Annotated in this window: 36 protein-coding genes; 14 read left to right on the top strand and 22 right to left on the bottom strand. The window is 43.9% G+C overall.

Translation table 11 applies throughout. The features are described 5' to 3' along the window. Positions 1–540 precede the first annotated feature (540 nt). Together AAEZ00_RS17040 and AAEZ00_RS17035 are read left to right on the top strand one after the other, a co-directional pair. Positions 541–3,123 carry an acylase gene (locus tag AAEZ00_RS17040; protein WP_124013832.1) on the top strand — a complete coding sequence of 861 codons (2,583 nt, stop codon included), beginning with the start codon at positions 541–543 and terminating at the stop codon, positions 3,121–3,123. A 610-nt stretch (positions 3,124–3,733) separates the two neighbouring features. After that, entirely contained in the window at positions 3,734–5,212 is a 1,479-nt protein-coding gene (locus tag AAEZ00_RS17035) for a carbon starvation CstA family protein (protein WP_124013833.1), read from the top strand. 481 nt (positions 5,213–5,693) lie between these two features. On the opposite strand, the gene AAEZ00_RS17030 is transcribed toward AAEZ00_RS17035, so the two are convergent. Beyond that, positions 5,694–6,908, bottom strand: coding sequence for a 4Fe-4S binding protein (locus AAEZ00_RS17030; protein ID WP_101032717.1), 1,215 nt, complete (start codon positions 6,906–6,908; stop codon positions 5,694–5,696). 245 nt (positions 6,909–7,153) lie between these two features. On the opposite strand from AAEZ00_RS17030, the gene AAEZ00_RS17025 reads away from it, so the two are divergent. Further along, positions 7,154–8,173 carry a DUF2817 domain-containing protein gene (locus tag AAEZ00_RS17025; protein WP_101032716.1) on the top strand — a complete coding sequence of 340 codons (1,020 nt, stop codon included), beginning with the start codon at positions 7,154–7,156 and terminating at the stop codon, positions 8,171–8,173. Positions 8,174–8,192: 19 nt separating this feature from the next. Beyond that, positions 8,193–8,993 carry an alpha/beta hydrolase gene (locus tag AAEZ00_RS17020; protein ID WP_351089199.1) on the top strand — a complete coding sequence of 267 codons (801 nt, stop codon included), beginning with the start codon at positions 8,193–8,195 and terminating at the stop codon, positions 8,991–8,993. Between the two features lie 86 nt (positions 8,994–9,079). Here AAEZ00_RS17020 and AAEZ00_RS17015 read toward each other — a convergent pair whose 3' ends face one another. From AAEZ00_RS17015 to AAEZ00_RS16995, 5 genes are all read right to left on the bottom strand, one after another. Continuing rightward, positions 9,080–9,211, bottom strand: coding sequence for a hypothetical protein (locus AAEZ00_RS17015; RefSeq protein WP_372491466.1), 132 nt, complete (start codon positions 9,209–9,211; stop codon positions 9,080–9,082). Between the two features lie 25 nt (positions 9,212–9,236). Continuing rightward, complete coding sequence (locus tag AAEZ00_RS17010; RefSeq protein ID WP_124013835.1) at positions 9,237–10,823, bottom strand: cryptochrome/photolyase family protein; 1,587 nt, start codon at positions 10,821–10,823, stop codon at positions 9,237–9,239. A gap of 10 nt (positions 10,824–10,833) precedes the next feature. Then, positions 10,834–10,986: a DUF2256 domain-containing protein gene (locus tag AAEZ00_RS17005; protein ID WP_124013836.1), complete on the bottom strand. Its 153-nt coding sequence runs from the start codon at positions 10,984–10,986 to the stop codon at positions 10,834–10,836. After that, on the bottom strand, positions 10,983–12,551 hold the full coding sequence (locus tag AAEZ00_RS17000) for a cryptochrome/deoxyribodipyrimidine photo-lyase family protein (RefSeq protein ID WP_124013837.1): 1,569 nt from the start codon (positions 12,549–12,551) through the stop codon (positions 10,983–10,985). The genes AAEZ00_RS17005 and AAEZ00_RS17000 overlap by 4 nt, the downstream gene beginning before the upstream one ends. A gap of 334 nt (positions 12,552–12,885) precedes the next feature. Beyond that, complete coding sequence (locus AAEZ00_RS16995) at positions 12,886–14,181, bottom strand: sigma-54 interaction domain-containing protein (RefSeq protein WP_351075825.1); 1,296 nt, start codon at positions 14,179–14,181, stop codon at positions 12,886–12,888. Between the two features lie 248 nt (positions 14,182–14,429). On the opposite strand from AAEZ00_RS16995, the gene AAEZ00_RS16990 reads away from it, so the two are divergent. The 3 genes from AAEZ00_RS16990 to AAEZ00_RS16980 all read left to right on the top strand — a co-directional run bounded on the left by AAEZ00_RS16990 (position 14,430) and on the right by AAEZ00_RS16980 (position 21,760). Continuing rightward, positions 14,430–17,537, top strand: coding sequence for a choice-of-anchor O protein (locus AAEZ00_RS16990; RefSeq protein WP_124013838.1), 3,108 nt, complete (start codon positions 14,430–14,432; stop codon positions 17,535–17,537). A 744-nt stretch (positions 17,538–18,281) separates the two neighbouring features. Then, positions 18,282–20,030 (top strand): protein adenylyltransferase SelO, encoded by a 1,749-nt coding sequence (locus tag AAEZ00_RS16985; protein WP_124013547.1) that lies wholly within the window; start codon positions 18,282–18,284, stop codon positions 20,028–20,030. A gap of 23 nt (positions 20,031–20,053) precedes the next feature. Then, positions 20,054–21,760, top strand: a complete 1,707-nt coding sequence (locus AAEZ00_RS16980) for a SagB/ThcOx family dehydrogenase (protein WP_351089197.1) — start codon at positions 20,054–20,056, stop codon at positions 21,758–21,760. A gap of 727 nt (positions 21,761–22,487) precedes the next feature. Here the strand turns inward: AAEZ00_RS16980 and AAEZ00_RS16975 are convergent. Further along, a complete protein-coding gene (locus tag AAEZ00_RS16975; protein WP_124013549.1) occupies positions 22,488–23,390 on the bottom strand; it encodes a LysR substrate-binding domain-containing protein in 903 nt (300 codons plus the stop codon). Positions 23,391–23,527: 137 nt separating this feature from the next. On the opposite strand from AAEZ00_RS16975, the gene AAEZ00_RS16970 reads away from it, so the two are divergent. From AAEZ00_RS16970 to AAEZ00_RS16960, 3 genes are all read left to right on the top strand, one after another. Then, positions 23,528–24,493 carry a TDT family transporter gene (locus AAEZ00_RS16970; RefSeq protein WP_124013550.1) on the top strand — a complete coding sequence of 322 codons (966 nt, stop codon included), beginning with the start codon at positions 23,528–23,530 and terminating at the stop codon, positions 24,491–24,493. A 76-nt stretch (positions 24,494–24,569) separates the two neighbouring features. Beyond that, positions 24,570–25,043, top strand: a complete 474-nt coding sequence (gene ybaK, locus AAEZ00_RS16965; protein WP_124013551.1) for a Cys-tRNA(Pro) deacylase — start codon at positions 24,570–24,572, stop codon at positions 25,041–25,043. A 642-nt stretch (positions 25,044–25,685) separates the two neighbouring features. Beyond that, positions 25,686–25,835 (top strand): type 2 periplasmic-binding domain-containing protein, encoded by a 150-nt coding sequence (locus AAEZ00_RS16960; RefSeq protein ID WP_164839399.1) that lies wholly within the window; start codon positions 25,686–25,688, stop codon positions 25,833–25,835. A gap of 65 nt (positions 25,836–25,900) precedes the next feature. On the opposite strand, the gene AAEZ00_RS16955 is transcribed toward AAEZ00_RS16960, so the two are convergent. The 13 genes from AAEZ00_RS16955 to AAEZ00_RS16895 form a co-directional block, all read right to left on the bottom strand. Next, a complete protein-coding gene (locus tag AAEZ00_RS16955; protein ID WP_351075812.1) occupies positions 25,901–26,839 on the bottom strand; it encodes a universal stress protein in 939 nt (312 codons plus the stop codon). A 777-nt stretch (positions 26,840–27,616) separates the two neighbouring features. Further along, the gene (locus AAEZ00_RS16950) at positions 27,617–28,552 is read right to left on the bottom strand and encodes a universal stress protein (protein WP_351089195.1); all 936 of its coding nucleotides are present in this window, start codon (positions 28,550–28,552) and stop codon (positions 27,617–27,619) included. Between the two features lie 35 nt (positions 28,553–28,587). Beyond that, on the bottom strand, positions 28,588–31,743 hold the full coding sequence (locus tag AAEZ00_RS16945; protein WP_351089193.1) for a complex I subunit 5 family protein: 3,156 nt from the start codon (positions 31,741–31,743) through the stop codon (positions 28,588–28,590). After that, complete coding sequence (locus AAEZ00_RS16940; protein WP_351089191.1) at positions 31,740–33,254, bottom strand: complex I subunit 5 family protein; 1,515 nt, start codon at positions 33,252–33,254, stop codon at positions 31,740–31,742. Before AAEZ00_RS16940 ends, AAEZ00_RS16945 begins: the two co-directional genes overlap by 4 nt. Continuing rightward, on the bottom strand, positions 33,251–33,550 hold the full coding sequence (locus tag AAEZ00_RS16935) for an NADH-quinone oxidoreductase subunit K (RefSeq protein WP_124013556.1): 300 nt from the start codon (positions 33,548–33,550) through the stop codon (positions 33,251–33,253). Before AAEZ00_RS16935 ends, AAEZ00_RS16940 begins: the two co-directional genes overlap by 4 nt. Beyond that, a complete protein-coding gene (locus AAEZ00_RS16930) occupies positions 33,547–34,293 on the bottom strand; it encodes an MnhB domain-containing protein (protein WP_124013557.1) in 747 nt (248 codons plus the stop codon). The genes AAEZ00_RS16935 and AAEZ00_RS16930 overlap by 4 nt, the downstream gene beginning before the upstream one ends. Further along, entirely contained in the window at positions 34,286–34,597 is a 312-nt protein-coding gene (locus AAEZ00_RS16925; RefSeq protein ID WP_124013558.1) for a hydrogenase subunit MbhD domain-containing protein, read from the bottom strand. The genes AAEZ00_RS16930 and AAEZ00_RS16925 overlap by 8 nt, the downstream gene beginning before the upstream one ends. Further along, positions 34,594–34,905: a cation:proton antiporter gene (locus AAEZ00_RS16920; protein ID WP_124013559.1), complete on the bottom strand. Its 312-nt coding sequence runs from the start codon at positions 34,903–34,905 to the stop codon at positions 34,594–34,596. Before AAEZ00_RS16920 ends, AAEZ00_RS16925 begins: the two co-directional genes overlap by 4 nt. Continuing rightward, positions 34,902–35,162 (bottom strand): monovalent cation/H+ antiporter complex subunit F, encoded by a 261-nt coding sequence (locus AAEZ00_RS16915; protein WP_124013560.1) that lies wholly within the window; start codon positions 35,160–35,162, stop codon positions 34,902–34,904. The genes AAEZ00_RS16920 and AAEZ00_RS16915 overlap by 4 nt, the downstream gene beginning before the upstream one ends. Continuing rightward, positions 35,159–35,731 carry a Na+/H+ antiporter subunit E gene (locus tag AAEZ00_RS16910; protein ID WP_124013561.1) on the bottom strand — a complete coding sequence of 191 codons (573 nt, stop codon included), beginning with the start codon at positions 35,729–35,731 and terminating at the stop codon, positions 35,159–35,161. Before AAEZ00_RS16910 ends, AAEZ00_RS16915 begins: the two co-directional genes overlap by 4 nt. A gap of 158 nt (positions 35,732–35,889) precedes the next feature. Further along, positions 35,890–36,795 carry a transcriptional activator NhaR gene (gene nhaR / locus AAEZ00_RS16905; RefSeq protein WP_351089189.1) on the bottom strand — a complete coding sequence of 302 codons (906 nt, stop codon included), beginning with the start codon at positions 36,793–36,795 and terminating at the stop codon, positions 35,890–35,892. A gap of 990 nt (positions 36,796–37,785) precedes the next feature. Further along, complete coding sequence (locus AAEZ00_RS16900; RefSeq protein WP_351089187.1) at positions 37,786–38,466, bottom strand: DUF2057 domain-containing protein; 681 nt, start codon at positions 38,464–38,466, stop codon at positions 37,786–37,788. A gap of 62 nt (positions 38,467–38,528) precedes the next feature. Further along, on the bottom strand, positions 38,529–39,374 hold the full coding sequence (locus tag AAEZ00_RS16895) for a pseudouridine synthase family protein (protein WP_351089185.1): 846 nt from the start codon (positions 39,372–39,374) through the stop codon (positions 38,529–38,531). Positions 39,375–39,554: 180 nt separating this feature from the next. On the opposite strand from AAEZ00_RS16895, the gene lgt reads away from it, so the two are divergent. Next, positions 39,555–40,331 carry a prolipoprotein diacylglyceryl transferase gene (gene lgt, locus AAEZ00_RS16890; RefSeq protein ID WP_351089183.1) on the top strand — a complete coding sequence of 259 codons (777 nt, stop codon included), beginning with the start codon at positions 39,555–39,557 and terminating at the stop codon, positions 40,329–40,331. 156 nt (positions 40,332–40,487) lie between these two features. Here the strand turns inward: lgt and AAEZ00_RS16885 are convergent, their stop codons facing one another. Further along, complete coding sequence (locus tag AAEZ00_RS16885) at positions 40,488–41,330, bottom strand: sulfotransferase domain-containing protein (RefSeq protein WP_124013565.1); 843 nt, start codon at positions 41,328–41,330, stop codon at positions 40,488–40,490. A gap of 250 nt (positions 41,331–41,580) precedes the next feature. On the opposite strand from AAEZ00_RS16885, the gene AAEZ00_RS16880 reads away from it, so the two are divergent. The 3 genes from AAEZ00_RS16880 (at position 41,581) to AAEZ00_RS16870 (ending at position 45,061) form a co-directional block, all read left to right on the top strand. Beyond that, on the top strand, positions 41,581–41,868 hold the full coding sequence (locus AAEZ00_RS16880) for a hypothetical protein (protein ID WP_124013566.1): 288 nt from the start codon (positions 41,581–41,583) through the stop codon (positions 41,866–41,868). An 815-nt stretch (positions 41,869–42,683) separates the two neighbouring features. After that, complete coding sequence (locus tag AAEZ00_RS16875) at positions 42,684–44,174, top strand: SulP family inorganic anion transporter (RefSeq protein ID WP_101032687.1); 1,491 nt, start codon at positions 42,684–42,686, stop codon at positions 44,172–44,174. Between the two features lie 29 nt (positions 44,175–44,203). Then, positions 44,204–45,061 (top strand): universal stress protein, encoded by an 858-nt coding sequence (locus tag AAEZ00_RS16870; RefSeq protein WP_233768568.1) that lies wholly within the window; start codon positions 44,204–44,206, stop codon positions 45,059–45,061. Here the strand turns inward: AAEZ00_RS16870 and AAEZ00_RS16865 are convergent. Then, a partial coding sequence (locus tag AAEZ00_RS16865) for a hypothetical protein (RefSeq protein ID WP_351089181.1) occupies positions 45,047–45,247 on the bottom strand: 201 nt, incomplete at its 5' end. The genes AAEZ00_RS16870 and AAEZ00_RS16865 overlap by 15 nt on opposite strands.

Below are 45,247 nucleotides of genomic sequence, written 5' to 3'. Positions count from 1 at the left end.
AGATGCTAGGACGCTACGCTGCTAGATGCTAGGACGCTACGCTGCTAGATGCTAGGACGCTACGCTGCTAGATGCTATACAAGCGAAAAGCCTAGATGCTAGGACGCTACGCTGCTAGATGCTATACAATCTTAGCAGCGAAGCGATACTCGCAGCGGGTCATCAATATCAAACTTGCCATTTGTTCTGCTAACAAGGCGTATTTACGCATAAATAACTTGTTTAATTCAGGTCAATGCAACGCAAATAGCCAAAGACGTCGCTATTTTATAATCGTTTATTATCCAGGACTGAGGTTAGCTTTATAAGGTTAATTGTTTTTGTTAAGCAAGTTTCGGCTATTTTTATCAAGATGTAGACAGACGACTGAATGATTGCTTAAATGAGCATGCATGTCTTTGTTGTATTTAACAACAGCGCATTCGTTTCAAGGTAACTGGGATTACTTTGGCCGTGCTGTTAGCTTAAATTGAGGCGTAAAGGATTCAATACCTCACCCATCATGCTAATTAGCATTGGGATACAACAAGGATAATAATAATGAAACTGAACAAGATACTGCTCGCCATTGGCATGGTTTCTAGTGTGGTTATCGTCGGGTGTGGTGATGACACTCAATACGGTAAAACACCTCAACCTACTCCAGAACCCGAAGCCATTTCACCTCCATTACAAGCTTTTGCCCCTAACGGCACCTTAAAGGCCAACATCCGTCGCACTCAATACGGTGTACCACATATCTCTGCCGATAACTTAGAAAGCCTAGGTTTTGGGAGTGGTTATGCCCAAGCACAAGACAATTTATGTGTGATGGCCGATGGGTTTATTAAAGCTAATTCTGAACGGTCAATGTACTTTGGCCCCCATGCTTCAATTGATTTTGCTACGGGTCTGCCGACCAGCGAAGATAATGGCAATTTAATCTCTGATTTTGCTTACAAAGCGTTGAAAATTAGACAGCTTGCTGAAAACCAGTATTCACAGTTTAGTTATAACTCGCGCGCATTAATGGAAGGCTTTAGTGCGGGTTATAATCAATACCTTGCCGATATAGACGCTGGGACTCAAACTGGCGAGCCATTCTGTGCGGGTCAACCTTGGGTTAAACCCATTAGCGGTATTGATGTAGCCAACTATATATTTTCCATCGCGTTATTACCTGGCGCGGCAAACTTTTTAGATTTAATTTTTTACGCTAACCCCGGTGATGGCGAAGAGTATTTACCGCGTATTGTTGGGCCGGCACCGTCTACAGCACAAACCGCGTTTGTGCAGGATATGAACAATAAATTAATAGCACGGTCTGCAACCATTACCACCCCTGAAACTAATCCTCGAAACTTGGGTTCTAATGGTTGGGGATTGGGTAAAGATAAAACCGAAAACGGTAAAGGCATGGTATTAGGTAATCCGCATTTTCCGCATACCGGTAATTTACGTTTTTGGCAGTCGCATTTGACCATCCCAGGACAGATTGATGTCATGGGCGGCTCACTAGTGGGTATGCCTGGTTTGGTGAATATTGGTTTTAATAAAGATGTGGCTTGGACGCATACCTTTTCGACAGCCGAGCACTTTGTTATGTATAACCTAGAGTTAGTCTCAGGTGACAGATTGCAGTATCTGTTTGATGGCTCAAAGATGCCGATCACCAAAGAAACGGTGTCGGTATTAGTCAATGCAGGTGCAGCAGGTATGTTGGTGGCCGAAAAAGACATTTACACCACAGCTAAAGGTCCAATGGTTGAGGCGCCGCCATCATTGGCGCCGTTTGGCTGGGATGATGGTCAAGCCTTCTTTATTCAAGACGCCAACATGGCCAATAAAGATCCGCTTGATCATTGGTTAGCCATGAACCGCGCAACAAACCAAGATGAGTTCCAGCAAGCATTTAAAAATTATGATGGGGTGATTTTTAATAACACTATGTACGCCGACAAAGAAGGCAATGCCTTTTATATTGACGACTCAACCGTACCGGGTTTTTCTGATTTAGTGGTCGATATAATTAGAACTACCCCTGCTATTGTTGCAGCTAAAGCTCAAGCTGGTTTTACTATTTTACCGGGTAATACCTCGGTGTTTAGTTATGATTCGCCAATGCCTTATGAACGTGCACCTAAGCTTGAACGGAGTGACTTTGTGCAAAACTCAAATAACTCATTTTGGTCGACTAACCTTGCTGCACCTTTGGAAAACTTCTCTCCTTTATACGGTCCAGAGCGAGGTCAATTATCATTACGGACTCGCATGGGGTTAACGTTAATGGATGATGCAGCCGGTGATGACGGTAAATTTAGTATAGAAGAGCTTGAAACGGCCTTATTATCCAACCGAGCTTATCTCGCAGAGTTGGTGTTAGCCGACTTAATTAGCCAATGTGAGTTACAAGGTGATACGCCCGTGGTGGTGAGCGCCACATTATCTAAAGATGTTTCTGCATCATGTTCAGCACTAAGAGCGTGGAATGGTAAGCAAGATAATGACAGTAAGGGCGGGGCGTTAATTCGTGAGTTTGCCCATCAGTTTGATCAAAATACCATGTTAACTGAAGCTTTTGATTATATGAGTGCAGCAACAACACCCAATAAGCTCAATACTGATGGCAGCGCGTTAATCGCTTTAGCTCATGGGGCGTTGAATCTTGAAGCGGCAGGTTTTGCTGTGGATGCGAGCTTAGGAGAGGTGCAATTTGTTGAAAAGTCACTCCCTGATGGCAGTGCATCTGGGGTGAAGCTACCTTGGCCTGGTAGTCATAATGCGGAAGGTGGATTTAACGTGTTTTCGACCACCTTATCCGGTGATGACACTTTAATACCTCAACATAAATACCCACCTGTGTTAGATGTTGTTTCAGGTAAGGCGGCAGCATCAGGATTAACCTCAGAAGGTTACCAAATCCGAAGTGGTTCAAGTTGGATGATGACCGTGAGCTTTACTGATGATGGTCCTAAGGCAAAAGGTCTTTTGACTTATTCGGAGTCCAGTAACGTGTTAAGCCCTAGCTTTTCTGATCAAAGTGAACTGTATTCTACGGCAAAGCAATTACGTCCATTGTTATTTACCGAAGCTGAGATCCAAGCATCGGTTGAATCTAGCATCGAGTTAACCCTGCAAAAATAGCTTAGCAAACGACTATATTATCTTTTGGCTAATAAAACCTCACTGGCAATGCCGGTGGGGTTTTATCTATTTATAGGCGAAAAAGCTAAAAAGCTAAAAAGCTAACAAACGAAAAAAATAACAAGCGAAAAAATCGAGAAAGCGAGCAGATGAGGTGGATTTTGCTCTTTATTGCGAATGGTTAGCTCGAGTAGGCGGCTATTATAACATTGATATAATATTGACATAATATTTACATAATAATCTAAGACGGTTTATTTTACCCATAGATAGAATGCTTTTATTCGAGATTATTGTTTGTTTATGGCGTTAAAATAATCCTTATATACTACAAGGGTATTGTCTGCATTAACATGCATTAAGCGTGGCTGGTCGATTTTTTTGTGAAAGTATGAGAGTAAGTTGAGATAAGTAACAAAGTCACTATGGCTGGGGGGTAGAGGTAACCCATTAACAAAATTATACTTTATCGCCAAGCTGGATATAAATTCACGATGAGCGATTAATAGCAACCCCTACCTTGGTATAATGCCTCATGACTTGACCTCTAAAGCTATCTGAAACAAACTCAACATTGAGTACATTCCTATAACTAATGGATGATAATGACATGTTGATTTTTTTCATTTGTATCGGGCTTCTCTTGCTCGCATACAAGTTTTACAGTCCGTTCGTTGAACGGCAAGCGGGTATCGACCCTAATGCAATAACCCCTCAAGCACGATTTAATGATGGCGTTGACTATGTCGAAGTTCATCCGGTTAAAGCGTTCTTAATTCAATTTCTCAACATCGCTGGTGTCGGACCTATCTTCGGACCTATCTTAGGTGCGCTTTATGGCCCTATAGCGCTGGTATGGATTGTCCTTGGTAATTTACTCGGTGGCGCGGTTCACGATTACTTCTCCGGTGTCATGAGCATCAAAGAGGACGGTAAAAGCTTACCTGAAATTGCGGGACATTATTTTAATATTTACTTTAAAGCAGCCATGCTGATATTTACTGCCATGCTGTTATTTTTCGTTGGTGTTGTATTCATCATGAGCCCAGCAGGATTGCTCAGTAACTTAGATTATTTTAAAGACACCATTTTTGGCGAAAATACCTTCTGGGTATTATTGATTTTGGGCTATTACTTTTTAGCAACCTTGTTACCAATAGATAAAATCATTACTAAACTGTATCCAGTATTTGGTTTATTAATGATTGTGATGACAACGTCAATTGCTGTTGCGTTATTAATCCACGCACCACAATTACCGACTGTTGATGGTATCTTTGCTTATTTTGATCACAGTCACTATAACAATGAATTATTAGAGCCTAATCCAGACGGTTTACCTGTATGGCCATTATTGTTTGTCACTATTACTTGTGGTGCGATTAGTGGTTTCCACTCAACACAAGCACCCATCATGGCGCGTTGTTTAACCAATGAAAAATACGTTCGTCCTGTTTACTACGGCGCAATGATGGCAGAAGGTGTGGTCGCATGTGTCTGGGCTACTGCGGGTATCGCGGCTTTCCCTGGTGGTTATGCTGAACTTAAAGGTATTCTTGACATAGGTGGTCCAGGAATGGTGGTTAACCAAGTGGCTTCTACTTACTTAGGTGCCGCGGGTGGTATTATGGCGATTATTGCGGTGGCGATTTTCCCAATTACCTCTGGTGATACTGCATTTAGAGCATTACGTTTAACCATTATTGATGCTTTTAAGATCCCTCAAAGTATCAGAAACCGTTTATTTGTTGCGGTGCCTATTTTGATTATTGCCTATTTTATGACCAAGATTGATTTTACACTGATCTGGCGTTATTTCGCATTCTCAAATATGTTGTTATCTACCAGCGTATTATGGCTAGCGACCAAGTATTTATTTAACCGTGGTACCTTCCATTGGATCGTGAGTTTACCTGCTATTGTGGGGACGAGTGTGACAGTGTCGTACATTTTAACGGCGGGTATTGGTTTTGGCTTCCCTCAACCATTAAGTCAACCTATCGGTATTGCTGTCGGTGTGGTGGCGTTAATTGCACTGATTTTTGCGAATAATAAGCGTAGTAAGCGTTTAACGCTTGAAGGCTTGTAAGTTAACCATTGTGGTAAGTGATATTTAATTGAAGGGCTGCATTGCGCAGCCCTTTTTGTTTGCTTATACCCAAACGGTCTTCGGTCTTCGAGGTTCTAGGGCGGACGTTGTCCTGCTAGGGTCGCTTCGCTGCTAGGAACAGCTTCAGTTGACCACATCAAACGATAACAAGCGATAGCAAGCGAACGCTGCGCTCACGGATAGAGCGGTCTAGCACCTAGGCTCTTGGCTTGTCATCACAGGGATAGGGACAGCTTTGCTGCTAAAATTTTATAGCATCTAGCCGCGTAGCGTCCTAGCAGCGCAGCGATCTAGGCTCTTGCTATAGCAGCGAAAACCAAGCAACGTGCTTTAAAGGAGGAAACTAATAGTGTTTGGTCATTGGTTACAACCATTGATGCTTGAATCAATGAGGAATAACACGAGTGTCCAAATAGACACTCGTGTTATTGATTTTTAATTGTTCATTATAAACTCTGAATTAATGACCTATACGATCAAGCTTTTGTATCAGTTCCATTTTTATGTCGTCAGGCGTTTGGCTGTGCCAATAGCCTCCGACGTAAGCAAACAGCGGTAACATAAACATTACCGTCAGTAACATAATCAGCAATCCTCTGGCAGACAGTTTAATACCATTGCGAGTGCTTAATTGCAGCGCCTCTTTTTTAGGACACGCTGACACACAACGCATGCAGGCTTGGCACTCATCGGAACGAATATCTTTCTGAGTATGTACTGATATATTGGCAGGGCATGCGCGGGTGCATTTATCGCAACTCATGCCTTTGGTTTCAATTAAACAATGCTGAGTATTACGACGAATTTTAAATGGACTGAAAAAGCTCACTATGCCTAACAGCGCGCCATAAGGGCAAATATAACGGCAAAAACCTTGGCGACGCCATGCGGCTAACGCAAACAGAATACCGAAGCCGATTAAGGCAACCATTGATGGCATCATGAAAAATACTGCCATTTTTAAGTCGGCTACTTTGTGGTAATTCCCTGACATGTAATGTGGGATAGATGCCGCTGGCATAGAAATAACCAAATAAAGCAGTGCTGCTAATAGCAAATATTTAAGCATTCTGAGTGGCCAATCCAACCATGCTGGTGGCAGAAGTTCGGCGTGAATAAAATGTTTTCTCAGTTTATAGAGGTATTCGCCAGCTAACCCTAATGGGCAAGCCCAGCCACAAAATGCGCGCTTACATATTAAACCTGTGAGTAATACGACACACAGCATAACCACTGCCGCAGGATGATTTTGATCCCAGAGCCCTAAGGTTAAAATAGCTTTAAGTTCAATGCCTCCAGCAATAGGTAAAAACGCATCACCGACATCGGGTCGCATTAACCAAGGCGTTTCCCCTGCATATAATAATCCTGCGTTGATAGCATATTGCACTCCGACCAATAACATGGAAAGGGCAAAGAAGTGTTGGCAAATCTCACGTACTTGGTTGGGTCTACCTTCTGCATTGGCAAACGCAGGTTGATATTGTCCTAGTGCCGTGACAATGATCACCGCGACCAATAATATGAGTAGTAATGGCCAGAAAAAACTGGCTAGGGTTGCACCGAGCAATAATGCAGCGCTGACAAGTGCGCCCCATTTTTTGCCACTCCAGTACAGCAAGCTGGTGCTATACACTAAGGCTAGCATTAAGGTGATTGATTCAATTGTACTCATTATCGAATGCCTATTTAGTTTTACTATCTTGAAATAATGATAAAACCTCTGCCTTAAATCGAATGTGATTTGGGTCTCCAAACCCGATAATAGTTTTCTAATTATATGATCTATATTGATTTGTTTACTTTATGTAAACATTGTTAAGCAATGTGTTATTTAGGTTGTTTCAATTTATTGTCACTAACTTGTCTTATTTTTTGGTTAGTTTATTAAGATCATTTTGTGACAGTAAATAGTGGCTAATGGGTACGTTTTCATTTGAGCATTCGTTTGAGATAGACACATTAAAACGCCTAATTGCACAGCATCAACAGCAATTTCGGCACCAGTCTTTAGCGGATTTATATTACCGTGGTGAAAAACTGTCGGTAACGGCCATTGAGTTAGGCCAACAACAACCTTGTCCTACCGTATTGTTTGTCGGTGGGGTGCACGGTGTTGAACGGATTGGTGCGCAAGTGGTGCTGGCTTTTTTAGGCAGCTTACTTAATCGTCTGCCTTGGGATACTCATTTACAGCAATTACTCAAGCATGTACGTTTAGCGTTTGTGCCAGTGGTGAATCCGGTGGGCTTTTTACGAGGCAGCCGTGGTAATGGTAATAACGTCGATTTAATGCGTAATGCATCGATTGATTCAGATGAAGAGGTGACCTTTCTTGTTGGCGGTCAGCGATTATCACCACGCTTGCCTTGGTATCGCGGCCAACATGGTATGGAACTCGAAACCCAAGCGTTAGTAAGGTATGTTCAACAACTACAACAACAGAGCAGCAGTGTTATTGCCTTAGACGCCCATTCTGGTTTTGGCTTACGCGATCATGTGTGGTTTCCTCATGCCCATACTCGGCAGCCGTTTGCTGGGATAGGTTATATTTATCAGCTAATGCAATTGTTCGAGAAAGGTTATCCTCACCACAGTCATTATCGGTTAGCGCCGCAAAGTCATTTTTATCGTACCCATGGCGATATTTGGGATTACTTGGTGGCGAGTAATGTTAGCGATAAACCGTTTATTCCGTTAACGTTAGAAATGGGGTCATGGGCTTGGTTGCGTAAAAATCCGCGTCAGTTATTTAATTTCCCCGGCTATTTTAATCCGCAAAAAACACATCGACATCAACGCGTTTTACGGCGACACGTGGTATTAATGCAGTTTTTGATCGATGCTGCTTATGCGCAAGTTATTGAACAAATAAACCCTAAACAACTGACCCTATTGACTCAACAAGCTAATCGCTTCTGGTCTAAAAAAGCTAAATGAGGCTAAGTGAGGATAACCTATGACCACCTTGGTATTGCTAAGAGGATTAATGCGTGACAGTCGTCATTGGAATGGATTTGATCAGCGTTTAAACCAACAAGCTGTGAATGTCATTAGCGTGGATTTACCCGGTAATGGTGTGTTAGTTAATCAGGTTAGTCCAGGTAAAATGCAAGACTATTGTGATGCGGTGTGGCAGCAAATTGATGCCGCGTTGCTTAAACAGGGTACGCCGCCAAGCCAAGTTAACTTGGTATTAGTGGGCTTGTCTATGGGAGGCATGTTGGCGTTAACTATGGCGGCGCAGTGTCGATCACGAGTGCAGCATGTGGTGTTAATTAACAGCAGCGCGGCCAACTTGTCACCTTGGTATTATCGGTTTCAATGTTGGGGGTTAATGATGTCTTTAGCGCATGCTTTGCTAAGCGTTGTTCGCCCTTATTTGCCTGGTCAAAATCAAGGGGGAACTGACAGAGGACATTGGCTAGAGGCAACAGTATTGGATTTTACCAGCAGGCATTTTGGTCAAAGTATTGAAGTGATTAATGCTTGGAGCTTACTAAGGTTGCAATCTCATACATCATTTATCAATGGGCTACGCCAATTGTACGCCTCAGCCCGTTTTCATAGCCCTGTATTACAAGGCACCTGTGTTAGTGTGATCGTTGCCAATCAAGACAAGTTAGCTAATCCCAAATGTAGCGAGCAATTAGCTCTTTTTTACCAAACTCCGTTACTTAAAATTGATGACTGCGGCCATGATGCTAGCCTTGATCAACCGCAGCAATTACAGCAACTATTACTCAAGATTATTAGCTGAAGATTCTTAATTAGAGATTCTTAACCAGAGATCTGTACCTCGCTAATCCGCATTAGCTTGTTTGCTATGGTCTGGTGTTGTGTGAGTCATGACTCGACTGCTTCAATGTGCCAAGATAGCTGCAAACGGCTTAAGCCTAGTTGCTCGGCAGCTTTGGTTAAACGGTCACAACAGGTGACTTCGACAAAACTGCGTATGGCTGAGATTTTGTCCATCATTCAATCCTATCCCGACAGTTAAAGGTTATAAGCTTTCTATATTTTCTAATAGCGTATCGGCTTTGTTGATAATGGCCTGCTGAGTGTTAGCATCCATCTTTTGCCAGTTTCTATACACCATCGCCATGCGTGGATTGCGTTTAAATCGCTCTTGATGACGTTGAATAAAATGCCAATATAAACTGTTAAACGGGCAGGCGTTGGCTTCGGTTTTGAGTTTGACATTGTAATGACAGCTTTTGCAATGATCGCCCATTTTATTCAAATAATTGCCGCTGGCGGCATAGGGTTTTGTGGCGACAATGCCGCCGTCGGCAAATTGAGTCATCCCGCGAGTATTGGGCATTTCGACCCATTCGATGGCATCAATGTAAATGCCTAAATACCATTGGTCGACTTCATCTGGATTGATACCCGCGAGTAAACTAAAACAGCCAGTCACCATCAACCTTTGAATATGGTGGGCATAGGCATAATCGAGCGACTGTTTTATGGCGTGGTGCATGCAATTCATCTTAGTGTTTGCGGTCCAAAAATACTCCGGCAGCGGCCGTTGTGCTTGCAAGGCATTATCAGTAGCGTAGTCGGGCATATTGATCCAATAAATACCGCGGACATATTCGCGCCAACCTAATATCTGCCGCACAAAACCTTCCACTTGAGCCAGTGAAATATCATTTTGATGTGCTTGCCAATGAGCGATGACTTTATTGATCACTTCGCTAGGCGAAATCATTTTGGCGTTGAGCGCAAACGATAACCTTGAATGATATAGGCTCCAAGCCGACGGGCTATTTTCGGTCATCGCATCTTGGAAATGACCAAAGCGGATCAATAAGTGCTGGCAAAAATAGTCAAGTAACTCACGTGATTGACGCCGATTAACTGGCCATAACAATTGGTTTTCCGCTTTGCCTATGGTGTTGATATTGTGGCGCTTAAGTCGGGCTAAAATATCACTGACGTCGTTGGCAAACAGTAACGGCGCAGGAACATCAGCAAGGTCATTCTTTTTAAAGCTCGCCCGGTTTTGCTGATCAAAATTCCACTGGCCTCCCAAAGGTTCCCCATCTTGCATCAGCACATTAAAGCGTTTGCGCATCCGTCGATAAAAGAATTCCATTTTGAGGTGTTTTTTCGGGGTGAATTGACCTTGTATGTCGCTAAACGGCAATAAAAAATGTTCGCTGTCAGTGCTATTGATAGCAATGCCTGGTAGTAAAAGAGATCCTAATTGCTGCGATAAACGGTATTCGTCAGGCTGTTGGTATTCAAAATGAGTTAACTTATGCGCAGCAGTAATGTGTTCAAGCAACGCTGGTAGGTCGGCATAGTGCTGGGTTTCATCTAAGGTCAGGTACAACACTTGATGACCACATTGTGCTAAAGCTTGGGCAAATTGCGCCATAGCCGCAAAAAAGGCACACACTTTTTGCACATGATGACTGACGTAGTTAGTCTCTTGTGGCAGCTCGGCAATTAAATACACTCGGTTGGGATTAACCTGTGTAAACCAGCTGTGACTGACGTTGAGTTGATCGCCCAGGATCAGCCTTAATGTGTCGGTCTCGCCCAATAATGGCGCAGATATATCAGTATGCAGTGTCGTCATATTCGTTACCTTAATTTGTTTGGCTAGAGGCTTTATGGCGACGGCAGCGCTCAGAGCAGTATTTTACGCTTGGCCAGTCTTTCGCCCATTTTTTACGCCATGTAAAAGGGCGCTGACAAACCAAACAGGTTTTCTGTTCAAGCTGTTGTTTGTTATGTGTCATGACGGTCTTTTTGCCTGTACCTTTAGTTCTGCGGCCTTGTTCTTGGTACGTTTGCGTTTAGGGCTAACGTGACGGCTTAATACTGCGCCGATATGCCGTTGAACTTGAGGTTGTTCACGGTATGACCATAAGCGATCGCGCGCAGCTTGAGCGGCTAGGGTTAAATCTATCATAGGCTCTGGGTAATCACGGCCTAAAATTACATCATTAAAAATAGCTTCCATCGGCGGCTGTAGCCAAGGTTGATGAATATACTCATTGGGTAAGTTGGTAAGCTCTGGACACCACTGGCGAATAAAATCCCCACGGGGATCTTGGTCTTGTGACTGCTTGATTGGATTGTATAAGCGTATGGTATTAATGCCTGTGACCGAGGCTTGCATTTGCAGTTGCGGGTAATGGATCCCAGGTTCGAAATCGAGAAAATAATTGGCTAACGGTAAGCTGGCATGTTGCCACGTAATGTTTAAATGATGAGTCACAAAGCTGACTAACATGGCGCGCATTCTAAAATTAATGTAACCGGTGTGCTGTAAAGCGCGCATGCAGGCATCGATAATTGGGATCCCCGTTTGACCTTCGGCCCAGCGCTGAATATCTTGCTGTACTTTGTCGTCTGTACGGTAGGGATACTCTAGATACCCAGGGTTTACCGGGGTAAATTCCATGCTGCATTGGCTTTCAAATTTCTGCATAAAATGGCAATGCCAGTGTAAGCGCGACATCATCGCCAGCAATGACTTTCGCCAACCTCGGTTATTACTATTTATTGGGTTATCACCGTTTTGGCTCTGCACTTGGTTATAACGAGTTAATGTGGCTTGGTAAACTTGCCGAAGACTGATGTTGCCCCAAGCCAAATAAGGCGATAAACGTGAGCAATGGATACGGCTCAAACTGGGGCTAGAAATACTGCGTTGATAGTCTTTACCGCGATGGCCTAAAAAGCTGTTCAAGACAGCTCTGGCCGCTTTAGGACCACCCGTTTGAAACTGATCATTGTGTATCATGATGGCTTGGTCGATAAGCGGATTTTGATAGTTATCGAGCTTTTGTAGCAGACATAATTGCCAATTGGGGATAGCAATAGGACTGTTCATAACTTGTTGCCAGTGTTGGTCCCACTGTTTGCGGTGTTTTCGGCCACGCACTACCGCGCCAGTAGGTGACTGCTGCCAATTAACTTGCTGCTGATGACACCAGCGGGCAACCGCTTTATCGCGCTCAAAGCTGTTGTGTAGACCAATCTCTTGATGACTAAAAATATCTTTAATTTCAAACTGTTGAGATAATTCATTCAACAAATCAATTATTGGCACATTGAAGGTATATACCTGACCATTAAACCGCGCCAGTTGTTGATTTATGTCTTGTAGCGACTGCCACACAAAGCGCCAATGACGCTCATTATAATGCGAGTCAGCCAGCATAAATGGCTCAAAGTTATAAATCAGCAAGCAGGGTAGATGATGGTTAAACGCATCGACGAGCGGCTGATGATCAGACAAGCGCAAATCGCGTTTAAACCAGACGATATTAATAGCGTGTTTGGCGGTATTGACCATGGTGCCAAAAATCTCATAATGAATGAGCTAGTTGGTACGTAGCGATTCGTGCTTTAGATTGCTTTGGTGATGATTGTTATGATTTGTTCGTCACTTTAGATGGAACAATTAAGCGTAATAAGTTGTATTGAGCGTGATGATTAATAGATACCGGCCTAAATGGTCTTTTTTATGTTTTTTGGCGGTGGTGATCGTATATCGCGCTAACATGCTGTTTGAATGATCCGATCTACATAATCTGATTCCATAAAAAAGCGTATAAGCTCACAAGCACTTGAACAGGTCGATATTTCACTGAAATGACTTAAATAACGTTCACGATCTTCCCATATGTCTACTGTAACTTTCTATATAATGAGCGAGTACTAATGCCTGCCAAAGTTGCTGCTTTGTCTTTATCTCCATTGACACTCTCTATAAGACGCTGTAAATATCTTAGCTCATTGCCTTTCAAATCAGTCTCAGACTCTGAATGACCTCCTATTTTGCGGTCAATTTCAAGACAGGTTTTAATCACATTCCTATCAATAATTTGTGTATTCGCCAGCACAAGTGCACGGGATAGTATATTTCGCAGTTCTCGAATATTACCCACAAAGTCATGCTCTCTTAATAAATTGATTGCAGAATCTGTCACTATGTACTTTCCACTGTCATCTATTCGCTGCAGAATCGCGGTTGTTAACAGTGCTATATCTTCTTTACGTTTATTTAAAGAGGGTATTTTAATAGGGAATACATTGATGCGATAGTACAAGTCTCTTCTGAACTCCCCACGCTCTACCATTGAAAAAATATCTTGGTTTGTGGCGCAAATAAGTCTGAAATCAGACCGTTTGGTTTCTCTACTGCCTACGGGGCGATAAGTGCCAGTTTCAATTAGGCGCAATAGCTTTATTTGTAGCTCATAAGGCACATCGCCTATCTCATCTAAAAACAATGTACCGCCGTTAGCCACCTCAACTAGACCATGTTTATTGTACAACGCGCCAGTAAAAGCCCCTTTTACATGGCCAAATAATTCACTTTCAAACAATGTTTCAGTGAGACCTGAACATTCTAGTATAACCATTGGCTGAGTCTTCCGATTACTTGCTAGATGGACAGCTGAAGCCGCTATTTCTTTACCTGTACCTGTTTCTCCCAGTAATAATACCGATGCTTCTGTTGGTCCAACGCGGGTAATGTTTTCGACCAATTGGTTAAAAACGAGGCTGGCGCCGACCATTTCATTACCGTCAATTTTTGGGTTTGCCAATGTGACTGACTTTAAAAGCTCGACAAAGAATTTCACCTCCCCTTTGTCGTCTAAAATAGGCAGTATTTCGATGTCCACATGCTCTTTACCTCGAGGGGAATGATGAATATGTAATACGCGTTGTTTTTTCCCAGAAATACCTGCGGCAGATAATGGGCAAGCCTCCCCAGCTTGGTCACAGGGGATTTCATGATGATGTGACGCCTTGTAACAATAAGCTGGTTGGTCCAGATCTATTGCCCCAAAAATTTCAAGATACCGTTGATTACTGGCAAGTATTCTATATTCGGGCGTAACCAAAATTGCAGGGCAGTCATAAGCATTTAGCATAGTGGCAAAATCTTGATTTATATATTGAAGGCTAATCGACATAACGAACTCCATTTTTGTCAACACATTTGTCATATATGACAATTATATTAACAAAAAAACAAAAAAATAATATTAATCAAACGTATAAAATTGATATGAATCAGTATTAACCGGCAATTTATCGGTATCAATATCATTGTGGCGCGGTCGTTGCTGTATATATATTGCCCGATTCATTTGGAATTAAGGCGATAGGAAACTAAGAATAAGATTTTTCATTAAATATTTACAGTTAGGGAGTATTTATTATGAAATTTAAAAAACTACTACGTTGTATGGCTGCAGTTTATTTATCAAGCGCTACATTTTCAATTGCCTTAGCCAGTGATGCACAAGCTTTATCACCTCATGATGACGGTGGAGTATTAACTGAAGACTTAGCTGCAAAAGGCAAAATAAAAAGACTGCCTAATGGTGATTTAGTCAGTGCATATGCTTATGGTAATAGTGATAGTAAAACGGTTTATGACCTGAAAGCGCAAAAAGAACGTCCTGCTCAGGATATTTTTATCCGCGTGTCAAAAGATGACGGCGCTACTTGGAGTGCACCAGTCAATATTTCTGATACGGCGCGTAGAACATCGAAACAAAGCTACTGGGAAACGGATGTTAATGGAGATATTTCTCTTGGCGATTTTTATGGTGACTCAGGGAAACCGAATATCTTTGCAGCAGGCGGTCATGTGGCTGTTTCATGGGATGATAAATACTGTCCCGCAGTCGATGTCGATGTGACTAACCTGAATGATGATTTCCCGGATTACAATTACCATCAGGGTGCTGCTACCTACCTTGATCGTGAAGGAAGACAACTGCCTTTTAGTTGTACTTACATCGCCTATACTAAAAATCCTAGTGCAATAGATGCAGATGGTGTACCTACAGGCGGTACGTGGAAGCGTGAGCAATTAAGCTTTGGTGAACGTGATGCCAAACAAAATGTACCCCGTGCAACTAGCTATAGTGATGGTACAAAAGTAGCGTGGAATGTTGTTTGGCAGGAAGACCCTGAAGGTTTAAAAACCGGTACTGCAGATGGTCCGGGAGATGGCGCCAGTGGTGCGAATGTCAATAAAGGTACAGATATTTGGTATACCTATATTGAAGATATGAAAGCTCCCGCACTTGCAGATATTTCGTTTGCTGCCAATGTTTCTCGTGTTACCAATAACTTCAAAAAGTTTAAAAAACGTGAAGGGGATGATGTTGTTACTGAATTAACGGGTTATCTTGATCCGATTTGTGCGGCCACACCTGAATGTTTAGACACTCAACCATTATTGGTAGAAACAGGTAAAGAAGGCGCATCACGCGCAAACTTAGGTATGGCCCAAGTGCCTGGGCAGAAACCTGTCACTATCATCGCTTATGAAGAAACCAAGGGCGGTGGTGAGGGGGTCGATTTTGGTAAGGTTGTCCGTTATCACCGTTTTACTTTCGACAAGCCACCAGCGAGTTATATTAATGTCGCATTTAGTTCAGGTTTGCAAAAAGGCGGCAGTTCAACAGGTGATGCTAAAAACCAAAATCAGCCGGGTGCTAAGGGCAATTTCACTGATAGTGACACTCTAAATACCAGTTCTGACCCACAAAGTGAATATTCAGACACAGAGGGCGTTGTTAGCGACGTTTACCAGTCACCAGATTGGCAAGACCCATCACGTATTGGTTGTGTGATTAGTAATCCAGCAGAAAATGCTCGACGGGTACGTTTCTTCGGTAATCAGGCCGCTGGTATGGATGAGAGTATTAATCAAAGCGGAACCAAGTTCATGTTTTTCTGGAAAGAGGGCGCGTATGACCAAGGTGGCCCTTCTGACATCGTGGGCCGTATTGGTAAGGTCGGTACAGAAGCGGTGAATACAGGCTTGACTCCGGTTGATTTAATACCCGCGGTAGATACCCGTTTTACTACGTTTACCCGTTATGTACTGACATCTACAGGTTCAGTGGTGTATCCCGATGGACTCGGTGGCTATGTTGATGGTTTAGGTAATGTAGTCGTTATTGCAGAAGGGGATGCAGTATTAGATGTAACCTATGAGGAAGCTGGAGGTTGTAATTACTATTTGACTGATGATGATCGAGACCACGTCCCCCCAATCACACTATCAGATCGTATTAATAATTCAGGAGCAATGAACCTAAGTACTAATGCTGTCGGTGAGGTCACTAGTGATGATACGACCAAGACTATTGAAGCCTTAACGATAACTACCGAGAATAATAATCTCGAAGATGCACGTGCACATCGTGGCGCTATCCGTGGTGATACCATCTTGTTTGGTTACAGTTACACTTCAGACTGGGCACTAGCGAAGTACACTACCGAAAATAACTATAACTTCTTTACTCGTCGTAGTTATGATGGTGGACATACTTGGACGGGTACCCAAAACCTGACTAATTATCTACCTGAAGCTGAGGTCGATATTAAAGAGCCTCGCATTGTGGGTGCACCAAGCAGTACGTCTGCCTGTGATCCTGTCAATGCGCCTGAAGGTACAAATTGTCAAGATCCTAATGCCTTTATATTAGCGTGGGGTTCTGTCAAAAACACCTATGCTCATATCGAATCTGGTGCAGAACTTGATGTTTTTGTCACTAAAACCAAAGATGGTGGTAGAACCTATGAGCCACTCAAATTGTTATCCGCTAATGTTACGGTTCCTTTAGATCCAGAGGGTGAGCCTGATTTTGAATCACAACTCACCATGAAGCCTAACGGTGAAAATTTGTATGCAGTATGGATGGAAACGTCAACTGATGCAGCTGGCAATGAAGATACTGTGGTTCGCTATCGTGCAGAAGCAGATCTCGACGACGCAGGAGCGCCAACCACTATACTTGATGATGGCACAGTTATTTATAATTTAACTCGACCTATTACAGTCGATCAAGGAAGTGTGTCGGGTATTGTTGTTTCAGCAACAACAGCAACGGGTACTGAGTATACTTATCCCATGCCGCAATTTAGTTATAACGTAACTGGCATTGCGGTTGGAAGCACTATATCCGTTACGATTAATTTTGGCAGTGCTTTACCAACAGAGTTTGCGTTGCTCAAAGTCAAGGATGATGGCACTACGGTTGAGGTTGATGCTACGGATTGGGTGTTAATCGGCGATAACTTGGTGCAAGTGAGTATCACTGATGGCGGATACCTTGATGATGATGGTGTCGAGAATGGCACAATCATAGATCCCGTCACTGTTGGTGTTCCTGCTCAAACGATAGAACCAACTCCAGTTTCAACCAGTAGCGGTGGTGGTAGTTTAGGATTAATTGAATTGTTGTTTGGTTTCTTTGGTCTTGGGGTGTTTGTCCGCAGAAGAATTAGAGCAACTAGAACATAGGTTAATTTTTCAACGTTAAATAAAGCCCCCTCAAATTAAGGGGGCTTTTTATTTGCAATAATTAATCTTCCTGACATGTAACGTGTGATGTGGTCAACTCAATCTGTATACAAACAGGCGATGCATCTTTACGCGGCCATTTCGGCTGCTGTTGGAGTCATATAATTCTTATAACCATGATCACGTATTGTATTGGAGTGCTTCAGTATATCATCCGGAATATCATCATTTGCTTATACAAAACTGATATACTCATGTTTGGGCGTCCATTCAGTTTGATAACTTCTGAAAAATCGTTCCATTAGACAGAATGTCTGATCCCTTGCTTGTCCATCAGCATTTTCGTGGAGACTTTGCTCGCCGTCTCTGATACGTGTAAGGTCTTTTGGAGTCGAACCTAGAGCCTGACGGCCCCTCTTTTTTTGCAACAAAAAACGAGCAGCCGGATCGCCGCTAGCCCAGCTACCCCTTGTTATGTCCTGGGTGGCCAACATGATTATTGCCAAGAGCGAGCTGACATTCTGCAAGGAGTCGATCATGGTGATTCATGGCCATATGGCAAGATTTCGATCCTGCAAGGCAAGCTTTACATTAGCAACCTGGGATGCGCGTTTTCTCAGGTGCTCCAGCGACAAGCCTTCGCCGTTATGCTGAAAAGGTTCGCCCCATAAATCGAACAATCGTCGATGCGATGGACCTCGCAGCGGGGAAACTGCCCTTCTACCCAATCCATGAGGTACCCCTATGATAAATCAACTGTCCCAGGAAACTTCCCCAACCGTCGCGACACTCGACGATCTCGCTAAGTTAGCCAACTACTCACTCATGGACACGCTCAACGGCGATCCTGACGCGAAACAAAATGGCATCGACTATGTGCCGCGACAAGTATTCACGGGGCACTACGTCCCCGTTAAGCCGACACCCATTGAAGACCCAGAGTACGTTGCGCACAGCAAAACCTTTTTTAGCGAATTGGGTTTTGCAGACAGCATGGCGCAGTCGGCTGACTTCGTTCGCATGTTCTCCGGCGACATCTCGCAGGTGCCGGAGCCGATGCGCAAGGTCGGTTGGGCGTGTGGGTATGCACTGTCCATCTTCGGCACCGAATACACCCAGCAATGTCCGTTTGGAACCGGCAATGGCTACGGCGACGGCCGCGCTGTTTCCGTGCTTGAAGCTGTCATCAAGGGTCAACGCTGGGAAATGCAGCTCAAAGGGGGTGGCCGCACGCCATATTGCCGCGGCGCGGACGGTCGCGCCGTGCTGCGGTCGAGTGTGCGGGAGTTCCTAGCACAGGAGCATATGCATGCGCTCGGCGTGCCAACGTCTCGTTCGCTGAGTTTGTATGTGTCTAAAACAGAGACGGTCAAGCGGCCGTGGTACTCCCAGGGCTCGCACTCGCCCGATCCCGATAGACTTATAACGGAGGCTGTTGCTATTTCGACGCGTGTTGCACCCTCGTTTATTAGGGTCGGTCAGCTCGAGCTCTTCGGCCGCCGCGCCCGCAAGCAGGAACACCCCAAAGCGCTGGAGGAGCTTGAACAGTTGATGTTGCATTTAGTCGAACGAGAATACGCGGATGTTATCGACCAGCAACTGACCAGCGCCGAAAAAGTGCTGTTACTGGCGCGCGAGTTCCGTAGCCGCCTGACTTCATTGGTGGCAAACTGGATCCGTGTCGGTTATTGCCAAGGCAACTTCAACAGCGACAACTGCGCAGCTGGTGGCTTCACACTCGACTATGGTCCCTTCGGATTCTGCGATGTGTTCAACCCGCAATATCAGCCTTGGACGGGTGGCGGACAGCACTTCGCTTTTCTCAATCAACCCGTAGCCGCGGAACGCAATTTCCTGATGTTTTGCACTGCATTAAGCCCATTGCTGGCGTCTAAGCCAGATGACTTGGAACAGCTCCAGCAGTTGGTAAATGGCTTTTCGACCGAGATGCAAGCACAAATGGAGCAGATGTGGGCTGCCAAGCTTGGACTTAGCACTTTTCATCCAGCGCTATTTAATGAGCTCGAAACACTTATGGTGCAAACCCCTGTTGATTACACCATATTCTTCCGCGAGCTTTCGGCGCTGCCTAGCGATATTGAGCCACTGAAAAAAAGCTTCTACCAGGACTTGCAGCGAGCCCCCGAAGGACTGGACCTGCGCTGGTCAGCTTGGCTTACACAATGGCAATCACTGGTCGGCAGCAGCACCGAGGCGAAAACTGATGCAAAGACAGGGCAGCCCCACACCCGTGAGGAGATCGCTAGGCAAATGAAACTGGTCAACCCAAAATACAGCTTGCGCGAGTGGTTGCTTGTTCCTGCGTACAGCCAAGCGAGCGAGGGTGATTACTCGCTCGTTCGAGAACTGCAGGCCGTCATGACGCAGCCTTACGCAGAGCAGTCCCAGGAAGTGGAAGACAAATACTATCGACTCAAGGCATCTGAATTTTTTGCCGTCGGTGGTTTGTCGTATTTGAGCTGTTCGTCGTGACTTCTCAAACATTAGTCGGTGAGATGGATACCTCTGCCGACGAGGCTGTTGTCGCTTACCACGAGCGGAGTAAACATCACTTTCACCGTTATGCCGCCGCACTGGGCTACATGGATTGGGCGACGCAGCCCGATCCGTTTAGGCGTTACGCAGGAGCGGATCTTGTACGTCTCCCGCTGCCGAAGCTGGGCCGCCCGCTACCCTATTGGCAGCTCTATGTGAGCGCGAGCGTGCCGCCGATGCCATTGTCTTTAGCGTCGGTCTCGCTTTTTTTCCGCTATGCACTGTCGCTGACGGCATGGAAACAATCTGGTGATACCAAGTGGCCGTTGCGGGTCAATCCCTCGAGCGGAAATCTGCATCCAACCGAGGGCTATGCCCTACTGCCTGAGATTGAGCAGATCGGCGCTACGCCCGCCTTGTACCATTATGCGCCGAGGGAGCACGCGCTTGAACGGCGCGCGGTGCTCAATGCTGCGCGGTGGTCCGAACTGACTGAGTATTTTGGTGAGGGTTCTTTCCCTGAGGGCTCTTTTTTGGTTGGTCTGTCGTCGGTGCAATGGCGTGAAGCTTGGAAGTATGGTGAGCGCGCGTTCCGTTACTGCCAGCATGATGTTGGGCACGCGCTGGCCAGTCTGCGTATCGCGGCAGCGGCGCTTGGATGGACATTGGTGCTGCAAGGCAACATCAGTGATGCCACCCTTGCCAACCTGCTTGGGCTAGACCGAGATGAGGATTTCGCGGCGGCGGAACGCGAGGAAGCGGACCTACTCGCAGTGATTTCACCGAATGTAGCCGTAGCGGATATAACCGCCGCTCCATTGATGAAATCTACGCCGTTGACAGCTCACGGTAGTGACGTACTTTGGCAGGGCAGGGCCAACACGCTGAGCCCCGCCAACAGTGTGGCGTGGCCCGCAATCGACACAGTTACACAGGCGATACGAAGCTGCGCCAGCACGCCGATTAAAGAAGATTTCGCAGGCTTTCCCTCGGCGGATGCGTTGCTCGTCACCCCTAATAGTGGCCACATCGGTGAGGCCGAGCTCACTGCGGAGCGGGCGATTATTGGTCGCCGCAGTGCGGTCGCAATGGATGGCACGACGGCGATCTCGCGGGCAACATTCTTTGCTATGCTCGGCCGACTGATGCCAACTAAAGAGAATCAAGCAATGCCTTGGGATACACTCTCCTGGCGCTCTCGCATCCATCTAGGGCTGTTCGTGCACCGCGTCGACGGATTGGTGCCGGGCATCTACGCGCTGATCAGAGATCCTCTCAAGGTGGAGACCCTCAAGCGCGTGATGCATGCCGATTTTTCTTGGCAGCGCGTGCCGGACTGCCCGAGTGGACTGCCCTTATACCTACTGCGAAAAGGCGACTGTCGAACGCTGGCTAGCACCGTCTCCTGCGGCCAGAACATCGCCGCAGATGGCGCTTTTAGCCTGGCCATGCTCGCCGACTACATGGATAGCCTGGCGACCTATGGCGCCAGCTTTTACCGGAACTTGTTCTGGGAGGCCGGAATGATCGGGCAAGTGCTCTACCTTGAGGCCGAGGCGGCGGGCATTGGCGCCACCGGGATCGGCTGCTACTTCGATGACCCAGTGCATACGGCCTTCGGCATCGAAACACGCGAGTGGCAAAGTTTCTACCACTTCACTGTGGGTAGCCCGGTCGATGATAATCGGCTTACGACCTTGCCTGCGTATGATTTAGAGGAAGAGTAATGAGCATACTCACCTTTATACTAATGCTGGGTGCTATAGCGCTTTAGTGCTAACAAGCTTTGGGACACAAACGAGTCCGTCATATTCATTTACGAAGAGCCAAATTAATGGTTGATCTTGAGGCCGTTGAAGACTTTTTATAACAGCATGCGTGATCTGACCCATAGCTTCAGGCTCAATAAAAATTGAGGCCGTTGAAGACTTTTTATAAAAGAATGCGTGAGCCTGACAGGCCTTTCTCGCACATCCATGTGCTACAAGGCATTCAGGCATCCTGCCTATCAGATCCCCATCGGAAGCGTTAGCATTTTCACTCTTTACTGCAAGATGGGCCGAAGCAGTCTGCAAATGAAGTTAAAAGCTGGATCAATCCCCATCACGACCTTTTCGCAGCTGTTGTTTAATCCATAGGGAAAATGTTGCGGGGCGGCTGGGCCAATTCGTTAACAAAGAACCAAGAGGGAACAGCCGTTGGTTTCTTCTTGGTCTGGTGTGGGCGAAGCGCCACGACGTTAGTGACCACAGGCCATAAAACTTAAATCATAAAAGAATGAGCCGGACTCCAGCTCAAAAGCCATGCCGGAATGACGGTCGAATGGGCCCGTGCAGGGTGGAACCTTGCGATCTTAAGCGTTAGTGGCCGCAGGCCATATCCTAAACTCAAATGTAAATGGGCAGATTTTATAAAACAGATAAAACCTTATTATCTGCATAAGGGGTAGCTACTTTATGTATTGTCCCACTGATGGCAAAATTCAATAAAACTTTTCAGTAAAGGACTATGATATTTATCTTTATGTACCATCAACCAAAAGGGTCGTTGCATATCAATGTTATCAGTAGCTTTAGGTAAACTAAGCTGAGTTACTCGGCCATCATTTATGGCATATTGGGCCGCTAAAGTCGATAAACAGCCTAAACCTAGCCCCGCAGCAACACTGTTAATTAAGGCCTCTGTAGTGTTAAGTTCGAACACTTCATGCCAAGACTCTATTTGCGGTGCGATGGTGCGCAAAAAAAACTCTCGCGAGCCTGAACCTGCCTCACGCAATACCCATTCACTTCGTGCTAAATCGGTAAACTTCCATTGCGTTTGCTGGCTTATCGGTAAATGAGACGCGGCGATAATACACATTTTATCATTGCTAAATTGGCTTGCTATAAGTTCTGGATAATGACTTTTACCCTCAATTAAGCCTATGTCTAGCTCGTAATCCAGCAGCTTTTGGCAAATTAGCCGTGAATTGGAAATTACTACGCTTTGAGAGAAATGCTGATGTTGATGCCGAAATTGACTCAGTAGCCCAGGAACAACATGGTTACCTAAGGTATCACTGGCACCTATTTTTAATTGACCCGAAAAAGCGTGGTCTGCATCAAACAATTGACTGATATTATTTGCTCTACTAAGCAGCTCGTCGGCAAGGGGTAATAGTTTGTGTCCTTCTTGATTAAGAATTAAGCGGTTATTGACTCTGTCAAATAGCGGATGGCCGAGTTGTTTTTCTAATTCAGCCAGTGCCATGCTTACCGCCGCTTTAGATAAATGCAACGCCTCGGCGGCAGCCGTTAAGGTTCTATGCTGGGTTATACTGGTAAATACATTGAGCTGTTTCAGCGAAATATTCATCGAATGTCGTCAGGCTCTGTTGTTAAGTAAGAAGTCGTTTAGTTTTTCTGAACGAATGTTCCATATAATTGGATATATATAAACAAAGTGCAAGCGTAATATAAGCTTATTCTCTGATGATTAGTTTTGAGGTTGTAATGATTCGAGCGGTAAAAAATACCCTAATGGCAGCGCCAACACCGATGGCAGGACTGGCGCTGGGGATTGCAAGTTTAGGTTGGTGCTGGGAAACGCTAGTTGATTTGCATCACTACAGTCAATGGACGGGTGCCGTTATTGCCAGTGTATTATTACTGATCCTCAGTGGTAAGTTTTTATTTCATTCAGACCTCTTGCGCCAAGACCTCGCTCATCCAGTCGTGGGAAGTGTGGTACCGACTTTTGCGATGGCGCTAATGGTGGTGTCAAACTCGCTGGGTTACTTATCAGCGCTTGCAGGTGATTTGTTATGGTCTTTTGCGGTGTTACTTCACATTAGTTTTTTGGTAGGCTTTATCTATCACCGCAGTAAGCAGTTTTCACTGAGTCACATGGTGCCTAGTTGGTTTATTCCGCCTATTGGTATTGTGGTGGCCGATGTGTCTTTTTCTGGTAACGTTCATTTATTATGGGTTGCCCAAGTGGCGCTTGTTTTTGGCATGTTATGTTATGCAGTAATGTTACCAATGATGATTTATCGTCTTATTTTTAAGGAACAAATCCCCGATTCAGCAAAACCAACATTAGCTATTCTAGCCGCGCCAGCGAGTTTATCTTTGGCGGGTTATTTAACGATTACGCAACAACCTTCACCGGTAATAGTCGCACTATTATTTGGCATTGGGGTGCTGATGACCGCCGTTATTTATCTGTCGTTTTTTAAGTTATTACGCTTGCCTTTTAGTCCTGGCTTTGCGGCATTTACGTTTCCGATGGTAATAGGGTCTACTGCGTTATTTAAAATGGCTGTTTGGATGGAGAGTATTGGCGTCGCAACCGAGTATGTACAACAAATTCATGGCCTAGCCGAATTTGAACTGCTTGTTGCCACCGTGGTTGTTAGTTATGTTTGTCTGCGGTACTTACATTTTTACCAACCGAGTAAAGTGTCGCTGTCCTCTTAATTTGCACTCAAGGTATTAATGTATAATCAGCGTATTCATTAACCACTAAATACGCCACTAATATGAGCCAACAAACATGACCCCAGCAATTGAGATGGCGAAAAAGCACAAGATAGACTTTGAGGTGCATGAATATCATCATGATACCAACAGCGAGTCTTATGGATTAGAAGCGGCGCAAAAATTAGCGGTGCCAGTCGAACAAGTGTTTAAGACTTTAGTGGTGAGCTTGGATAATCAATCGCTGGTGGTTGGCATCGTACCTGTGTCGTCGATGCTCAGCATGAAGTTAATCGCTAAAGCGGCAGGCGCTAAAAAAGCCCACATGGCAGAGGCGTTAGCAGTGGAACGATCAAGTGGTTATGTACTGGGTGGTGTCAGTCCATTAGGGCAGAAAAAACGCTTGGTGACTGTGATTGATACTTCTGCTCAGCAGTATCAACGTATCTACGTTAGTGCCGGGAAAAGAGGCTTAGAAATCTCGCTAAGCCCCGCAGATTTACAACGATTATTGAACGCAAAGTTTGCTGACATCTGCGCCCAAGGTTAAGTTTTTATTGTGGTTAAATAGCTGCAGATGGCGGTATTAACTTAATGAGCGAGGTTCTCACTATCCAGATTTAAATTTCTTAGGTTGACGTTATCTAAACCCAAGCTATTTGGTTTAAGCTATCCAGACTCAAACTTTCTGGTTCAAGCTATCTAGACTCAAACTATCTGGACTCAAACTAACTCGATGCTAGACTCAAATTATCCAAATTTAAGTTTCTACACTCAAACGTCCTAAAGTTAAACTATCTTGACCCCATTTTTTATCTGTTGCTGCATGAATTTGGCATTCTCTAAACGTTGTTTTAGTGCAAACCCGTCATTCCATAATGCCTCTGAACGAACCACTCCGGTTGCTTTGCTGTCGTGTCTATAGCCAAAATTTGCTAGTGCATAATATGCCCAGTACATTGAGGGTGGCTCTTTAAGGAAAGTCTTTTTCGCTGTCTTTGACCCTATCGATTTCCGCTAAGAGGATTGAAATATGAGTCATCACTTACTGATTTCAATTTCTCAATCGCTATCCGCCCTTTCTTGGGTTTTGCAACGCAAAAAATCAGCGGTAAAAGTCCGCTTATCATCTTGGTTATAACAGCATAATCTCTCGGCAAATAGTGTTGCAGAATGTGATGGTAGATCATTAATGAAGTCTTTTGGACAAGCAGGCCTCAGTATTGTTAGCTTTCCTAGACTTATTGAAGAATACCTTACTGATAAATATGCTGTTAATATTATTGGCCGCGTTGAAGAAATTAAGCGGCAATATTATATTTTCTCTTCTGATCGGCGGTAAAAGCATCCCCCATGGTTAAATTTGTAACCGTAACAAATAAACCGTTTTTACCATAAAAGGAAACATTACTTAACGGGTGTCATAAATCCCTGCGGTTTTAATGTTAATACTGAACATGAGACTTCACTTAGGATAGATTCAGCCGTATTGCCAATAAACAGCCCCGCAATACCCGTTCGACATACCGTGCCCATAATAACAAGATCAATATCGTGATCTTCTATGTATTTAGGTATCTCTTCTTGGGCAATACCTTCAATAAGTTTTGCAATGGGCAAATTGTTAGCAGCAAAGTTACTTTCAATAATGTTATCAAAACGTTTTTGTCTATCCTGTTGCTCCTTCATGATCATTTCGAGTCGATCAACTTTAGAGTTATGGCCCCAACCTTTTAAATAGTCTTTACTAGGTAATTGCCAAGCATGAATAACATGTAATTCTGCATTTTCTGACACCGCTAAGTCGGCGGCCCATGTTAAAATTTTATGGTTAAGCGCTAGGCCTTCTTCGCTTGGGGCATATACATCAATAGCCGCAACTATGCGCTTAAAGGGTTTATCTTCTTTTGTACCAATCGTTAATACAGGACAAGGGCATTTTCTCATGAGATGAATAGTGGTACTACCAAAAAACCTTTTACGGGGATGCTCACTGGTCTTTGCTGCTAAAATAACCAGATCATAATTTTCTTGCTGTACTTTTTTAGTCACTTCAATAAAGGGTACACCGATTGCGTTTTGTGCATCAACAGTAAGATAGTTATGATGAAATTGCTCGACATTGTTTTTTAAAATGGCATGTTGCTCTTTGAGTAGATTGTCCATGATCTCCTGTGGTGGCAAGAGGGTTATTAGCGCAAGCTGATCTTTAGGGATTTCTTCCGCAACGCTAAAGAAAGTGACGTGTGATTGATGATTTTTTGCTATTTTAATTGATTGCGCAATAACCGAAGGTTGGATTGAGCTTGCAGGGGAAACGACCAATAACTTATGTAGAGTAACCATTGTTTTCTCCTATGATGATTAAATTCATACTTATATTATGCTTTGGTTGTAATCATCATCTCCTGTGATGATGTAGTCGCATTAGGCAGCACTGCCTTTTTTGGCTTTGCCCACTTCGTGATGACATTTATCAAATGCTGAAAAGATAATGACTTGCTGCTTTTACCCGAAAAGTAAGCTTAATTTAGCATGAGGTGCTTATCATTTATATTCGAATATTTGTTGTACTTTGCTCGTATTTTTCGACTGATTAATTGTAAAATTTGTCAACGTTAGTTGATGCTTATAATCACGCTATGGTCTAAATAAATACCGTGTTCGGTATTAACGTACGCCACTAAACGTTAATGTAATCATTCCGCTTATACCTCTGAAAGTATTGTTATTAGTGGATATTGCAATAGTGAAAAACTGGCGTTTAAGCGATTATTGAGCCAGTCGAAAACGTCGCTGTTATTGAGGTTTAGATCGCGGAGCCGTAGGTCGTTTTTTCATCTAGATAGGCTTCATCGTCGTCTGGTTTTAATCAGTTGTCGAGCGACGTTAGTCGACCCGCTAAAATGTTATTAACCAATGTGGTGGTGATACTGGCGATCATTATTCGATAAGGTAACAATGGCACTTGGCTTTTTTTTCGTGTTACTCCAGTGAGCCAAATTTATTTTTAAGAAAGAGATAGGCAAATCGAAGATAGGTAAATATGAAAAGTATCAAGATTACTATGTTCATAAGCACCTTTATATCTTCGACTTTTCCCAATACAGTGATACGTCCTTGTTAATAAATCGGCGACACCCAATTTTCTGGCTTTAAGGTGATCACAGACGAATTAATTGCCTGAAGTACCGATTCAGATGTATTGCCGATTAAAAAGCCAGGAATGCCAGAGCGGCCAATAGTGCCCATTACGACAACATCGATTTCATGACTATTTACAAACTCTGGGATGATGGATTTTGGTTTGCCTTTTATTAATTGTTGATCAAACTTGAACTCCGCATATTCGTTAACCAATATATTGAGGCTCTCTTGATATTCGCGCTCTTCATTGTTTAATAATGTTTCAATTTTTGCCTGTGGGACTCTAGTGAATGCGCCGCGTCTGAGAGCCTCTTCTCCGTATAATGACCAGCACGATAAGATTGTTAGCTCGGCATTTTTATATCGACTCAACGAAGTGGCTATGTCGATTATCATTCGATTTTGCGCGCGGCCTTCTGCATGTTGCTCCATTGAAAGGTCCACTGCCGCTAATACTTTTTTAACGCTATCGTTTTTTTCTTCCTTAATAAGCCAAACGGGTTTAGGGCATTTGCGCATGATATGAAAGTCATTGCTATCAAAACTCTTTTCGCTTTTATTCGCCGCTTTGATCAGTAAATCGCCCTTGTTCAAAATGACGAATTTAACGATTTCGATAAAGTTTTTACCACTAGTAACCCGTGCTGAAATGTCTAAACCATTGCGGTGTAATTTTTCTGCTAGCTCATTAAGTTGGTCAAGCCGCTGCGCTACAATCAGTTCGGTAAGTTCCGATGGACTGACAATATCGGCATAACTACTTAGGATAGATTCATGCGGTTCGACTACGTCAAATAAGGTTATTCTTGCACCGATTTTTCTTGCCAATTCAACGCCTCGTAATACTGCGATATCCATTTCAAGATTGGTTGGCGCATTGACTTTTACGATTATATGCTTAAAACGTTTCATAGGTTTATCTCCAGCTGTTGATTTGACGCATCGGGTTAGGTTAGAAATGAATAAAGTAGCGCGGCTAAAATGACGACCATGACCATGCCAGGAGTCTCGATCGATAATTGCTTACTTAAACGGGTTGGCATGGATAGCGCCCATACTTTTGAGTGGTCACCAAGAATACTTAAATAGCGCGCAATTATGTTACTCAAAGCGACTGTTATTCTTATGCTTTTATCGAGTAACCGTGCAACTTCTCGATAGATGACTAATAAATCACCCGCGGGTGGAGTGGGTATCTTGGCGCGCAGTTTTGCAGTGGCTAACATAACCAACACCCCAGCAAAAACAGGCCAAAGCGCAGACCAACTTAGTGTTGATACAATCGCGTGGTAACTGTTAAATTCAAAAAATGATCTTGTATAAAAGTAGCCTACACACATAAAGGCTGAAAGCGCAGTTGGCAAGATAAGCCCCCAACATGGTGTCGCGCGGGGTGTACTTAAGGTGGCCTGTTTTCTCATTAGTTCGATAAATCGCACCATTAGCAATGAAGTACCAATGGCTGAAATGATCAGAAGCGTCGAGAACAATGGCCAGCTTGACGTTGCATCTTTAAGCGATACCTTTGCCAATGCTCCACTGCTAAAGGGTACGCCGATTAATGATAGGGCGGGAATGAATATCAGCAGCCATAAGTAGGGGGCAAGTTTACTGGTTGGTTTTAGCGCTGAACTCAGTCCAACGCTAAAAAACAAGGTCGCCTTGGCAAACCCATGATGCATAGCGAACAGCACTACGGCGGGCAACAATAGCTCCCAGCTGTCAGGGAATGCTAAGGCAAAGCCAATACTGGCAACAATAATGCCGAGCTGACTAATGGTTGAATACGCTAATACGGTTTTGGGGTTGTCTTGGAGTGCACCATAAATAGCCGCCAAGAATGCCGCAGCAAAACCAAGTGCCATCATAGGTTGTGCCAGCACATTTATAGCTTCATCACCCAACGGGAGAAAACGTATCCAACCTAACAAACCTACTTTCACCATAACTGCACTGAGCAATGCACTGGCTGGGATGGGGGCAACGGGGTGAGCTTTGGGTAGCCATACATGCAAGGTTGCAAGGCCAGCTTTAACGCCAAAACCGATAATCAACAATGCGGATACCCACACGATAGGTAGCGGGTCGCCCCCGAATTGATCGTAATAAGTCCTGCCAACTAATGCGAGAAATAAGACTATTTCTCCAAATATTACCCATCTTATATAGGTAGTCGCCGCCGATTTTGCCTCGTCACTTTCTGAATGGAGGATCAGTGGGTAGGCAGAGAAACTCATCAGAGCGAAAAAGGTAATAAATGATGATATTTCCTGAGATAACACCACGCCGAAGTTGCCCACCATCGTCAGTAGAAAGAACAGGTAAAATCGGTTTCGTTTCTTATCCATAGCCATATAAGCTTGGGCATAGAGAGCTGCAATAAACCAAATCGCAGCGGTCAATAGTAGAAAAGAGTGTTCAACTATATCTTCATTAACGATAAATAGCGCCGCGGCCAATGCAGGCAGTGGTGCAAGAGGCGTCAATAGGATCACCCTATCTCGTAATTTCTTAAACGCCATGGCTGTTAGCAAGAGACTGGGTAAAATCAAAATCCAAAGATGGCCGGTGCTGTACTTAGGCACTATGCCAGAAATGTCTGGGAGGATTGATTGGTATTCCCGCGCCGCGATTAACGACGACCACGCGAGTGGACTGAAAGACGAAGACGCAAATAGCCCCACAGCGAATGCACAAAAAGCGGTAACCAAAGGGGGTAAAAGCAGCATCCAATGGGCTTCTAACCTTAATGTTGGTGAATTTTTGGGCCACGGCTGATCTTGCTCTTTGAACCAAACAGCGTGAATTATTGGCAAGAAATAAGCGGCGTTCAACAGACTGCTTATGGCCAGAACACCGAGAACCCAATAGGCCTCTGCCTCCAGTGCGCCGACACCTAAATACCATTTTGAAACAAAGCCTGCGATCGGAGGTACGCCGATCATACCAAACGAAGCGATGGTAAACGCCGCCATGGTAAGCGGCATGCGCTTGCCTGCGCCGTTCATTTGGCTAATCTTGTGAACGCCAATCGTTTCGGCGAGATTACCCGCACAGAAAAACAGCGTGATTTTCATTAACCCTTGATGAACCAGATGAATAAGGCCACCAATAGTCGCAATTGGCCCCGCAATCGCCGTTCCGAGTGCGATATACGACACCTGACTTACCGTTGAGTAGGCTAGTCGTCTTTTTAGATCATCTTGACTCAAGGCACGAATAGAGCCGTAGATAATGGTAAACCCGGCGATAGCTGCCAGTAAAATGGTCAGCCCCAAGTCTCTGGTAAATTCAACACCGTAAATATCGTAAACGACTCGCACAATACCAAATGCGCCGGCTTTGACGACCGCAACGGCATGCAACAAGGCACTGACCGGTGCAGGGGCGGCCATCGAGATAGGCAACCAGCCATGCAATGGAAACAGCGCCGCTTTAACGCCTAAACCCGTAATAAGTAGTACAAAAATTATCTGTAAATGTGTCCTATCTAGGCCTGGTACTCCCTCCAACACCCCGGCTGACGTGAAGTCGAGAGGGCCTGCTATCACTTTTAGCCATACCACGCCGGTTAAAAGCAATGCGCCGCCAATCATGGTATAAACAAGATAGATCCGTGCGGCTTTGATTGATGCCGGGTTCCCTTTATGAGCAATCAACGGATAGGTAACGAGTGTGAGTAGTTCGTAAAAGATCAAAAACGTCACTAAATTGCCAGCAAGCGCTAATCCAATTGTCGCGCCTACACATAAGCTAAAGAAGGCAAAAAATCGGCTTCGATTAAGTGTGTTTTTAAAATAGCCGATGGCGTAGATAGTGGTAAATAACCATAAGAATCCAGACAAACTGACAAAGAGAAGTGACAGTGAGTCGCCATGGAGTACAAAATCAATATTGGGTAATAGTGGCAGACGCGTTTCAAAATCTAAGCCATTGGATACACCCGACAACAGCATGGCTATCAGACTGAGTGTGATCAGTGCGCCGCCAATATTTAGGCTTCTACGCAAGGTAGTTTTGTGCTCCGGCGTCGCCATTACAGCAAAGCCCACCAAAATTGGACAAATTACAATCAATGCGGGTAATAGTGCGCTTAGGTTCATATGCCAATGACCTCGCTTGTTGTATTGCTGATATTAAGAATAAACTCTGAGTTGAAACCTAACGCTAAGGTAATCAATGCAAGTATCAGTGCGACCGTGGTCATGACGCCGGAGACTTTTTCTTTCGGTTGCTGGTAGGCGGGCTCTGCATCAACTGTGTTGCCAGAAAACGCCACACTTAATATTTTGAACAAATACATAGCTCCTAAGAGACCACCTGCAATCACTACGATCACCCACCACCACTGACCACTCTCGATAGACGTTGTCAGTAGTAACCATTTGGCGATAAAGCCCGCACTTGGTGGTAAGCCAATTAGACTGATCCCCGCGATCGCAAACACTAAAACATTAAGCGGTTCGCGCATCGCGATACCCTTGAGTTGAGCAATCTCGCCGTTACCTTGTGATAGGATTAAATTACCTGCCGATAAAAACATCGCCGCCTTTGCGCACGCATGTGCGACGATGAAATAAATGGCTGCCTGTGATGCTGAACCCGAAAACGAGTTAACACCAATGGAATACTCACTTAACGGAAACAATAAAAAAATGTAGCCAAGTTGGGCGACTGTAGAATAGGCAATAAGAACCTTTAACTGCGTGGCACGAAATGCGCTCCATGACCCATAAATAATCGCAGCACCACCCAATGCCCCCAACACCTGGGAAGCGCCAAAAGTCGTCGTTTCACCTAATACGTCGAACCAAAACGTTATCAATATATAAAGTGAAGCTTTAACTACTAGCGCAGAAAGTATTGCGCTCACTGGTGTTGGGGCGTTTGCGTGTGCTTGGGGTAACCAAAAGTGCAACGGAAATAAGGCTATCTTGAGCAGCAGTCCAATAGTGATGAGTATCATCGCGACTTTATCAGGCAGTCCATTATCTGTACTGGCTGCGATTTGCATGAGATCTAGCGTTCCATGACTACGATAGAGTATTACAATGGCCAACAGATAGAACAGTGAACCTAATAGGCCGACTAACAAATATCGTAACGCGGCTATTAAAGCCGCTCTAGTGCCTTGCAGAGCGACCAACGCAGCGGCAGAAAGTCCAATAATTTCTAGACAGACATAAATATTAAAAGCATCTCCTGACACAAATAGTGCATTGAGCCCTGAGATTAATAGCCACCATAGAGGCCAAAAACGCACGCCTTTTTCAGCTGAAGGATAATTTTCTGAAAAATATGATGCGCTATAGATCGTTATTAAGAGCGTAAGCAATCCAGTAAGCGCGATCATCAGGATTGAAAAGCCATCGACGACTAGGTCAATGCCAAGAGGTGCTCCCCACCCACCAATCACATAGCGGTCGCTCTGATAAGTCTGCTCATTTAAAAACAGAATGGTCATTAAAATAACCACCAAAAACTGCAAAATGGCAAAATACACATTGATACGGCCTTGCTGCCTATTTCGACTTATCAGAAACGCCATTATCGATGCCACTAGCGGCAAAAATACGATGGCCGGTAAAAACAGCGATGAGGTTAGGCTATTCATAACTTGGGTTTCTCTTGGCTAGGCTCATCCATATTATGAATTCTAACCATCAGGTTAAGCGCCAGTGCGGTTCCTGCTACGGCGATGACAATGCCTGTCAATACCATGGCGTGAGGCACTGGGTCGAACACATTTTGACTGTGCTTGGCCAATGCAATTAAGAACATAAAGATACCCACGCCCATTACATTTAACGCCAGTATTTTTCGCATCACATGGCTAGCAACGACAACGCCAAAAAGACCAATAGCAAATAAACCTAAACCAGCAAGGCTGTAAAGTAATGTGGAAGTCATTTTGCAGGCCTATGTGTAATGTTACTGACAGTGGAATATGCAGTATCAATAAGGCTGCTATAGAGCGACGCTAGCGCAAGCGCTATCGACACGGTAGCGCATGCCTCTATAAGGAGTATAAGCATGCCTGAAAATGCTAATGGATAAGCAAGCAATCCGCCTTCAAACCAAATTAGCCCTGTGCCTATGATGACAAAGACGGCCAAACCAATGGTCAACAAAATGCGTGCCATGATAGACGTGTAGTTGACGTGATAAGTGTTACTTTGGAAAAGCAGCACGCTAGCGCCTGTTAACAAAGCGCCAGCCTGAAATGCGCCACCAGGCTGAGAAGCACCAGCCCAAAGTAGATAACCAGCAAAGAGCACCATTGCAGGCGCAATCCAGCGCTGCAGTGCCGATAGAACAAGGTTGTTTTTTGTTTCCACGGTGCGTTTAAAGAACGATGCATGACGATCGTTAATAGGCAGAACAGCAATGACTACAACCAGCAGCACTGCGATTTCAAGCAAGGTGTCGTAAGCGCGAAAATTGAGTAACACTGCGGTAACTGGATTCGTCACACCACTGAGGTCGATACTCTGCGTCACTAAGGGTTCTAACCCCGCGTAATGGGCGTCATAGTTAAGTACTATTAGAATCAGTACAAATAAAAGCCCGGCGACCAATAGTGAGGCAATCAAGTTTGATGCATTTTGATCGACTGCGGCTCCTGCATATTCAATATCTATTTTATTAAACATGTTCTTTAGTATCCGATGGGTTGATCTTCGCCGAGGCAGGATTTCGATCGACTTCCTTTGAATGGCGAGGCCGAATACGGTTCCATGCCGCCAGCAGCAGAGCGCCGGTAATTCCTGCACCAATAGCGGCTTCGGCAATAGCCACGTCGAATGCCCCGAGCTGTCCCCAAGCAATGGTGGCTAAAAGCCCCAAACAAACAAAAAATACGATACAGCGAAACAGAGATATCGAAAAGATACTCATCCAGCCAAGCGTGAGGATGCTTAGTATTAACAGTGCATCGAAAATTGTCATAAGGCTCATGATTTATCCTCAACTGAATGCGGCGGCGATTGCTCCTCAATCACTTGAGATGCGATCAAATAGCTACAGGCTGCGCTTGAAAAAATGACTAATCCCCAAATGAGTACTAATTTCAATGCATCAGTAGGCGAAGATAACTGTGGTAATAGCCCAATTGCGATTAACCCAAGACCCAGATTGTCGGCTTTTGTTATGGCATGTAGGCGACTTAAGACGTCCGGGAACCGGATTAAGCCGACCGTGCCAGCAAAGAAGAAGAAAAGACCTACTAGGCAAAATAGCAAACTGAAGCTGTCAGCTATATTCATTGAGGTGTCCCTCGAAGTTGTGTAAAGGTCACAATCGTTATTGACGTTAGCAACGCAAGTACCAAGGCGACATCGAGCAGGTAAGGCTGACGTTGGATAACCGACATTAGCGCGAGTACAGCCACACCGATAGTTCCCACCAACTGTGTTGTCAAAAGGCAATCGGCGTAACTTGGCGCGCGCAATAGACGCAGCAGACTCAATAGCAGTAACATAGCCAACGCGAGGGCGACTATTAATAAAAAAGTCGTCATCATTTTTTCTCCTCAATGAATGGTTGAACGGGAGTCCCTAAAAGCTTGCTTATGCGCATTTGGCAATCGTCGATTTCGGCATGATCAAATTCGTTCATATTCATCACATGAATGGTGATCACTCGACCATTCTGCTTGGCGCTTACCGTACCAGGCAACAAACTTAAGACTTGCATAAAGGTCAAAACTTGGGACTCGTTTGCCAAATTGGTGTAATACGTTATAAAACCAGGTGCAAGGTTAGGCTTAGCGGTAAGTGCCAGCTTTGCGATAGTCCACCCGCCAAGTAAGGACTGTACAATGAAGTATTGTAGAAAGGATAATAGATTGAGAGGGCTTCTTAGCCACTGATTTTTTTGCTGTTTTTGTTGTGCCAAATAGAGGCTGAGCAGGCTCGCAATGGTAATAAAAACAATGCCTACCCCCAGCGAACTTTGTTGCCAACGCACCAGTAATGCCCAAAAAATGCTGAAAAAGACGACTCGGATCAAGAACGCCCAGCTGATCACCGAGCGAAAACTAAAGGTGCACTGTGCACGCGGCGCTTCATTTCCCTCATTAAGACGTTTCATTGTTTCTTAATACCCTAGGTCAATTTCAGGTGTATTTATAAGCCTAGATTGTTAACCACAGGGGGATTAATTAACAGTCGAATAAAACGACATTTTAAGTAGAATTTATCGATAAAATAGGAGCATTAAAGCTCGGAGATGCTTTACACATGTGCAGCTCAATCAGAGAATATAGAGGTCCTTGCCGTCTTACAAATGGCCAAAACCGCAGGGTGACTGATTTTACGTTCAGCCGAAATCGCATAAAACCTATGTTTCACCTCATTAGTTTGCCCAATAACTTGAACACCAAAGTTCTGACATACTTCATCTGCTATCGCTGTAGGCATAAAAAAGACCCCTAGACCTCGTTGTCCAAATGACTTTATTAAGGCACTGTCATCAAATTGGCCCACGACATCAGGAAATACTTTTTGGCTATGAATCCACTGATCAAATAACTGCCGTATTCCAAATTGTTCTGTAGGCAATAAAATTGGAGCATGATGAAGTGATTTTGGAAAGTTCGGTGCTAATCGTTTTTTGAGTTCAGGAACCCCAAAAAAGGTTAATCCAGACTCACCAAGGTAATGATTAAAAACGCTGGTTCCCTGGGTTGTGTTAGTCGGCGCATCACTGATAACCATGTCCAATTTGTGCATGGATAGATCAGCCAATAGTCCTGAAACTGGGCCCTCTGTACTTATCAGGTTGATGCCATCAGGTATGAGAAATGCGGGCTCAATAATTTTACATACAATCGTTTTAGGTAAAGAGCTTGCCACACCGACCATAAAATCAGTCTGGTTACATGAAGCAGAACTTCGCATTACACTACTGAGTTCATGACCTAATTTGAAAATGTCATCAGCGTATTTCAGCGCTGTTCTACCGGGTTCCGTTAAAACCAAGTTTCGCCCTTGTTTTTCAAACAATGCGCAGCCCATGCGAGCCTCTAATAAAGAGAGTTGTCCGCTAATAGTATGGGGTGTGATATGTAAGCTTTTACTTGCCTTGGCTATGCTTCCTTCATGTGCAACAGCCCAGAAGTAACGCAAATGCTTATAGTTAATTAGCTCGGACAAAGAGTACCTCAAGGCTTTTAATCGTGTAAATTAGAGTATAGCAGTGCGATGACAAGGATATTATCAATTTAACAACTCAATAACAAAATTGTAGTTGTTTTAACAGTAAAATAAAGGGTGTAGCCTATGCCAAATAAGAACTACGCGGCCAAGGTCGGTTGTATGCAGGCAAACCCGTATTTCCCTTACACCTAACTGTTTCGGCACTCGTTCCCTAAAGTAATATTTTAAAATTTATAAGATATAACGACTGAAACCCTGAAACTGGCTGCACTTTGCTTACTCAAGGTAGTCAATGATTTAATACCGTGTTTCGATGCGTTTATCAAAATTGATATGATTTTAATTCATTGAAATGAATCGATAGCAAAAGTTCACCAGCCAAGACGATGAGCCTAAATGTATTTTGTAGAACATGAATGTTGATAAAATGTATGTTGTAAATTTGAAGACAAAACAGTGACCATGTGGCTAACCGTGGACTATTTTCTTCTATAAATAATCGATATAAAAGAGGTCTACAAAGCCGACTGACTATTTATTGGATAATTAAGCGTGTCTAAAGCTGGTGATATGGTATGTAAGCAAGCCTAGGTGATTATTTTAATTGATTGTCTTAATTGATTCTAAATACTCTTGAGGATATATCCACATAAGGGGGCTTCAAAGTATCTTACTGACTTTAGCGCTGGGGTAACCAACGGCAGCGATTCCGACAATGCAGTCATTATTTTCAATTATTACCTTGTGGCTTAATTCGATAAAGCGGATATTCGTTTTTTATTCTTTAACTACAGGCGGGTGCTAATTTTTGACATTAGCACTAATAATATTTCGATATATTTCCTAACCAATCGATTATCATCGATATGTTTGCGGCTATCTAAATTCAAGCTATCTAAACTCAAGCTATCAAATTCAAGCTATCAAATTCAAGCTATCTAAATTCAAGCTATCTAAATTCAACACTCGATTTATAACAATCTATCATTATTGATTTATTTTAGCTTTAAACTCGGCTTGGGTGTGGTTATTCGCTTTTTGATACCAATAATCTAGCATTCTACTGACTTCTGCTTGGGTTATATCTTCAGGCTTTTTAACCAATGGAACTGCGGAATTGCTCATTACTTGGGAGCCCTGTTCGCTTGCTATTGCCATGGCTGGGGCTGCTGTTGCTAATCTTTTGATTATGGCTGTATTCGGTGCGATAGCAGCTATGGCATCAGAGGCATTATACTGAGCAATTTCTTGGGCAAAATCCCGTCCAATTTGTAAGCCAGATTTCATCAGTTTATCTTGGGTAAACGCCATGGTTTTGCCTGTTTGATCGATTAACCCTAAAGCGGGTTGAGCATTAAATTGATTGGCGTCTGAGGCTGAGTTAATGGCCGGAAGGGTTAACTGATAGGTTTGTTCTTCGGCCTGAAAGCGTAAGATAACGACGTCAGAGATAAAGTTATCTTGACGGCCATTATCGCGGTAACGGGCTTGATAGCGAAAGGCTATCTGTTGCATGCCACCCGGCAGGGTTAAGTCGAGTTTCACGCTAGATTGCTCAGAGGCCTTACCGTTAACGACTACCGTTTCAGTACTGTCGGGCAGTTGTAAACTGGCGGCTATGCTCCATTGGCTGCAAGTAAGGCAAAGTAACATGATAATGTGACGCATAGTGTGTGGTTCCATGACTGTTGATGAACAATGATTGTGGTTATGAATCACATTGCTATTGCTTAGGTGACGATAAACGCTGGACGGTAATGCTCGGGTAATTCAAAGGTTTTTAGGGTGTTACTGACTGGGCAAATAAAGCGAAAAAAACACGATGTCAGTGCCAGATCAGGTGAATGCTCGTCACCATGACCATGTAAACGATCCCCCACCACGGGATGACCAAGGCTAGCCATGTGAATACGAATTTGATGTTTACGGCCAGTGTCTATTTTTACCTGCACCTTTGATTGATTAAGCACTGGATTATGGACCAGACGAGTCGCATGTGACAGTGCTGGTTTATTATCGACTGGGCTATCAATGCTAATGGGTTGGCTAGGAAACTCGCCTTCGACAATCACTTGATAATATTTTTCCAGTGCGCGGCTTTGAAATAACTGAGTGATAGCAGCGGTGGTTTTTTTACTGTGACCAAGCAGCAATAAACCGGTTGCTGCGCGGTCAAGGCGATGGATAATAAAGGCATTACGTTGCGGTTGTAAATGCAACTCTGCATAGCGATTAATGGTGCTGTGGTCGCTCCACTTTGAGCCTTGGCAACGCATACCATAAGGCTTGTACCAAATGCTGTATTCACCTTCATCAAACAGTAACTCTGCCGGTGCAACCTGTTCGTCTAAAATGTATTGATTGTAATAAAGGTGTAGTTTGTCACCGGGTTGCAGAGGCTTTTTTGCGCGTCGAATACGATTGGTTTGCTTGCCGTGACTGTGCCAAATGGCACCTTTTTGCATGGCACCTTTTAACACTTGTTTGCTTAAGCCACTGGTTTGCGCCAGCAAATTAATGGCATCAGTACCATGCTCTGTTATATCAATATGGTATTCGGTCTTATCAGCAATCATTAGATAACTCTACACATTCATTTGGCACACGGTCAATAAGCGCTAAATGTTACCTTATTTAGCCGCAGTATGTTTATTAGTTAATGAAACTTTCTCTTGTGCAGCGTATCTGGGTATCATCTGCAGCAAAGTTGTTTTAGCATAATGCGATAAAACACAGCATTAACTGGAGTAGGTAATTTGGAACACATCATTTGGGATCTTGACCCTGTATTGATCTCTTTTATGGGGTTAAAGGTTCATTGGTATGGGGCGTTATTTGCGTTAGCGATTGCGACTGGCTTTCAGGTGATGAAGCGAATTTACACAAAAGAAGGCTTAGATATTGAATCACTCGATAACCTATTGGTTTATTGTGTGGTGGGCATTATTGTTGGTGCGCGTTTAGCCCATTGTATTTTCTACGATCCGAGTTATTACTTTGCTCATCCGCTGAAATTTTTTGCAATTTGGGAAGGCGGACTCGCCAGCCATGGTGGTGGGCTCGGGGCGATAATAGGCTTGTATTACTACCAACGCAAAGTGAAGTTACCGTTTTTGTTTTTGCTTGATCGTTTAGCGATCGCCACTGCGATATTTGGCTTTTTTGTCCGTGTAGCCAACTTTGCTAATTCAGAGATTTTGGGCGAACCAACGACTCTGCCATGGGGAATTATTTTTAAGCGGATAGATATGTTACCGCGCCACCCTGCACAGTTGTATGAATCGTTTGCTTATTTATTGATATTTATTGGCTTATACGCCATTTATAAATATACCAACATGAAGCAAAAACACGGTGCGATTTTTGGTGTATTTTTAGTGTCAGTCTTTAGCGCCCGTATTGCTATTGAAAGCGTTAAAGTGAGTCAAGCGGCCTACCATGAGTCGATACTCAGTGCCGGCCAGTGGTTAAGCTTACCGTTTCTACTCACCGGTGTAGTGCTGCTGATCATGGCTTACCGTAAACCCAGTTAAGCGCGTAAATACAATTAATCACTTCGATACCCTAAATAACATCCAATAAAAATGTCCTATGGCTGATGCCATAGGACATTTTTTATCGGCGCGATTGCGCGAAAGAGTGACTTATTTTAAAGGTCAGTTGTTTCAAGCGCCATTTATTCAATAAGGCTACTTGCCCCCAGGTAAATACTTAAAGCGCTTCATTTGTTCATAATGAGTGTCGACAATTTTTTGCACTTGTTCAGCGGTGAGTTTTGTTTTCCACTGATGTTTGGCGCCATTTCTAAAAAAAGCATTGGCATTTTCGTGTTTTTCCACAAAGCCGCGTTTGGTTTCTTGGGCTTTTAATTGCGCAAAAGAGCAATGCTTAATGGCATTTTTTAACCGCAGAGGATCTTTTTTCAACCCCAAAAATGACTCAACTTTTCTGAAGGCTTTTTTGGGGTCATCCAAAATATCTTCATAACGTAAAATCAACTTTGAGGCATCATCGGCTGTCCAACTAGATACATGCATAGACCAAGATGTAATAATTTGCGGCACATGTGGTGCTTCATTTGGGGTACCCGTCATTTCTTCTGCCATATAAGCAATGGCCTCATCGATGCTGTAACCAAAGTAATTAGCCATTGAAATTGCCACATCTAGCGGGTTACGAACCACATAGATGGCTCCTGATGTGACAGTAGAATTATGCAGTGGCTGGCCGTTATATTCGCCTAAGTAGTTGTGGGTTTTTACAAACGTAGTGCCATTAGCTTGCTGAGCAATATCGGCTTGAACCTGTGGCCGCAGTAGACTGACTTCTTCTAACGTGAGCTCGGTGGTGGCGGTTTTACCTTTTGGTAAATAAGCTTGATAACGATGCGCCGCCGATTCTGCTGTCGAAATGGTGTGCATGGTATTGATGTCTATGGGCAGATCTTGATTTTGAATGTAGTTTTCTAAAAATGCACGCACCCAGGTATTACCTGATTTAGGGTAAGAGGCCACCCAAAGTATGTTTCCCATCCGTAATCCTTTGTTGTTATTTTTAGGTCTTTCAATAGGGTTAAAAGTACCGATAATTGAGCAAAATGGCAAGTTTAGCGCAGGGTTGGTTAGTTTTTAAATCCCTGATGAAGATGCGGTTTTAAGGCACTAACGACCTAATGCTTTACCGCTTACCCTTCTGCAGATATAGCATGATTATTACATTATGCTTGAGTTAATAGCGCTATGCGATTTAAGTTGTTTTGTTTTATCAACAAGGAGAGTTAACGTGGTTTTCAATTCAACATTGTTCGGCAGTCAATTGTTATTGTGTGCTGCTACATTTGTGTTATCAGCAAATGTAAGCGCTCAGGATAATGCTGAAAATGAACCCAAGACGTTAATATCAGTACATTTAGTTGAATTAGATGCTCAAAACGATCCTATTGAAAAAAAGCGTTTAACGCATCAATTTGCATATCGACTGATTAATGAAAAAACTCAAAAAATTGAGACCGTGTTTCAAACCCGTGAAGCTGAGATTATTTATTTAGCGCCTGCATATTATGGTTTTTAATCAATAAAAATCAGAAGCTTTGTTAAAGCATTTATTGCTAATTCTACCTGTTTCAATACCTTAGATAATCAGATGACGAACGCGGGTACATGGGTCATCGGATGCAAACTTGTTTAGCCTACATTTAAAGATAGCCATTATGCAGGTGCGCTATTGTTAGACATAAAAGAAAACTATTCAGAAGTCGCCACTCTCTTAAATGGAGATCATTGAGTAGCGGCAACGATGCGTGAGCCTTCTAAATACTAAGCGCTTTATTGATAGACTACATACTAGTCTCGCAACAATTAATCGGCGAGACTAATTGGTTTGGTTAGTTTGTTATGGTAAATCTAAAACTGGGTTAAAGCTTTTCTTACTATCATTTTCTATCGATTTGCAACATCTGTCTCAATGAAACTAGACCTGAGCTATCAATATCTTGTGGCACTTTATACAGCCCTGACGAGACAGTCATTTAGTAAAAGCGTCTGCAAGGTTACTTTTACGCTCTTTGATTTTGCTTAAACAACCCTTTATACTGCCGCCAGCACTTTTTATAGAGTGCTTGTGTAATTAATGTTAAACCTAATTAACACCAAAATAGCGAGGTTTTTTTCATTAATGAGCACTAGCCGCATTAGTATTTCCTTCCCTATTTGGATCGCTTAGATCCGTCCGTAATCGCTGCCTTCTTGGTAGTTTTTGTCGTATCTCATTATCCAATATCATTTTGTCGTATTAATGAGTTAATTTCACTGGTGACACGCAGATATAGATCGAGCGTTAGCTTATGTTGTTGATATATTGGCCAAAATTTAAACAGAGTAAAATACATGATACAAAGCATGAAAAAAGAGTGGTTCTCGAACATCCGTGGAGATCTGTTAGCCGGTATTGTCGTTGCGCTAGCGTTAATTCCTGAGGCGATTGCCTTTTCTATTATTGCTGGGGTTGATCCTAAGGTTGGCCTGTACGCTTCGTTCTGTATCGCTGTGGTGATTTCTTTTACGGGTGGTCGTCCGGGAATGATTTCTGCTGCCACGGGTGCAATGGCACTATTGATGGTGACCTTAGTTAAAGAACAAGGTCTTGAGTATTTATTAGCAGCGACTCTATTGACGGGCATACTCCAAATTGCGGCAGGTTACTTAAAGCTTGGCAGTTTGATGCGTTTTGTCTCGCGGTCGGTGGTGACGGGTTTTGTGAATGCGTTAGCCATTTTAATCTTTATGGCTCAGTTGCCTGAACTCACTGATGTGACTTGGCATGTGTACGCCATGACAGCAGCAGGCCTGGGTATCATTTACTTATTTCCATTAATTCCTGTGATTGGTAAATCGCTGCCTTCGCCCTTAGTGTGTATTGTCGCGCTAACTGTGTTTGCTGCGTTTATTGGTTTAGATATCCGTACTGTCGGTGATATGGGGCAACTTCCTGATACGTTACCTATTTTCCTTTGGCCTGATGTGCCGTTAACGTTTGAAACCTTGATGATTATCTTTCCTTATTCTGCAGGACTGGCTGTTGTTGGTTTATTAGAATCGATGATGACTGCCACCATTGTTGATGACTTAACCGATACGCCAAGCGATAAAAACCGCGAATGTAAAGGGCAGGGTATTGCCAATATCGGTGCCGGTTTACTGGGCGGAATGGCGGGTTGTGCCATGATCGGTCAATCAATTATCAATGTTAAATCTGGCGGTCGTGGACGTTTGTCGACCTTTTCAGCGGGTATTTTCCTATTAGTGTTAATCGTATTTTTGGGTGAATGGTTAAAAATGATCCCTATGGCCGCACTCGTTGCCGTGATGATCATGGTGTCTATAGGAACCTTCTCTTGGGATTCTATTCGTAATCTTAAACATCATCCTTTATCGACTAACCTTGTGATGGTCGCCACAGTAGTTGTTGTCGTGGCAACCCATAATTTAGCCATTGGAGTATTTGTTGGCGTGTTACTCGCGTCGCTATTCTTTGCCAATAAAGTTGGCCGTTTCATGGTTGTTAAGAGCACCTCGACGACAGCCGAAGCTGAGCGTCATTATCAAATTGTCGGACAGGTATTTTTTGCCTCAGCTGAAAAATTTGTTGATTCATTTGATTTCAGAGAAGTGGTCGATAAGGTCACCATTGATTTATCTCAAGCACATTTTTGGGATATTACTGCCGTATCGGCACTCGATAAGGTGGTGATTAAATTCCGCCGAGAGGGGACTGAAGTTGAATTGATTGGTCTTAACGAAGCAAGTGCGACCATTGTGGATAAATTTGGTGTGCATGATAAGCCTGAAGACGTTGAAAACATAATGTCTGGTCACTAAGCCCATAGCAACAGCATAAAAGGATAATAATGATGACAAATGTGATTGCCTGTATCGATGGTTCAAAAGCCACACTCGCCGTATCCGATGCCAGTGGATGGGCGGCCATGCAGTTAGATGCCCCAGTAACCTTACTACATGTATTGGATAAATCGGGCTATCCTACAGAGTTAAACCTGTCGGGAAATATTGGCCTTGGTAGCCGAGAACATCTACTTGCTGAAATGGTTGAACTTGAAGGGCGCATGAGCAAGCTTGCACTCGAACAAGGCAAATATATGCTTCAAGATGCCAAAACGCGCATTATTGACGCACAACCTTTAGTTGTGGTTGAAACGCTACAGCGGCATGGGGATTTGGTTGAAACGCTGCTAGAGCAAGAATCCGATGCCAGACTCGTGGTTATCGGGCGTCAAGGAGAGCAACATCAAGATCAGGCGCAGGCGATTGGAACTCATTTAGAAAGTGTTATTCGAACTCTTAAACAGCCTATTTTAGTTGTCATGGCTGAGTTTCAAATACCAACACGTTTTATGATTGCCTACGATGGTAGTGAGACCTCTAAAACAGTCCTTAATCGAGTGGTAAGCAGTCCACTACTTGAAGGGCTCGAATGCCATTTGGTGATGGCATCTGACCATCAATCTCAAGCAATGACCGAATTGACCTTGGTTGCAGAATCTCTTACCGAGGCAGGTTTTGAGGTGACAACAGCGGTTTGTCAGGGAGAGGTGCAAATCGCCCTTGAAGCTTACCAACTAGCAAACCAAATTGATTTAATGGTCATGGGTGCTTATGGTCATTCACGTATTCGTGAATTTTTTGTAGGCAGCAACACGACACGGATGATCAGTAAAAGTCATATTCCATTGTTATTGTTGCGCTAAGCAATCATGACTTCGTTGGCGTCCTGCTAGGGTCGCTTCGCTGCTAGGGCGTGACTTCGTCACTGCTAGTATCGCTTCGCTGCTAGAGCGTGACTTCGTCACTGCTAGGGTCGCTTCGCTGCTAGGGCGTGACTTCGTCACTGCTAGGGTCGCTTCGCTGCTAGGGCGTGACTTCGTCACTGCTAG

This window comes from Shewanella sp. S1-49-MNA-CIBAN-0167, from assembly GCF_040310145.1.
Lineage (GTDB): Bacteria > Pseudomonadota > Gammaproteobacteria > Enterobacterales > Shewanellaceae > Shewanella > Shewanella psychromarinicola.
Note: the sequence above shows the minus strand (reverse complement) of the source record. Positions and strands in the feature narration are given on the sequence as shown.

Coding starts and splice junctions, on each gene's coding strand:
- AAEZ00_RS16870 (WP_233768568.1), top strand. CDS start 44,204: ATGATGACAAATGTGATTGCCTGTATCGATGGTTCAAAAGCCACACTC.
- AAEZ00_RS16975 (WP_124013549.1), bottom strand. CDS start 23,390: ATGAATATTTCGCTGAAACAGCTCAATGTATTTACCAGTATAACCCAG.
- AAEZ00_RS16885 (WP_124013565.1), bottom strand. CDS start 41,330: ATGGGAAACATACTTTGGGTGGCCTCTTACCCTAAATCAGGTAATACC.
- AAEZ00_RS17030 (WP_101032717.1), bottom strand. CDS start 6,908: ATGAGTACAATTGAATCAATCACCTTAATGCTAGCCTTAGTGTATAGC.
- AAEZ00_RS16990 (WP_124013838.1), top strand. CDS start 14,430: ATGAAATTTAAAAAACTACTACGTTGTATGGCTGCAGTTTATTTATCA.
- AAEZ00_RS17010 (WP_124013835.1), bottom strand. CDS start 10,823: ATGACGACACTGCATACTGATATATCTGCGCCATTATTGGGCGAGACC.
- AAEZ00_RS17035 (WP_124013833.1), top strand. CDS start 3,734: ATGTTGATTTTTTTCATTTGTATCGGGCTTCTCTTGCTCGCATACAAG.
- AAEZ00_RS16935 (WP_124013556.1), bottom strand. CDS start 33,550: ATGACTTCCACATTACTTTACAGCCTTGCTGGTTTAGGTTTATTTGCT.
- AAEZ00_RS16980 (WP_351089197.1), top strand. CDS start 20,054: ATGGATACCTCTGCCGACGAGGCTGTTGTCGCTTACCACGAGCGGAGT.
- AAEZ00_RS16875 (WP_101032687.1), top strand. CDS start 42,684: ATGATACAAAGCATGAAAAAAGAGTGGTTCTCGAACATCCGTGGAGAT.
- AAEZ00_RS17000 (WP_124013837.1), bottom strand. CDS start 12,551: ATGGTCAATACCGCCAAACACGCTATTAATATCGTCTGGTTTAAACGC.
- AAEZ00_RS16895 (WP_351089185.1), bottom strand. CDS start 39,374: ATGATTGCTGATAAGACCGAATACCATATTGATATAACAGAGCATGGT.
- AAEZ00_RS16960 (WP_164839399.1), top strand. CDS start 25,686: ATGAAGTCTTTTGGACAAGCAGGCCTCAGTATTGTTAGCTTTCCTAGA.
- AAEZ00_RS16945 (WP_351089193.1), bottom strand. CDS start 31,743: ATGAACCTAAGCGCACTATTACCCGCATTGATTGTAATTTGTCCAATT.
- AAEZ00_RS16930 (WP_124013557.1), bottom strand. CDS start 34,293: ATGTTTAATAAAATAGATATTGAATATGCAGGAGCCGCAGTCGATCAA.
- AAEZ00_RS16910 (WP_124013561.1), bottom strand. CDS start 35,731: ATGAAACGTCTTAATGAGGGAAATGAAGCGCCGCGTGCACAGTGCACC.
- AAEZ00_RS16925 (WP_124013558.1), bottom strand. CDS start 34,597: ATGAGCCTTATGACAATTTTCGATGCACTGTTAATACTAAGCATCCTC.
- AAEZ00_RS17025 (WP_101032716.1), top strand. CDS start 7,154: ATGGGTACGTTTTCATTTGAGCATTCGTTTGAGATAGACACATTAAAA.
- AAEZ00_RS16970 (WP_124013550.1), top strand. CDS start 23,528: ATGATTCGAGCGGTAAAAAATACCCTAATGGCAGCGCCAACACCGATG.
- AAEZ00_RS16985 (WP_124013547.1), top strand. CDS start 18,282: ATGATAAATCAACTGTCCCAGGAAACTTCCCCAACCGTCGCGACACTC.
- AAEZ00_RS16950 (WP_351089195.1), bottom strand. CDS start 28,552: ATGAAACGTTTTAAGCATATAATCGTAAAAGTCAATGCGCCAACCAAT.
- AAEZ00_RS16920 (WP_124013559.1), bottom strand. CDS start 34,905: ATGAATATAGCTGACAGCTTCAGTTTGCTATTTTGCCTAGTAGGTCTT.
- AAEZ00_RS17040 (WP_124013832.1), top strand. CDS start 541: ATGAAACTGAACAAGATACTGCTCGCCATTGGCATGGTTTCTAGTGTG.
- AAEZ00_RS16955 (WP_351075812.1), bottom strand. CDS start 26,839: ATGGTTACTCTACATAAGTTATTGGTCGTTTCCCCTGCAAGCTCAATC.
- ybaK (WP_124013551.1), top strand. CDS start 24,570: ATGACCCCAGCAATTGAGATGGCGAAAAAGCACAAGATAGACTTTGAG.
- AAEZ00_RS16915 (WP_124013560.1), bottom strand. CDS start 35,162: ATGATGACGACTTTTTTATTAATAGTCGCCCTCGCGTTGGCTATGTTA.
- AAEZ00_RS17015 (WP_372491466.1), bottom strand. CDS start 9,211: ATGATGGACAAAATCTCAGCCATACGCAGTTTTGTCGAAGTCACCTGT.
- AAEZ00_RS16940 (WP_351089191.1), bottom strand. CDS start 33,254: ATGAATAGCCTAACCTCATCGCTGTTTTTACCGGCCATCGTATTTTTG.
- AAEZ00_RS16900 (WP_351089187.1), bottom strand. CDS start 38,466: ATGCGTCACATTATCATGTTACTTTGCCTTACTTGCAGCCAATGGAGC.
- AAEZ00_RS16995 (WP_351075825.1), bottom strand. CDS start 14,181: ATGTCGATTAGCCTTCAATATATAAATCAAGATTTTGCCACTATGCTA.
- AAEZ00_RS17020 (WP_351089199.1), top strand. CDS start 8,193: ATGACCACCTTGGTATTGCTAAGAGGATTAATGCGTGACAGTCGTCAT.
- AAEZ00_RS17005 (WP_124013836.1), bottom strand. CDS start 10,986: ATGACACATAACAAACAACAGCTTGAACAGAAAACCTGTTTGGTTTGT.